This is a genomic window from Aureispira sp. CCB-QB1, from assembly GCF_000724545.1.
Taxonomy (GTDB): domain Bacteria; phylum Bacteroidota; class Bacteroidia; order Chitinophagales; family Saprospiraceae; genus Aureispira.
The window spans coordinates 1-57,415 of record NZ_JHBV01000010.1 but is presented as its reverse complement, the minus strand read 5'-3'; the positions used below and the strand labels follow the sequence as shown (position 1 = coordinate 57,415).

38 protein-coding genes are annotated in these 57,415 nt (G+C 36.2%); 12 read left to right on the top strand and 26 right to left on the bottom strand.

Features of this window, described 5'->3' with window-relative positions; translation table 11 throughout:
• Nucleotides 1-236: 236 nt before the first annotated feature.
• From CG11_RS04375 to CG11_RS04350, 6 genes are all read right to left on the bottom strand, one after another.
• Nucleotides 237-641, bottom strand: coding sequence for a VOC family protein (locus tag CG11_RS04375; protein ID WP_052593535.1), 405 nt, complete (start codon nucleotides 639-641; stop codon nucleotides 237-239).
• A 69-nt stretch (nucleotides 642-710) separates the two neighbouring features.
• On the bottom strand, nucleotides 711-2,414 hold the full coding sequence (locus CG11_RS04370; protein WP_052593533.1) for a pseudouridine synthase: 1,704 nt from the start codon (nucleotides 2,412-2,414) through the stop codon (nucleotides 711-713).
• A 92-nt stretch (nucleotides 2,415-2,506) separates the two neighbouring features.
• Nucleotides 2,507-3,742, bottom strand: coding sequence for a S41 family peptidase (locus CG11_RS04365; protein ID WP_052593531.1), 1,236 nt, complete (start codon nucleotides 3,740-3,742; stop codon nucleotides 2,507-2,509).
• A gap of 27 nt (nucleotides 3,743-3,769) precedes the next feature.
• Nucleotides 3,770-4,516 (bottom strand): DUF5995 family protein, encoded by a 747-nt coding sequence (locus CG11_RS04360; RefSeq protein ID WP_052593530.1) that lies wholly within the window; start codon nucleotides 4,514-4,516, stop codon nucleotides 3,770-3,772.
• Between the two features lie 189 nt (nucleotides 4,517-4,705).
• Nucleotides 4,706-8,161, bottom strand: coding sequence for a hypothetical protein (locus CG11_RS04355; protein WP_052593527.1), 3,456 nt, complete (start codon nucleotides 8,159-8,161; stop codon nucleotides 4,706-4,708).
• Nucleotides 8,162-8,409: 248 nt separating this feature from the next.
• Nucleotides 8,410-10,668, bottom strand: coding sequence for an AAA family ATPase (locus tag CG11_RS04350; RefSeq protein ID WP_052593526.1), 2,259 nt, complete (start codon nucleotides 10,666-10,668; stop codon nucleotides 8,410-8,412).
• A gap of 211 nt (nucleotides 10,669-10,879) precedes the next feature.
• Here CG11_RS04350 and CG11_RS04345 point away from each other — a divergent pair, with 211 nt between their 5' ends.
• Nucleotides 10,880-13,015, top strand: a complete 2,136-nt coding sequence (locus tag CG11_RS04345) for a penicillin acylase family protein (RefSeq protein ID WP_052593525.1) — start codon at nucleotides 10,880-10,882, stop codon at nucleotides 13,013-13,015.
• 226 nt (nucleotides 13,016-13,241) lie between these two features.
• Here the strand turns inward: CG11_RS04345 and CG11_RS04340 are convergent, their stop codons facing one another.
• The 5 genes from CG11_RS04340 to CG11_RS04320 form a co-directional block, all read right to left on the bottom strand.
• The gene (locus CG11_RS04340) at nucleotides 13,242-13,679 is read right to left on the bottom strand and encodes a TlpA disulfide reductase family protein (protein WP_052593522.1); all 438 of its coding nucleotides are present in this window, start codon (nucleotides 13,677-13,679) and stop codon (nucleotides 13,242-13,244) included.
• A 160-nt stretch (nucleotides 13,680-13,839) separates the two neighbouring features.
• Complete coding sequence (locus CG11_RS04335; RefSeq protein ID WP_052593520.1) at nucleotides 13,840-15,003, bottom strand: acyl-CoA dehydrogenase family protein; 1,164 nt, start codon at nucleotides 15,001-15,003, stop codon at nucleotides 13,840-13,842.
• 191 nt (nucleotides 15,004-15,194) lie between these two features.
• On the bottom strand, nucleotides 15,195-16,154 hold the full coding sequence (locus CG11_RS04330) for a hypothetical protein (RefSeq protein WP_156039653.1): 960 nt from the start codon (nucleotides 16,152-16,154) through the stop codon (nucleotides 15,195-15,197).
• A gap of 52 nt (nucleotides 16,155-16,206) precedes the next feature.
• Entirely contained in the window at nucleotides 16,207-16,419 is a 213-nt protein-coding gene (locus CG11_RS04325; RefSeq protein ID WP_052593515.1) for a hypothetical protein, read from the bottom strand.
• Between the two features lie 143 nt (nucleotides 16,420-16,562).
• Nucleotides 16,563-17,333 (bottom strand): SDR family oxidoreductase, encoded by a 771-nt coding sequence (locus CG11_RS04320; RefSeq protein WP_052593513.1) that lies wholly within the window; start codon nucleotides 17,331-17,333, stop codon nucleotides 16,563-16,565.
• A gap of 212 nt (nucleotides 17,334-17,545) precedes the next feature.
• Here CG11_RS04320 and CG11_RS04315 point away from each other — a divergent pair, with 212 nt between their 5' ends.
• Both CG11_RS04315 and CG11_RS04310 read left to right on the top strand, forming a co-directional pair.
• The gene (locus CG11_RS04315) at nucleotides 17,546-18,085 is read left to right on the top strand and encodes a hypothetical protein (protein ID WP_052593510.1); all 540 of its coding nucleotides are present in this window, start codon (nucleotides 17,546-17,548) and stop codon (nucleotides 18,083-18,085) included.
• A 4-nt stretch (nucleotides 18,086-18,089) separates the two neighbouring features.
• Nucleotides 18,090-18,563, top strand: a complete 474-nt coding sequence (locus tag CG11_RS04310; protein WP_052593508.1) for a CYTH domain-containing protein — start codon at nucleotides 18,090-18,092, stop codon at nucleotides 18,561-18,563.
• 191 nt (nucleotides 18,564-18,754) lie between these two features.
• Here CG11_RS04310 and CG11_RS04305 read toward each other — a convergent pair whose 3' ends face one another.
• Nucleotides 18,755-19,783, bottom strand: coding sequence for a DUF3089 domain-containing protein (locus CG11_RS04305; protein ID WP_052593506.1), 1,029 nt, complete (start codon nucleotides 19,781-19,783; stop codon nucleotides 18,755-18,757).
• A 699-nt stretch (nucleotides 19,784-20,482) separates the two neighbouring features.
• Here CG11_RS04305 and CG11_RS04295 point away from each other — a divergent pair.
• Nucleotides 20,483-21,319 (top strand): hypothetical protein, encoded by an 837-nt coding sequence (locus tag CG11_RS04295; RefSeq protein WP_052593501.1) that lies wholly within the window; start codon nucleotides 20,483-20,485, stop codon nucleotides 21,317-21,319.
• A gap of 27 nt (nucleotides 21,320-21,346) precedes the next feature.
• Here CG11_RS04295 and CG11_RS04290 read toward each other — a convergent pair whose 3' ends face one another.
• From CG11_RS04290 to CG11_RS04235, 12 genes are all read right to left on the bottom strand, one after another.
• Nucleotides 21,347-21,574: a ferredoxin gene (locus tag CG11_RS04290; protein ID WP_052593499.1), complete on the bottom strand. Its 228-nt coding sequence runs from the start codon at nucleotides 21,572-21,574 to the stop codon at nucleotides 21,347-21,349.
• A 5-nt stretch (nucleotides 21,575-21,579) separates the two neighbouring features.
• A complete protein-coding gene (locus CG11_RS04285; protein ID WP_052593498.1) occupies nucleotides 21,580-22,818 on the bottom strand; it encodes a peptidase U32 family protein in 1,239 nt (412 codons plus the stop codon).
• 251 nt (nucleotides 22,819-23,069) lie between these two features.
• Nucleotides 23,070-23,675, bottom strand: a complete 606-nt coding sequence (locus tag CG11_RS04280) for a peroxiredoxin-like family protein (RefSeq protein WP_052593496.1) — start codon at nucleotides 23,673-23,675, stop codon at nucleotides 23,070-23,072.
• A 148-nt stretch (nucleotides 23,676-23,823) separates the two neighbouring features.
• Nucleotides 23,824-24,267, bottom strand: a complete 444-nt coding sequence (locus CG11_RS04275; protein ID WP_052593494.1) for a hypothetical protein — start codon at nucleotides 24,265-24,267, stop codon at nucleotides 23,824-23,826.
• Between the two features lie 380 nt (nucleotides 24,268-24,647).
• Nucleotides 24,648-25,097, bottom strand: coding sequence for a hypothetical protein (locus tag CG11_RS04270; RefSeq protein WP_052593492.1), 450 nt, complete (start codon nucleotides 25,095-25,097; stop codon nucleotides 24,648-24,650).
• A 30-nt stretch (nucleotides 25,098-25,127) separates the two neighbouring features.
• Entirely contained in the window at nucleotides 25,128-25,934 is an 807-nt protein-coding gene (locus CG11_RS04265; protein ID WP_052593490.1) for a hypothetical protein, read from the bottom strand.
• A gap of 1 nt (nucleotide 25,935) precedes the next feature.
• Complete coding sequence (locus tag CG11_RS04260; RefSeq protein WP_052593488.1) at nucleotides 25,936-33,600, bottom strand: polymorphic toxin-type HINT domain-containing protein; 7,665 nt, start codon at nucleotides 33,598-33,600, stop codon at nucleotides 25,936-25,938.
• A 23-nt stretch (nucleotides 33,601-33,623) separates the two neighbouring features.
• The gene (locus CG11_RS04255) at nucleotides 33,624-38,000 is read right to left on the bottom strand and encodes a DUF6443 domain-containing protein (protein WP_052593486.1); all 4,377 of its coding nucleotides are present in this window, start codon (nucleotides 37,998-38,000) and stop codon (nucleotides 33,624-33,626) included.
• An 18-nt stretch (nucleotides 38,001-38,018) separates the two neighbouring features.
• The gene (locus tag CG11_RS04250) at nucleotides 38,019-38,729 is read right to left on the bottom strand and encodes a hypothetical protein (RefSeq protein WP_156039652.1); all 711 of its coding nucleotides are present in this window, start codon (nucleotides 38,727-38,729) and stop codon (nucleotides 38,019-38,021) included.
• Nucleotides 38,730-38,802: 73 nt separating this feature from the next.
• Nucleotides 38,803-45,183 carry a hypothetical protein gene (locus CG11_RS04245; protein WP_052593482.1) on the bottom strand — a complete coding sequence of 2,127 codons (6,381 nt, stop codon included), beginning with the start codon at nucleotides 45,181-45,183 and terminating at the stop codon, nucleotides 38,803-38,805.
• Between the two features lie 34 nt (nucleotides 45,184-45,217).
• Complete coding sequence (locus tag CG11_RS04240) at nucleotides 45,218-45,844, bottom strand: hypothetical protein (protein ID WP_052593480.1); 627 nt, start codon at nucleotides 45,842-45,844, stop codon at nucleotides 45,218-45,220.
• Nucleotides 45,837-46,379: an OmpH family outer membrane protein gene (locus CG11_RS04235; RefSeq protein WP_081909454.1), complete on the bottom strand. Its 543-nt coding sequence runs from the start codon at nucleotides 46,377-46,379 to the stop codon at nucleotides 45,837-45,839. The genes CG11_RS04240 and CG11_RS04235 overlap by 8 nt, the downstream gene beginning before the upstream one ends.
• A gap of 640 nt (nucleotides 46,380-47,019) precedes the next feature.
• Between CG11_RS04235 and CG11_RS04230 the strand changes: the two genes are divergently transcribed.
• Nucleotides 47,020-48,105, top strand: a complete 1,086-nt coding sequence (locus CG11_RS04230; RefSeq protein WP_052593476.1) for a branched-chain amino acid aminotransferase — start codon at nucleotides 47,020-47,022, stop codon at nucleotides 48,103-48,105.
• Nucleotides 48,106-48,222: 117 nt separating this feature from the next.
• Here CG11_RS04230 and CG11_RS04225 read toward each other — a convergent pair whose 3' ends face one another.
• On the bottom strand, nucleotides 48,223-48,582 hold the full coding sequence (locus tag CG11_RS04225) for a DUF4377 domain-containing protein (RefSeq protein ID WP_052593473.1): 360 nt from the start codon (nucleotides 48,580-48,582) through the stop codon (nucleotides 48,223-48,225).
• Between the two features lie 463 nt (nucleotides 48,583-49,045).
• Between CG11_RS04225 and CG11_RS04220 the strand changes: the two genes are divergently transcribed.
• The 7 genes from CG11_RS04220 (at nucleotide 49,046) to CG11_RS04190 (ending at nucleotide 56,417) form a co-directional block, all read left to right on the top strand.
• Nucleotides 49,046-50,413: a short-chain fatty acid transporter gene (locus tag CG11_RS04220; RefSeq protein ID WP_052593536.1), complete on the top strand. Its 1,368-nt coding sequence runs from the start codon at nucleotides 49,046-49,048 to the stop codon at nucleotides 50,411-50,413.
• 88 nt (nucleotides 50,414-50,501) lie between these two features.
• Nucleotides 50,502-51,014: an asparaginase domain-containing protein gene (locus CG11_RS04215; protein ID WP_231512758.1), complete on the top strand. Its 513-nt coding sequence runs from the start codon at nucleotides 50,502-50,504 to the stop codon at nucleotides 51,012-51,014.
• Between the two features lie 190 nt (nucleotides 51,015-51,204).
• Nucleotides 51,205-51,828, top strand: a complete 624-nt coding sequence (locus tag CG11_RS04210) for a hypothetical protein (protein ID WP_052593469.1) — start codon at nucleotides 51,205-51,207, stop codon at nucleotides 51,826-51,828.
• Between the two features lie 29 nt (nucleotides 51,829-51,857).
• On the top strand, nucleotides 51,858-52,382 hold the full coding sequence (locus CG11_RS04205) for a hypothetical protein (protein ID WP_052593467.1): 525 nt from the start codon (nucleotides 51,858-51,860) through the stop codon (nucleotides 52,380-52,382).
• 167 nt (nucleotides 52,383-52,549) lie between these two features.
• Entirely contained in the window at nucleotides 52,550-53,494 is a 945-nt protein-coding gene (locus CG11_RS04200; RefSeq protein ID WP_052593466.1) for a zinc ribbon domain-containing protein, read from the top strand.
• Between the two features lie 453 nt (nucleotides 53,495-53,947).
• Complete coding sequence (locus CG11_RS04195; RefSeq protein ID WP_052593464.1) at nucleotides 53,948-55,819, top strand: peptidase M61; 1,872 nt, start codon at nucleotides 53,948-53,950, stop codon at nucleotides 55,817-55,819.
• Between the two features lie 394 nt (nucleotides 55,820-56,213).
• Complete coding sequence (locus CG11_RS04190) at nucleotides 56,214-56,417, top strand: hypothetical protein (RefSeq protein ID WP_052593462.1); 204 nt, start codon at nucleotides 56,214-56,216, stop codon at nucleotides 56,415-56,417.
• A 62-nt stretch (nucleotides 56,418-56,479) separates the two neighbouring features.
• Here CG11_RS04190 and CG11_RS04185 read toward each other — a convergent pair.
• Nucleotides 56,480-57,415: T9SS type A sorting domain-containing protein (locus CG11_RS04185; protein WP_156039651.1), on the bottom strand; the 936-nt coding region annotated here is incomplete at its 5' end.

Sequence of the window (57,415 nt, the reverse complement as noted above, 5' to 3'; positions counted from 1 at the left end):
TTCTACCTTTTTCACACTACTTTCTTGTATTTATACTTTTTTTTCACTTTTTTGTTTACAGTTTTAATGTACGATAATGTCTATTAAATAATGATAAAATACAGAAAAAAAACAATGCATATTTCATCATGACTAAAAGCATTTGGCAAGAAAGAATCTGGACATCCAGCAGTGTTATTGGAGATTTAAGTTCAAAAGGTAGTTTCATGATTTAGTTTTAGTTTTATAATAAAAAGCTACTCCCCTCCTCCCATTGGGGTACAAAGTTCAATGATAAAGCCATTCAAGTCTCTAATATAAGCTACATCCTGCCCCCAAGGTTTGGTTTGCAATGCTGAGAGCAATACGGCCCCATGTTCAACAGCTCTATCTACTGCCTTTTGAACATCGGATGTTGTAAACGCTAACTCTATTCCAAATGGTTTCTGTTCTAAACGGCTTGTGACAAAACCATCTTTAAGATTGGAAGTAGCTAGTTCTAAATTCGCAAATGCTATAGTGGTCGCTCCTGAAACTATTTCTCCATAATCTTGCTCAGGGGTTATAAATTTTTGCTCAAACCCTAAGGCATTTTGATAAAAAGCCATTGTTTGAGGTACATCTTTTACATAAAGTATGGTGTATGCATATTGAATATCCATAGCGTCTAATATTTTTTATGAGTTTAATTGCATTAATAAAAATTCTTAACCCTACGTTCAATCCTATCCCTAAAACTCAGGGTCTACTTGCATTGTCATCAATTCCTTTGTCACAGGATGAACAAATTCGATAGATTCAGCATGCAACAACAAACGTTCGCCCTTTTTTCCATACAAATCATCTCCAATAATTGGAACATTGAGTCCCAAGGGATGTGCTGCATGGACACGCAATTGATGTGTTCGTCCTGTAATGGGATAAAAATAAACCCTAGTTTGATTATTGGAACGTTCAATAACCTCCCATTTTGTTCTGGCATTTTTTCCATGTTCAAAGCAGACAATCTGCCTTGGGCGATCGTCCAAATCTACCCGATGCGGCAAATCAATAAAACCACCCTCTCCATCTACATAACCATCCAACAAAGCGACATAACGTTTCTTGATTGTTCGTTTAATAAATTGATATTGTAAGCTTTTGTGAATTTCTTTCTTTTTGGCAATGAGCATCAATCCAGACGTTGACATATCTAAACGATGTACCGTCAAAGGTCCTGTAGCTGTTGGATAACGCTGTTTCATTCGAAGCAACACAGAATCCTTAATAGTAATTCCTGGTACAGAGAAAAAATCGGCGGGTTTATTAATGACCAACAAGTCTTCATCCTCGTATAAAATGTCAATGGTTTTTCCTTCCGCAGGATTGATCAACATAGGGTTTTCATCCATTGGAATACCAGCCAACATATGTCCCAAAATTGGTTCACACTTACCTCTACAAGCAGGATAGAAATAGCCATGTTTTCTAATGGCAGATTTAGGAGACTCCCCCCACCAAAACTCCGCCAAAGCAATGGGTTTCATATCGTGCAAGAAGGCATATTGTAACAATTTTGGAGCTGCACATTCTCCTGCTCCAGCTGGAGGCACGTCATTTATTGTCGGTAGAAAAATATCATACAAACTCTTCTCCTCTTTATCTTTATTCAGAAACACATATTGATTGAACAACTGACGTTGTAAGGCAGCAGATTTTTCTTTTCGAGCCTCTTTCAAAGCCATCAATTCGTTCTCATAAATAGCCACCTCTGCTTGAGTCATTGCAATTCGAGCTTTCCAAAACTTTACCAATTGCTTGTAATAATATTGCTGACCAAGGCTTTCATCTTTTAACTCCTTTTCTAGAACTTTAAACGCTTGAGGACTCAACCTATTTCGCCCCGCTTCTCTAGTTGCCTTTCTTCGTTTCTTATCTTCTTTCATTTGCTTTCGTTTGAAAGCAAGACGAGCTTCTGACAGTTCTATTTCTGCTTTTAAATAGCTTTGATAAGCCAAGTATTCCTCTTTTGTTTCGAGGGCTTTGATCGCTTGATTAATTGCATTAATAATCTTTACTCCTGCAACAAAAAAGCCATCTTCTCTTAGCATATCAAACACAGGAGGAACAAACTTTGCGTGGTGGTTTTCGTTTGCCAACTTACCTGAAAAAGCGGCTAAATAGCCCAAGCGATTGTCCTTTGTTTTAACCACTAATACACCAAACATTTTACCAATAGCCATCTCATCGGTTCCCTCCGTAGCATAAAAATTATGCTTCCAGTCCGATTGCGTTTCTAGATAAACTTGCAGTTTTTTTGCTGCAAAAATGCTAATAGGATGTGGTTCGTAATAAAATGGGAATGTAAATTTTTCAGGCAATACAAACTCATCCATTGATTCCTCAAAAGGAATAAAACAATTTGGCAGTTGCCCTAACTCTTCTTTCTGCTTCATAATGTTGATTCTCGATATAGAAATGCAAAAGTACAAAGCTTTCTTTAATATTTAGAATACGAGCTTTTATTCTTATTTCAACCGTTCAAAACTTACTTAGCTAACATTTCAAAGGCTTTTTCAATGACTTCATCTCTTTTATTGGTTTGTTGTTTGACATAATGCTTAGGAACAAATTGTTCTCTAGGCGTACCAGCCACATGAAATAGTTTTGCAACAGGTAGGCGGTAGCCATAAGAACGATGCTGAAAAGGAAAGAACTCTATTTCACCAGCCAAACGTTCCATTTCTGTCCCAACAACAGTAGCTCGTTTCATTCCATCAAAACCAATTGCCAACCCTTCTCCCATACTCCCCGTCCATCGTCCAACCAAAACGACTACTTTTCCCTGATACACCTTGCCCCTAGGAACAACCAACTCCATCCAAAGTCTTTTAATCAAAGGGTTCTGAACAGGATTATCATAAGCTTTTTCAACATAAGCGTGCATTTGATAAGGCGTAGGTTCTTGAATAAAACGCCCCATAATTCCTCTCGCTTCGTAAGTATCTCCACCATCTACTGTGTTTCTCAAGTCTAAAACCAATCCTTGAGTTTCAGACAATACATTCAAAGCACTATCAAAAGCATTGACCAAAGCATCTTGCCCTAAGGAGTTGTTAATTCTAATCCAGCCTATATTTTTCTTTTGACCAAAATCGAGTAAGTGCGCTTCTTTTTTAACAACAATTTCATCCAAATCAAATGGTACAACTTTCTGATTACGCAGCTTTAAAGTCAATACTCTTTTTTCATTATAACGCCCTGCTAATAATTTATTGGCAATCCATTCTCTAACAATAGGATCATTTTTATCTTGACAATGCGTTGGAAAATGCTCTATTGCCTGATCAAAATTAACGCCATTAATTTGTTGAATTTCTGCGCCAATTAGCTCTACTTCTAATGGCTCCATCTGACTCTGCCAAACATTTGAAATGATCGGTTTTCCGTTGATAAGTTGTGCATATATTGGAGCGTACAAACGAAAAGAAGTTGGTGTATTGGTATTTAAAATTAAGTGACTGTCATAAAATTCGTCTAACAAATATTCGAACAACAAGACGGCATCTGCTTCTGTTTTTAGACCAGCCACTTTTTGACTATAGTGCTCTCGAAGGCAATTAATGTCTATCTTTTTCTCTTCCCAATAGGCATAGTTATTAGATAAATCATCCAATAACATATTGAGATCTTCTTCTACTTTAGGTAAGTCTAATGTTCTATTTTGTGACTGAGCAAAAACCGTCTGTATCAACAATAAGTAGATTAGTATGTTAAGCTTCATGTTTTTATACTTCTATACTTATAAAATTTATTCCAAAATCTCTATAACTTTAGCAATGTCTCTTTTTTCTCCCAATCTTATTAAGGCAAAAACCAATCGAGGAATAAAACCTGGCGGATCTACGCAGTTGGCAATTTCCTTAATCGTTTCGTCTCTATCTTTTATCAATTTCCAACGTTCTTCTTCTGATGCTGCTGCTAATTTCAAGGCAAATCGCCAAGCACCATCTCGGGCTGCTTTCATGCTAAAGTTGACCAGAAAGTCATCTATTTTTTGGGACAAGGTAAGAATATATTTTAAGGTCGGCCATATTTCAGAAAGTTCTTGCTCTACTTCGCCAACTAAACTAGCCAACAATGCATTGATACGATCAAAATCCTTTTTCAAGCTATGAATCGAGTCGCCAGGTGCTACTGCTGCCGCTGCAATACCTAAGTCTAGGTTAATATGGGCGTTCATGCCCCATAGCAAATGTTGCAATACAATAGGCCAATACTGTTTGGTATGATCAAAAGCAACCGTCCAGCTTTTAGTTGTTGTTTGCCCTTCAAAATAGTTATCATAAGCATTCAAATAACGATTGGCAAACAACACGTCCAAACGCTCCATTCGTTCTCCATCTTCAAATTCTCCAGCTGCAATACCTTTTTTTACTCGTTTGGTTACTTTTCGATACAACGCAGCAAAGTACCCCTTAGGATTATTTGTTTTTTTAGCATCTTCAATAATCAAATCCAATGCTTCAATCACTTCATCAATTGTTTTAGCTTTCATTTTAAGGTAAATTAGAAGATTAATAGTCCCTAGAACTCCTAAGTATTAAAAGTATATAACATCGTATTTTTTCAAATATACATTGAAGTTATCAAAAAATGCCACGTCAAGTCACGCATTTCAAAAAATACTCTTATCGTTGTATAGTAGTTAGCTACGCTGCTAACTATTGGTTGTAAATATTCTTTTCTAGAAATTAGCTCTAATCTCAGCCCTTCCTACATGCACCACATTATCACTTTCTCCCGTTTTTCGTCCTTCATAACTCACCGTTAATTGAATACTTTTGGAAAGTGCTTGAGCAATCGAGATATTCCACAAATAATTACTACCAGCTTGCAAACCTTGTGTCATAGCATATCCAACCGAAGAAGTAGGGTCGCCATCAAAAGCCATCTGAACAATTGAAAAACTTCCTTTTATATTTGTTTTTGCCGTTTGATTGTAACTAATTTCAGTGGTTACATCATGGCTTTGAACCAATTCTTGATCGTTAATTCGATTCTTTTTGTAATTGTATTTATACTTGAGAATTACCCGAAAAGATTTTTGATATAAAAATGTAAATTGTGGTTCTATGCCATAAAACTCTATGTCATAATCTCGTATTGGAAAAAACTCTGAACGATTGCCTTGTAAACCATAGGTTCCCGTTAGTAAAGCCTGCAATCGAATGTTCCTCAAAGCAGCAGACGGCTTTTTTCCCGCCCTTCTTTTTCCTGGCTTTATGTTCAGACGTTGGTTCAAACTATACTCTGTAAAATTTCTACTTTCAAAACCTGTACTTAGCAACGTTTTTCCTCTACTGTCCCGCTGTCCAAACTCAATACTATACACTCCTGTTCGATTAAAATAAATGTTATTATTAATACTAGAACTAACCGACACCAACGCTGTATCAACAACATTGAGTTGAAAGGGATTAAACGCCACAACACCCTTTGCTCCATCGTATGTTTTTCGATCAATTTTAAAAATACTTCTTGTCGAGAAACGCTGCAAAACATCTAGTCCTATTGGCAGTTTATAATCCTTGCCTTTTTTCTTTCGAGCGGCTTGAATCAGTCGTTTTGGGCGAATCGTTAGGCTTTGACTAAAGAGTACATTATTCGTGCGAATAAACGCCCCAGTTAGTAAGGTTACTCGAATGTAATCTGCCTGATCTTGAAACTGAGCTTGTTCAAATTCATTCACTTGCTGCACCTCATCTCCATTTCGATCCACCCAAATATAAGTCCCTTGTCCTTGATCTACTTTGACATAATTGTATTCTACTTTTTGTTGCTGCCCAGACCCTAATTGATAAATTGTATTAGAGCGAATAAATCCTTTTTTGATGTTTAGAATATACTCTAAACGCCCCAAATACGTCTCTTTAGGTTCTTGGGTTGTCAATGTACTGTCTTGAATTCTCAAATTCCGATACGTCAAATTCCACTTTAATTGAGAAGCCGCTGTCTGTGTCCATTCTCCCGCTAGATTGACATCATCGGCTATCGCATTGGTCAAAAAACCATCTCGCCGAGGTGTATAATCGTAGCGGCGAATATAGTGTGTTTTTAAGGTAAGGTTTTCGCTGGCAGGTAGTTCTGAATAGACTTTAAACAAATGATAAAAAAAGCTGCCTTGATTTAAGGTATCTGTATAAGCATCTATTCGGCTATTTTGTTCTAGTTCTCCATAGACGCCTATTTTCCAATTAAATAGCTTTTTAAAACGTTGTGACACATCCAGTCTTGGGCGTATAAAAACACTGCGTTCGAGAGGCGTTTCACTTTGTACCAAACTACTATTACTAACGACTTGAAAGCCATTATATCGAGTATTAACACTCAAATTATGTTGATAGCCATTGTACAAAGTATCTTTATTCAAGCCACTAAATTGGTAGGCGACACTTCCCCACTTTTGACCTTCTAAACTCAATTTAGCTTTATACAAATGTTCTTGTGTTGGTTCAGTCAAATTAATATTCCAATCCCTAGAAAATTCTCGTGGACGATACGGTTCTATAAATTCAAATTCTTTTGTTAAAAACTCGTAATGTGCATTAAGTTTCAAAAAAGTATTCGGTTTGGAGGTAGTGCTGTCACTGGTTAAGCTATCCAAAGCACTTTTTTTATTCCCAAAAATCGGAACTTTGTGTTGGTAGGTCAAACGCGCTGCAATTCCTTGGTTGTCTTCGTTTCCTATTTCCGAAAAAGTATTCTCGTCTACATTACTCAATGCAACATCCGCAGAAATTGCTCCATTATTTCCAAGTTTGTAATCCATCCCAAGATTGTACAATTGCCGTTGTTTGGGTGTTGTTAACAATTGGACGGGTTCGTGTGTTCCTCTAGGACGATTGGTAATAGGATCAGGAGCAACCCACTGATAAACAACACCGTTCGCAGCTCCTTGCGTACGGATATAATTTCCCCCTCCTTGTATAATAGCAAAACGAGCGGTATAAATAGCAGAATCTGGATCATTGGAAAATACAAGTACATCCTCATAACGAAATCCGTTGACAATGGTATCTACCAATTTATAAAATATAGTACCAGTGTTTTCTCCCGTTCGATCAGGTATACTAATGCCCGAAACATAGGCTTGATCTATATTGTCTCCAATACGCTGCAACACCGCTTTGGCAGAGTCGGACAAAGATTCTGCGATGGTCTGACCTTTGGCATCTTGTTCAGAGTAAAAATTAAATCGAACGGTGCTTTTTTTAGTTTCGTAACTAACATTTGCAGTACCTAAGGTTCTCAAAAAGGTCAAATCTGTGTAACTAAACTCTACTTGGATTCGCTTATCTTTGGTAATTAATTGTTGAGGAGTGAATGTTAGTTCACCTAGGTTATAATCAATCACATAATCGTTGTCTGCCCCTCGTTGTAATAATTTACCATCAATATATACGCGCTCGGTTCCTGCAACAATAATAATAAACTGCTCTCCATTAGCCCCCTTCAAACGATAAGGTCCCTGATTGCCTTCTTCCCCATTAAACACATCTCTAGAAAACTTACCTTTGGATACGGCAAAACTTCCATCTGTTTTTAAACGACCTTTTCCTACTTTGAGATTTGTAAAAAGTTGTCCTCCTTGCAAACGGCGATAGTAATTCATAAAATAACTGCCCTTGGGTCGTTCTATGTTATAATCTCCTGCAATTAGTCGCTGTCGTTTGTATTTGAATTCTATAAAAATTCGATCAAACTCATCCAATTGTTGTGTATTTCCTTCTGGTTGCAACGGCACATTATTATCTGTAATTGCGCCTAAGATTTCTATGTCTCCTAGCTTGCCCGCTACTTGCAAATTAAACGTAGAATTCAAAATCAAATCTTGACTATTTCCCAAAGAAATTCCTCTAGCAAATACACCACTATAATCTAAGTCGCTAAAATTAAATGCATCCCCTCCCGTTTCAAAAGGATTATAAGTATAACCATTTCCAATCAAACCATCATGCTGAATATTTTTCCCAATCAACGCAACATCTTTGTGTTGTTTTTTTGCTGTAATAGGATAAGGAAAGACACGAAAGCGAGCTTGAAAGAGGCTATCTTCTGGTCGATTAAAAAAAATCAATTGATTGCCCTCTATTTGATAACTGGTATCGGAAACAATCTGATTTTGAGTATTTCTTAACAAAAGCGAATTGGGAAATACAACTTGACTATCTAAAACAATGGTATCTTTAGCAACAATAGTTATATTCCTCCAATTAGAAATAGGAGGCGTTTTTTGAGTGCTATCTTGCTGCGCCCAAAGTGAACAGGTTTGTAAACATAAAAAAATACCTGTCCAATAAATAACGGTTCTTTGCTTTTTTGTCTTAATACGCTTTTGTTTAGTTAGTACTAATGTTTAGCTCTATCTTTTCGATAGATTTCTTGCCATCAACTTTCAATCTTCAACTGTCCATCTACTAAGTCTAAACGTAAGGCACACCCTTTTATGTTGGGGTGTTCTAGCAACCATTTTGCCAAAGGAGCTATAATTTCATTCTCCAAAGCACGTTGCAACGGTCTTGCTCCATAGCGTTTGTCAAACCCCACTTCTGCCAGATGCGACTCCAACTGTTCTGTAAAAGACAAAGTAACTTGACGTTTATCAACTCCTTCTCGTTTGTTTAAGGCTTCTAATTCTAAACGTGTAATCGCTCGAATATGCTCCTGTTCTAAAGCGTTAAAAGTAACAATATGGTCAATTCTATTCACAAATTCAGGTCTAAAAAACTTGCCAATAGCCGATTCGTAATTGGTGGTATCTTCTCGACCAAAACCTACAGAAGCTCGGTTGGATGCCCCTAAATTAGAGGTCATAATAATAATCGTATTTCTAAAATTGGTTACACGACCATAGGCATCCACCAACAAACCTTCATCCAAAACAGTTAATAGCGCATCAAACACCGAAGGATCTGCTTTCTCTATCTCGTCCAATAAAAGTACCGAAAATGGGCGTTCTCGAATCTCTTGAACCAGCTTACCAATTTCTCCACCACCTCCAATAAATCGAGCCAATTGCGCAGGGTGCTGAAACTCACTCATGTCAATGCGTACCAAGGGCGATTTTTTCTGTCCTTTTCCAAAGAAATATTCTGCCAAGGCTTTTGTCGATGCTGTTTTTCCAACTCCTGTTGGACCTGCAAAGATCATCGTAGCAATAGGTTTCGCAGGGCTGTTCAATCCTGCTTTAAAAATCTTTACAACATTTGCCAACGACTCAATCGCTGTATCTTGTCCAATGATTCGATTTTTGAAATAGGCTGTCAATTCTTTGTCATCCAACAACAAATCATCTCTCAAAAAAAGTTCTGGCATTCCTGTTTGCTTGATAAAATTATCAATCACTTCTTTTTTAGTAATCTGATTTCTATTCTCTTGCAAGGCTTGATTGATGCATTGACTCAAAAACTTCACTCCTTTGCCAGGAAAACTTTCATAAGGGTAATAACGCAACAGCAATCGATAACTAACCGATAAGGCTTTTTTATCAATTTCTACCTTCATATTCTGTCGGCAGTAATCGGCAAATTTATCCAAGATAGATTGAATCTTGTGTTCTGGCAATTCTTCTAATTCAATAAGTTGAAAGTTTTCTACAAACCCAGGTAGCATTCGGCGCATGCTTTCTAATTGAGCGGGAGTTACTTCTCCTACCATTTGCAATTTGCCGTTTTGTAAGAATGAGGTCAAAAATGCAGCGACACTATCTTCTGGTCCTTCTCCTCCTGTTTGCAACAGCTGCACCATATCCACCACCCACAAAATACCATTGGCACACTCTAACTCGTACAATAATTCTTCTACATTTTGTTGCCACTCTCCCAAATATTTTGCTCGTGCGGTAATTCGTTGCGCCATCAATTGCCAAAAAGTCAAATCTAACTTAGAAGATTTGGCAGTAATCTTGCGCATCGCTTGTCTCAAAACAGAGCTTTTGCCCGTTCCGTGTTTTCCAACCAATAAAATATTGGAGCGAGTACTAACTATTTTGTCTACCGCTTCCCCTACTTCTCTTTCTAGTTCCCAGGCTACTTCAGGAAATGACGCCATGTTTTTTCGCAATGATTTAGACTGCGGATAGCGTTCTGCCATAGCTTCTAACTCCTTAAATTTATCCGTAAAACTCCAACCATTGCTAAAATTATATTCTCTATATAGATTAATACGCAGTGAAATTTCATCCAAATTTGGGCGCAAGCCTGTAATCATACGGTATATCTCGTCAGGTGTTTTTTTATTGAGAATGTTCATCGCAAAATTCTGTACCAACGATACTAATAATTTGCTATCATAATAATAAAAACTCTCTCCGAGCAATGGTAGAAAGCAGCAAAAATGGCCTTGATCAGTCGGTCCAAAAACAGCGTCTACAGGCACTTTAAGTACTTTGCTAGAAGGATAAGAACGATTGTTATCTCGATATACAGGACGCACCTTTACCTCAAAAGTCTTTAGACGAAAAGATTCAAAAGGTGTGTAAGGATAGTCGTCGTATTTTTTATACAACCGTTTTAAGTGGGTTGTCAAACTTGATTTGACATGTTTAATGTCTTTATCTATAATCTGGTGGTGTGTTCCAACTAACAGTCCTAGTACTCTATTTTCTGATAGTTGATAATATAATAAAGGATAAACAAATTTTTCCATGATATTTTCTTCGTGAATTTAAGTCCACTAAAGTAGGCAAGTAATTATTAAAAAGCAAATTGAAGATTGATTAAGAATCGGAAAAATCAGGAAGTTTTATTCTAACAATAATAATCTTAACTGCTTGGTTAAAATCTTTTTTTTGACTACTTTAAAGAGATTTTTGTCTTACTCAATTAACCATCTAATTACTAAAATTCACACTTTATCAATGAACAAAACAACCATTGCACTTCTACTCTCTATCTGCCTATCGAGCCTTCAGGCTCAGTTAAACAACACCATTCGCCCCCAAGATGTTACCATTGCTAGAGATGTGTGGGGTGTGCCTCATATTTTTGCCCAAACGGACGCTGAAGTTATTTATGGTTTGGCTTGGGCACACTGCGAAGACAACTTTGAATTGATTCAACATGCTTATGCAGCCACTCGTAGGCGTGCAGGTGAAATTCTAGGCAAGGACGGGGCAATTTTTGATGTCATGCAGTTTATGTGCGAAGCAGAAACTATTATCCAAGAACAATATGAAACTGCTTTTTCGGACGATTTCAAAAAGATTATTCGTGCCTACACACAAGGCATGAACGACTACGCCAAGGCTCATCCCAAAGAATTGTTATTAAAAAAACTATTCCCTATCAACGAACAGGATGTGGTTACGGGCTACTTACTGGGCAATATTATTATGACAGGTGCTGCTTTTGATATTGGGAAAATCTTTGAAAACAAAATTCACAATTATGAAAAACACGCTACACAACCGACTGGCTCCAATGGTTTTTCTATCAGTCGCAAACGAATGCAAGAAAATAAAACGGTGTTTGTTAGCAATTCTCATCAACCCTTAGAAGGCGTTTTGGCATGGTATGAAGTGCATGTTAACAGCGAGGAAGGATACAACATGCTAGGAGGAACATTTACCTTGGGTATGACTCCTTTTGTTGGAACCAATAAAAATCTTGGTTGGACACATACGGTTAATCATCCAGACATGACAGATGTTTACAAATTAAAAATGCATCCCAAAAAGAAACTGACCTATTGGTACGATGGGAAATGGGAAAAATTAGAGGTCAAGAAAATGAAAATAAAAGTCAATGTTATTGGCATTAAGTTTCCTGTCACCTTAACTTTTTATAAGTCCAAACATGGTATGGCGATGAAAAACAAGCATGGTTATTATGCCTTGCGCTTTTCTGCAAACAAACATATTGCAGCTGCCGAACAATGGTATAAAATGGGTAAAGCTAACAATTTTGAAGAGTTCAAAACAGCGCTACAAATGCAACAAATACCTTGCTTTAATGTGGTCTATGCCGATAAAGAGGATAATATTTATAATTTCTGCAATGGACTGATTCCCAACAATAGAGCAATAGGTTACAATTGGCATGGTGTTATGCGTGGAGATACGTCTGAAAATGTTTGGCAACCGACATTTTATAAAATGGAAGAGCTGCCTCAGCTGCTTAATCCTGCCTCTGGGTATATTTTCAACTCTAATAATACGCCCTTTACGGCTACGAAAGCAGGAGAGAATATCAACGCTAGTGATTATCCCAATGAGTTAATGGGATACTTAGAAAAAGAAACCAATCGCTCTATCCGTTTTATGGAAATCATGGACTCTATTGGAGATCGAAAAATGACCTATGAAGAGTTTAAAAAAATAAAGTTTGATATTCAGTATGCTCAAAATACGTTTTATACTTACAATATTGAGAATATAGATATTCTACCTAATTTAGATCCTAATAAATACCCTGATTTGGCGGATGTCTTAGATTTGGTAAAGAATTGGGACCGCTCTACCGACAAAGAAGACGAAAACGCCGCTGTATTTTCTGTTGCTTTTACTTATATTATTGATGAATTAGCCAATCGTTCTGCATTATTAGACGCCAATACACTTCCTGAAGAAGTATTTGTTAATGCCCTACGAAAAGCTAAAAAATATGTTCTCAAATATTATGGAACAATCAAAGTTCCTTTTGGCAAAATGCATATTCATAGACGCGAAAAAGGTAGTGATCTTTCTTTTCCTAGTTCTGGAATGCCTGAGAATATCGCTGCCATGGCATATACTCGTGATAAAAAAGAAAAGGGGAAATTGCGCACTTATTCTGGTGAATCGTACATTCTCATCGCTCAATACGATGACAATGGTGTTGCTGCACTAGAAACCATTAATTGTTTTGGTAGCTCTAATCGTCCAGAAAGCCCACATTATACAGATCAAATGGAAATGTATGTCAATCGACAATTAAAAAAAATGACCTTAAATAAGGAAGAAATTCTAAAAACTGCCAAAGAAATTTATCATCCTGGCGAACGGGTTCAAAAATAGCCTGTGTTTTATTATTGGCTGGTAAGTAAGTGGACAGAAAAAAGTATAGTTAAAAATGTAATTGTTTTTAGTGCTGTTCAAAGAAAAGAATTGAAGTTTTAGCGGGCTAAAACGAGATTTTTTGATGAAGAACAGTGCAAAAAGAATTCTATTTTGCCTATAAATTTTTATGAACGATTACTTACTTTCAAATAAAAAAACTTAGGTCTACAGACCTAAGTTTCCCTTATTTATTTTTTAGCAATTTGTCAATCGCTTCTTCCATATCTTCTAGCATTAAAGGATGCCAGTTCACATCTTGATAAGTTACTTTCCCATCGGTGTCAACTAAGTACATTCTAGGAACGTGTAAATCTGCAAACTTATTAAACAACTCTCTTGTCGGATCCTCAACCAAATCATAGCTCAAACCTTCTTTGTTTGACCATTCTTCTAATTCTTCAGCATGATGCTCTCTACCAATACCGACTATATTAATTTTATCCTTTAGGTGTTTGAACTTGTTGCTTATAGCTGGTGTTGCTTCCAAACAAGAGGAACACCATGTTGTAAATAAAACTAGTAGCGTAGGTTTCTCACTACCTTCCCCAAATTTAATATTGGTTCCTTTAGTTGTTTTTACATCAAAACCTTCAATATGATGTATTTTTTTAATGTTTTCCATGTTTGTATTCGCATTGTTAAAAAGTGGGGACAATCAATTCTTATAAAAATAAGATATTATTTAACGAATTCAAATTAAGCTACTGTTAAACTTTGTTATTATAGAATGATTCTATGAAATAGTGCATAAAATTCCTTTTTTATTTGGCTGAGCCAAAAGTTTAAGAACTCTCATACTCTTGCCCATCAATTACCATTTTGGAAATAATTTCGCGCATTACTTCAGAGGTGCCTGCGCCAATCGTTCCAATTCGGGCATCTCGAAATACTCGGGCGATTTTGTAATCTTCCATATAGCCATAACCACCAAAAAACTGCAAACACTCTGTGGCTACTTTATTGCACAATTCTGTTCCTAATAGTTTTGCCATAGAGCATTCTTTCACGGCATATTCCCCATCGTCGTGCAAGCGGCAACAATGATAAGTAAAGTAACGGTTCGCTTCCATCTCCGAAGCCATTTGGGCTATTCTATGGCGCAATACTTGAAATTTATTGATCGATCGCCCAAATGCTTTGCGTTCTGACATATATTGCAACGCATAATTTAAGGCTGCATCACAACTTCCTATCGTGCTAATTGCCCCAACCAAGCGCTCCAACTGTAATCCGCCCATCAAATAATAAAACCCCATTCCAGCATCTCCAATCAGGTTTTTGGCAGGTACCTTTACATCATCAAAACTTAATTCTGCGGTATCCGAAGCGTGCCAGCCCAATTTTTTAAGCTTTCGAGCAGAGACACCTTCAGCCTGTCGGTCTATAACCAACAAACTAATCCCGCCTACGCCTACGTCAGGATCTGTCTTAACTACCGCTACCATAAAATCACCATATACACCATTCGTAATAAATGTTTTACTACCATTAACAATATAATGGTCTCCATCTCGAATGGCTTTTGTTTGGATATTCATAACATCAGACCCCGCACTAGGTTCAGAAATAGCAATGGAACAAATCCACTCTCCCGAAATTGCTTTAGGAAGGTATTTTTCTTTTAAATAATCCGATCCATGTGCCAAAATGTAAGGCGTAGACATATAAGATTGTACCATAGGTAGGATGGCAAATCCCCCTGAAAAGCATTTGGAAATTTCTTCTACTAAAATTACAGAATAGAAAAAATCTAAATCTGACCCTCCATATTTTTCTGGAAAATTGAGTCCAAAGTAGCCCATCTCTCCAAATTTTTTCCAAAAATCTTTTGGAATACGGCGATCCTCTTCCCATTGATCTATGTTAGGGACAACTTCTTTGTTCAAAAAATCACGCAAAGATTGTCTAAACAGATGGTGTTCTTCAGTAAAATAGTATGATTTCATAATTGATTATTGGTTGTTTAAGTTTCTTACAATTGTTCTTTATCATTACTCCGTTGAAACCACGCAGTAGCAGCGCAGCTAAATCGTATTAGTTTAATTATCAGTAAGATGCACTCTTTGTTGATCTTTATACTAAAAGGCTGGTAATCAAACTAAAAAAGCAACGGAGTACTACTTTATTATAGCTACTCCTAATGATTAGGAAAAAGCCCATCCATTACAATAGTTGCACAATCTTTATTTGCGCAATCAAATGTTACATTCATTTGATTGTGCAACTGAGTTTTCAGCTCTTCGAAACCTTTCATAAAATTACGGGGCAACGAAAGTCGTTTTAAAACAACTTCTATTGCTTCTAATTCTTTTAATACTTTCACTTGAGAATGGATGTAAGTGGTAGAGTTCATTTCTAAAAAGAGATATTGCTCCAATTCATTCATTAAGTTGTCAAGTTTTAAATCCGATGCTGGCATTGATCGTATTTTTTCTACCCGCTTCCAAAATGCCAAAAGTTGCCCATCTCCTAGAATGCTATGCCAACAAAAATCACAATCGTGCTCAGACAATGCCCCCACATCAAAGGAATTATACTCACCTACAGCATCGTATAACAACTGAAAGATTTCGTCATCGACTTTTGCTGGAGTTGTCTTTGCTTTTTCTAAAAAAGCAAGCACATCAATGTATAATTCTACAGAGCATTCACTACACAACTGCGTATAAGTAAATATTTTAAGCAAACACTTTAACATTACTTCATCGTATACACCTTCATACAAACGTTCTGCTATCGAAGGCAACAGTTCTGCGACTGCTTTTGGTTGCGTGTTGTAATAATCCAGTAACGCCTCTGCGGTCGAAATTGCATCAAAATCATGAATTACTTGCTGAATGGTTTCGTGCTTTTCCTTTCCTATATCTTTGATCAATTCTTCCGAAAATGGAATGGTAGCTGCTATATTAGGTGTGCCATCCTTAGGTCTTTCTATAAACTCTATTGCCCCTCCATAGACCCAACCAGACACACAGTTATCTATATCAATCTTATACCAATAAGCATTGAACTCCTGATTTCTAAGTGTAATTTTTTCTTTCTGATCCGACTGCTTCCCTTGATAAGCCCAATAAGAATTTTCTCGGAGCGATGCCACCACTTTTGAATGATTCGTACTAGGACGATCTCTTACTCTTAGGTGATCAACCTTAACTAAGATATATTCTTTTTTTTTTCGAGATAGTATCCTTGATGGTTGAAATAGTTGTTGAATCAGATAAAGTTTCTGCTGGTGTTTGATTGGAGTTTTTTTCAGACGTGCAACTAATTAGAAAAATAAAAAGAAGTAAGCCTGCAATAATGTATAAAAAAGATGCTTCAGATAATAACTGGTGATCTCTACCTGCATTAGAGTTTCTCATAATCGGGCGGTTTGTGTGGTTCTGTGATTTGATTGCTAAGTTCTCTGGGTCACCTTTAGATAGATAGTTGAAAAGTAGTTCAGTTGTCCTCTAAAATAAAAATAGTTCTGTAGTCTTTGGTACTAATCTCCCAATAATTTTTGTTAAAACTCAAAAACATCTCCCCATAGTCGTTGCCCTCCGTCAATATAAATTGTTTCTCCTGTAATAAAAGCAGCCATAGGACTCATTAAAAAAACCGTCAAATCTGCAACTTCTTGAGTAGTTCCAAGTCTCTTAAGAGGAATTCGATTACTGACATCTTTTAGTAATTCTGGTGGGTATTGCTCTAATCCTGTTGACTTAATAATTCCTGGTGCAATTGCATTAATATTGATTTGATAGCGACTCCACTCTACGGCTAGAGTTTTTGTCATATTGTCTACCCCTGCCCTTGCTGCACCAGTATGTACCATTCCAGGAAAACCTCGATACACATTAGCTATAATGTTAACAATATTCCCTTTGTTTTGAGGAATAAAAAATGTATTTGCCATTGTTTGTGTCATATACCAAGTACCATTTAGATTATTATTGATCACGGCATTCCAACCATTTGGGCTGATATCCTGTGCTCGAGAAGGGAATTGCCCTCCTGCATTATTGATCAAAATATCTAAGCGACCAGATTTTTGTTGTATCTGCGCTGCTATTTCTTTTACACGATCTATGTTCCGAATATCTCCTGCTATAGCGTAGCAGGAACCACTTTTACCAAGTTCTTTAGCTGCTACTTCTAATTTTTCCTGATTTCTAGAAGTAATATAAACAGTAGCACCATACGATAAACAAGACGCCGCTATCTTATAACCAATGCCACTTCTTCCTCCTGTGACCAAAATGACTTTATCTTTTAATAAATTCTGAGCAAACATGAATTTCTTTTTTTAGGAATGTGCAATAGACCTTAACAGTCCGCTAATTTTTAATTATTTTTGTTTAAAATTAAGATACTAAAAGTATCAATAGCTTTATCCAAAAGCGCTTCTATTTTCTCCATATTTTTTATTCTTGTCGTCTAAAAAATAGGGCAATACTTCTTTCAAAACAATGTTATTTTCTGGATACTTTTTCAGCTTACTTAACTATGAAACCAATTAGAAAATTATACGAACAATTGGGAGTTGACAAATACTACAAAGATTATGGTCATCAATATCAAAACCCTCATAATCAACAAATCGAAACACTCATTATTAATAATGAAGATAAGTTGGACTATAGTACCGTATTAGACTTTTGTGCAGGAGGTGGAGAAGTAAGTTGGATTTTAAAAGAAATGGGGTATTCTAATATGACAGGAAGTGACCCTTATACACATCAATTGTATGAAAAAAATTTAAAACAAAAATGCTATCGTTGGTCTTTTGATGATGTTATTAAAGGGAAACTAGAAGGTAATTACAGTTCTATCATCTGTAGTTTTGCGATGCATCTCTGTGAAGAACAAAAACTGTATCCTTTGACCATCCAATTATTTCAACACAGCAAAAGTCTCATTATTTTAAGCCCACACAAACGCCCTGTTTTAGAAGTACTTAGTGGTGTCGAACTAGATTTTACAGATCATGCCTTAACTCCAAAAGGAAAAAAGGTATTTTTAAAGCATTATATTTATAAATTTTAACAATATGGGGGTAGAAATAGAACGTAAATATTTGGTACAACTAGAAGCTTGGGAAAAAGCCAAATCTCAAGCTACCTGCATGGAGCTTTCTCAAGGGTATTTATCTTTAGATCCAGCACGTACTGTTCGTATCCGCATCAAAAAAAAGCAAGCTTTATTAACCATTAAAGGCAAAAGTCAAGGAATCTCTAGAGTAGAATTTGAATATACCATTCCATTGGCTGAAGGAATGGAATTGCTGAAAATATGCCAAGGTTCTATTATTAGAAAAAAACGGTATGTCTTAACAGTAAATGATCTCACTTGGGAAGTTGATGAGTTTGAAGGAGACAATGTAGGCTTGATTTTAGCAGAAGTAGAACTCGATACAGAAAACCAATCTATCGAACTTCCTCTATGGATACAAGAAGAAGTTTCCCACGACCAGCGTTATTTTAACTCTAATTTAGTCCTACATCCTTTCAAAAACTGGTCATAAACTAGCTTCGACGATTTATTACTTCCTCTACTTTATCCTCTGTAACACCCATTTTTTTTAGCTATTTGTGAAACAGGCATTCCTAAATCCCCCAATAGCTATTGCCTAGTCAAATCTTATTAATGGTATTTTTCTCATAGTATAAATATACTGTTGATGGATAAAATATGTTCCCCCTAATTTATCCTTAACTATCCATTTTGCTCTAAAAAGGTTCTTGCTCTAAGAATAGCATTTCTTCGAACATTTAGGTAAAATAAATTAAAATCCCCTACATGATAATTATCTCGTTGAAAGAGTCCTCCTAAAAACATTTTAGGCTTTCCGACCCACAACACAGGACCATGTACTTGTGCATCAAACAATTTTTTTCTCAGTATATTAAAACCTAACAATATTGCTCCCTCATTAGCACTGTAAGGAGCATAAGTAGTATCTGCTTTCCAAGTCAAAGGATTTACACAAACATCTTCATCTTGAATCCAATCTGGCATATAACCACGATTATAAGTTCTCCAAGTTACAAAACATCCCGTCTGTTCTGGTTCTGTTCCTAAAGGAATGGACTCATAGGTTCCTTCTTCTACCCCCCATCCTACAATATAAGCTGCAATTAGCTGCTTGTACAAATCCGTTCCATCAAACCATTCTTTAAGCAACAGTTTTAGGTGTCTTGCTCCTTGGCTATGCCCCGCCAAAATAAACGGTCGCCCTTTGTTTTCGTTTTTTAAATAATACTCAAACGCATTTTTTACATCTTCGTAAGCCAAATCCAAGGCCTTATTTCCTTCTTGAGTGTATGGTTCAAAAAAACTACGAATGTGCGCTTGGCGATACCTTGGAGCATATACTTTTCCTGCTTGATTAAAAATACTTGCTTGTAATTTGATTGTTGTTTTGTCTACCTGTTTGTTCATTTTATCGTCCTCTACAGCAGCATTCCACAAATATTCATTTTGGGGAGTCTCTGTAAAAATGGTTGGATGTACAAAGAAGACGTCTACTTTATCTGGTAAATTGGTTAATTCCGTTTTTAATGGTCTAGGAATTTTATCTGCTTTGTCCTTTTTACTAGGATGTGCTGCCCAATTCTCTAGTTTGGAATAATCGGGTCGAGCGGGCTGAGGAACTTGACCAAAGGCTTCAATTTTAGTTTGTGTGTAAGAAGTCGTTGCAAACAAAAGAAAAAGTATTGTAGTCGTTAAAGTAACAATTTGCATAGTTTTATGAATCGGTAAAATAATTTTGCTGTTATAAAATAGAATACTTCGTATTGGTAATCAGCTGTAGCGTACTCACAAAGCACCTTGTAGTAATAAAAGAATAAATGTGTAATAAACAATCATAAGATCTATTCTGTTCAAATTCCTCTAATTGAAATGCAAACTAAAGATACTAAAGTTCGTTTGAACATTGCAATAAAAAGCTTTTCTAACTCCATTTGTAATCCGTTCTATGAAGGAACTATATTTTTTAAATTGCTGTTTTAAATTTTGAGCAGACACTTTATACTCCTTATTGCCAAACAACGAATTTAATAAAGGAAACTTTTTAATTTTTCTACCTAAAGCATAAAAATCAATCAAGGACTACTTTTTAGTCTTCCCTTTTTTTAGTATTTTGACTAAACTTTTATATTTATTTAAAATCCATTATTCTAGAAATAATCCTCCATTGATTTTTTAGTTTTTTTTAGAGCAAAATTACATCTTACTAATAATCGCATTCATGCAATACTACTTAGTAGCAGTGCAGCTAACTAAAAGCGTAGCGCTCACGAAGTACCACGTAGTAGCAGCGAAGCTAACTAAAAGCGTAGCGCTCACGAAGTAAACTAATACGATTTTCCAACGGAGTAATGCTAGAAACCAACAAGCTTTTTTTTGAGTATAGTCTATTTATAAATAACACATAGCCCAATGATAGAATATAATTTAAATTTCATGCATCCACAATATGGAACTACATTGAATGTAGACATTGATGGTTCTTTTACCGTTGAAGAAATGATCAACAATCTTCTTTTGAGTGGTTTTATCAACGAGAATAAAAATGGATATGATTTTGAATTAATGGGACAAGCACTAGAACGTCAGATGACTTTTGACGAGATTCAGGAACTCTACGATGGTGCTGTGATAAAAATTATAGCGCACAAAGATGATGCACCAGAAATAATTCCTGCTCAAAAAGAAATTTCTCTTCGAATTAAACACCCTACAGAGCCTTTAATTTTAGATATTCAACTCCCTAAGGATAGCCCTTTAAGTAGCATAATACAACAAGCTTCTGAAAAGAATTTTGTGCAAGGTGTCGATGGTATTTTGCACCTGCAAAAAGGGGATAAATTATTAGACTTAAATGAAAATGCACTTCAAAATGGACTGACAGAGGGAGATTTTTTGCAACTAACACAGGTTGATGCCAAGCAAGAAAATCCTTTAGAAACAGCTGTTGACACTCTAAACCAAAAATTAGAGCAACTAGAAACACAACTTCAAAATCAATTGGTTAGCATCAAAGATGCTTTGCCTGCTGCTAATATGATTCCTATTGATCCAACTCGTGCCGTCAATCCAACAATGGAACATTACGAAAGTATCGACACGATTGTTAATCGTTTGCGAGAAGCGTCCAAAGAACCTCCACTAAAACCAATTCGTCCCATATCGCTACCCATTCTTCTAATGGAAGGGCTCTTATTGGTCATTGCTCTATTGGTTGTATTACTTTTAACTGGCGTGATTCGCTTTTAAACATAAAAAACGCCCGAAGGCGTTTTTTTATACCGATACTACTTTTATAATATTGACGGGACAAGCTTTTTCTGCTCGCTTATTATCTTCATATTCATGGTCTCCAACCTTTACGATATGAAAACCTCGCTTATTTTCACTTCCTATTAATACCGTTTTACCATCTTTTTTAGACATCGCCCAACGGTCAGAAGCCATTTCACAGCAATAATTGCAACCAATGCATTTTGCTCGTTGTAAAGAGATCGTTACCATATTAATTATGCTTCAACTTCTACATCTACAAGCTTATAAAGCTTGTCAGATTTTCTAATTAATTGCTCCAAAGGAAAAGTACAATCCATTCCTTTTGTTGCTTCATTTACTTTTTGACTGTTAACCATCAACTCTGTGATTTCCGTTTCTACAACTCCAGTAGTAGGACCTATAATAACGACTTTATCGCCAACTTTTAAGCTATAAGAATCAATATCAAAGTGAGCTACTTTTGCTTTTGGGTAATAATGAATTCCTTTTCCTAAGAACACCTTCTTTTGTTGTGCAGAAGAACCATGCTTCTTTGTCCACTCTCCCATTTCCTGTCCCAAGTAGTATCCACTCCAAAAACCTCGGTTGTACACCTTTGCCAAGCGAGCCATCCAGTCATCAATTTTTTCTTGATTGTATGTTCCTGCATAGTAAGCATCAATAGCTTCGCGATAACATTCTATAACCGTTTTCACATATTCAGGAGCACGACCACGACCTTCGATTTTTAATACACTAACTCCTGTCGCAATTACTTGATCCAAGAAATCAATGGTACACAAATCTTTTGGTGACATAATATACTCATTGTCGATTTCCAACTCATGCCCTCCTTCTATATCAACAACACGGTATTTTCGACGGCAGTTTTGAATACAAGCACCACGGTTTGCCGACGAATTTTGTGTGTGCAAACTCAAGTAACATTTGCCAGACACAGCCATACACAAGGCACCATGTGCAAAAATTTCAATACGAACCAATTCACCACTAGGTCCTCTTATATCATCTTTTTTAACTCCTTCTACGATTTTCTGTACTTGACGCACAGACAATTCTCTTGAAAGAACCATGACATCTGCAAAAAGACTATAAAATTGTACCGTTTCTATATTCGTCACATTCAGTTGAGTTGAAATATGAACGGGCATTCCTTTAGATTTGGCATACTGAATAACTGCTTGATCCGACGCAATGATAGCCGTAATACCTGCTGCTACTGCTCGATCTACAATTTTTTTAGCCAAGCCTAAATCATGATCATAAATGATGGTATTTAGGGTTATATATGTTTTTACATTCTTTGGAGCACAACGTGCTGCCACTTCTTCTAAATCATCTAATGTAAAATTCATAGTAGAGCGAGCTCTCATGCTCAATTGCTCTACTCCAAAATATACTGAATCTGCTCCTGCGTCTATAGCTGCTTGCATCGCAGCAAAATTGCCAGCTGGCGCCATTAATTCTATCATTACTCTTCTTTTTATTTTTACGATTGTTACCACTTTTTGACAGCCTATATAAGTGCTTTATCTGGGCAAATGGCAAACTGAAGTGCAAAGTTCGTTAATTTTCACCAAAATTCTATTATGAAAGCGACAATACTTCTTCGAGACTTTGTTTTTTTTTAGTAAAAATTCCATACTGTTGCTTAATAGACAAAAAAAAGCTACCATGTAATCAAGTTACAAAGTAGCATAGATAAAGTTATAATAATAAGCAATTACAACTTATCCAAACTATAATGGTCGCCTACATAATCCCCATAATAGGCAACTTCTAGCGTTCGTTTAGCACCTACTAAAAAATCAGCATTGATAATAGTATCATATTTTTCTCCCTTTTTGGGATATGATTTTCCTGCATAAAGCTGTTGACCTTGCATATAAACCTTTTTGACATCATCTTTGCCCAATGAAGCTTTTACTTTTTGCATCGAACGTTCAATAGCATACTCCTTATAAATCACTTCGTCAGGATCAGAAATTACAGGAAACGGTATTTTGGCATCTTTAACATATTGAGCCATTGTTTCTTGGTTGCTCGGATAAATAGCAACAACTTCGATGCCTTTCTTTTTCAAATCTTCGTAACGCTCAATCAATTCGTGCGTTCGCTTGTTACAAATTGGGCACCAAACAGGTCTAAAAAAACAAATCAAGACTTTTTTATTCTCCTTCAACAGGTTTTGAAGTTTTATTTTATTGCCAACCGCATCTACCGTATTGATATTGGGTACTTTGACATTTTTAGATAGTTTTTGAGCAGATAATTCAGTAGTGCCCAAAAACAATAGCAAACTAGATAATAATAGGATTACATTTTTCATAAAAATGAGTTAGTATAAGTAAAGATAAAAAATAACAATAATTGAGGATTACTCTTTCTTAAGAACATCTAAACTAGACCAATTGGTCTAAAATTGCAAGTTTTTAACAATAATTTAGGGTTTTACCTCTTTACAGGCTATTAGGAACCTACTTAAACATGGCTTGCAATTGCGCCCAGAGTAATTTTTTCTTGGGTAAATTACTGGCAATAACTTGCAACGTGTCAGAGAACAAAAACTGTACCTCCTGAAAAATGAATGTCTGATAAATGTCAATATTCAAATGCAACCCAAATTCTTTTGGATGGATACCAAAAACAAGTACTTTTTCTAAATGAAAAAGTGTTGCTAATTCTTTATAAGAAACCGTTGTAAGCGTGTTAATCACACAAACCTCTTCTTCTATATTTCTTCCAACAGCTTGGAAAATTTTTCCTAATAAATTCAAATCCTCTGTAGTCGCATTTTTCAGCAGAACAACAATCGACAAGCTCGAATTAATCCCCTCTTTCCAAGTGCTATTTTCTTCAATATCATAAACTTGAAAGTTATAAAATGCAGGACTAGGCTCTATATTCTTATTTTTTTTCATGCAATAAACGTACTTAGAACAGACAAAGGTGATTGATTCCTAAAATGAAAGTTGTTTTATGGTGTATTGTCACAATCGTACAACCTGTCACAATAAATACTAATTTTTCAGCATTCAAAAATCTATTCAATATATTTTTTGAACAGACTAGGACAAAATACTTGCAATGAAATAGTTTTTCTTCCTTTTATTTAAATTTCTCGGGTTTTCTTAAAAAAAATAGCGTTAGGAAAAATCCTAACGCTATCATTTAATTTGTTTTAACAAGTTTGAGTAAGGCTTGTTCCTTTTTTTGATTTGGAAGACAGTTTATCCTATAATAGGACAATCGTCTGTTAACTGAATGTAATGCTTAATACGAACACAAACAGCACACTAGATTAAGGCAAATCATCAAAACAGCTTTGTCTTAATTCAAGGTATTTTTTGTTGTTAATAATTCTAGGGTAAGCTAACTCTAACTCTTTAATAAAATTTTTCCATACTATAGAAAACTCCTTTAAGAACTCCTTATAATTGACTTGCACAGAATCAATATCTTTAATCTCTAGCATCCCTTTATTTATTCTCATTTTTATATCATAATAATTGGATGGATCTGAAAATTTTGATTCGTTAGTCGATTTTAGTTCATGCAAAGCATGGAGACATTGATAGAAAAATCGAAATAAACTAATCTCTTTAAGGACTAAATAATCCTTGGTATTCTCATTTAATATTAAAATATCTCCAATAAAAACCATTTCTCCTAAATCCCTCTTTGAGTACTTAAGAATTGCATCTTCATTTGCTAAACTGCTGTAATCTATTTTATAAAAAATTGTAGTCATTTTTTTATTTAAAAATATCGTCACTTATGTTTATAACACATCAAAAAAATGCCCTATCCTTTTCATTCCTTGCTTTACAGAAGAAGATGAATCAAGAAGAGCAGCTATGTTATCGAGATGTTCTACTAGTATATTGTAAGAATAAGTAGCTGCTATAGAATGTTTATACGTTTTTACTATTTCATCTTCATTATTATTAAAATATCCTTCATAGTATTCAATAATTTTAGAACAAGAAGTATAAGTAATATAAAACTCTCTAGTTTCATTATTAGGAAATGTCAACTCATAACAAACATACAACTCCCAGTCTTTATCCTTTTGGGGACGATATTTTTGTAAATCTTCTATTTTATTTTGAGAATTGTATCGATTTCCATTTCCTTCATAAGCATAAATTGGCTTGCAGACTATTTCTTCACCATTTATTAGCAATTCTGGATTTGCGTTTGGGTCAATAGGCCAGTATAAGTCATGCCAATCTGTAAAATAAAGGGCCATTATAGGTTCCAAATTAAATAGAAAAGTATTCACTTCTTCTAAAGTATTGAACTCAAGGGGCAATACACTTTCAATTTCATTTAAAATAAGATTCCAAAATTTTGCACTATCCCACTTTTTAACAAAAAAAGTAGGCAAAGAACTTACAAGGAAAAAATATGGATACTTTTTAGAATATTTTTCTTTATAGTAAAAAAAATCGAACAAATCGACTGAAAAGGTTTCATGTATTTTGAATTTATCTATCTTAATTTCAAAAGATTTATTAGAAAAACCTGAAAATGAGTCACACTCATTTTCAGGGATAATTAAAACATCTTCTCTTCTTATATACATATTAATCTGTTATTATCTCAATGTGATGATTGGCATTCTCATTTTTAATAGCCCCCCTCTTATCTAATTCATCCCATCTATTACTTCCTTTGGTATCTATTTCTAAATTTATCTTACGGGTACCTTCGTGTGTAGAAGGAACCCTATAACGTCTTGTACCATCTTTACTAACATATCCTAATAATTGACCATTTTTCTTATATACTTTTGTAGCTTCATCCAAAGAATGCCCCAAAAACTCTGCCCCTATTTGATCTGCATCAGACTCATTAATTTTGTGAGGAGCATAATTTGAGCTTCCACTCTTTTTGTTTTGCCATTTTCCTTCTACATCTAAAGTCCAATTATTACTTTTGCTTGCTGTTGTTGTTTTTAAATTATCTAGACCTTCTGTAATAATTGGACAAGAAACTGCATTATGAACCAAAATTCCAATATCAGATACAAAATAATTATGTGCATCATGAACTTCCAAGTTATATACTTCATGAATGCCTTCTAATACAGTCTTTCTTATTAAAGTAGTACTTCCATTATTGGTGAATACTTTTTCACCAATTTTTAATTTACCGGCATCAACCCACTTATTTTGACTTTCTGACCAAATGGGATGATTAGATGTAACAGATAAAAGAGTATTGGTATTCTTGAAGTTTAGTTGAATAACCATGTCACTAATATGGGTAAACTTACCCGTTACAGCCCTATACTTAAAGTACTCAGGAGTTAACTGAATTGTATGTTCACTTATATTAATAACATTTGCATAACCAGAAAGCTTTAACTCAGGTATAGTAATATAAACTTTGTTATTTGACTTATCGACATTTTTTTCTATCCACCAATCTGGACGTAATAACTCTATTTTAGTTATTGTATTATTTGGTTTTAGAAGTTCAATATAAAGCTTTTTCCAAGAAGTGGAAGTTATTAACTCTCTATTTAGAACTTGATTGTGAGATGCATTATAACCAATAGGATTTTCTGAATGATCTAGAGAAACTGTTACCAGTTGGCCAAGTTCAATGTTTTCTATATTTATAGTAGAATCTATTCCTATAATTGGAGTTCCAGCTAGAAAACAACCGTTGAGTCCTAACCATCGGTTGATTTGTTGCCTTTTTACCCCCATCTTCTCTAGTCCATTAACAACACTTGGAAGTCCATATTTTGTCACTAAGCCTCCAACTCTATCTCCAATAAGGGAGCTTAAACCTCCATAAATTCCTGTTTTTACAAAATCTTCAACATTCCAATCTTCTGCATTATAAGTATAAGATAACATTTCATACCCCGCTGATGCAATAATTTTTGCTTTCTTATTACTTATAAAAGACTCTCCTCCTGCAAACAAAGCACTTCCCCAATCTATATCTACATCTCCCCAGTTAACTCCTCCAATATAATGCTCTATTGCTGCTTGAATTGCCACGTCTACAACGACATCTAAAGCCGCTTCACCCAGTTTTTTGAGCGCCCAAACAATAATTATAGGCAAATCACCATCTGTATCTGTTTTCCAAATTGGGCTATTATCAAATGCAACATATGGACTGATCCATGCTTGTTTATAAGATAATGGATCTACACTCCACCAACGAGCTACTCTAGCATCATAGGCTCTAAACATAGTTGTAAAGTTACCATTACCAACCTCATCATCTTTTTCCATCCCATTGAAAGAAAAACGGTAATTACCAACATTCGCTTGTCGTTCAGGCATCGTCCAACCAAAAGGATAATACTGTTGATAACTCAACAAATTAGCTTCATACCCTGTTCCCGTCTTTAATTTATAGTCAGATACTGTAGTAGTAACATTTCCTAAATGATCGGATAATTCAAAGAGCTTGTCACTTACTGTACGAATCTGTAAGCCTTCCAAAATAGAAACACCAGATCGAACAATATCTTGTGTTCCTATAAAAGTAATGCTTTTTTTATCGATCCCTAAACGCTGACTACCAAAAAGCGTTCTCTCTTTTAAGCTTTTTTCAAAGGCAGTTCCATTGTATGTTTTATCATAGGTTGCAAGGATATTTCCAGAAGCATCTCGAACATGATACGTAGTAATTTCATCATTAGGATTGGCTATATTAGGATCCCATACCTTGGCAACCCGATTTCCAGTAGCATCATATAGGAAGTTGAGTTGACTAGTATTCCCCCCATTGACCACTGTGACATAGTCTACCTTTCCATCCACACGCCAATAAACATTCATTATTTCAGTCGTTCCACTAGCAGCAATAGGAGTTGTGCTTCTTGTCAAATTACCAATCTCATCGTATAAGTACGATTGTAGAGCTTCTAAATCCCCTACTCCTTGATTGCCTTGTCCATCTTCAACACTATTCAAACGATTTTTTAAATCATTTGCGCCATAATTATACGTTAAGGCATCAATTAAATTATTATCACCATAACGACTTAGCTCTTGAAGATTTCCATTTCCATCGTAAGAATAACTTGTACTGTATTTGTTAGGAACAACAAACATCGCTGGAAAATTCTCATCTCCCAAAGGCGTATTAGAAACTAAAAAGTCACTGGTCTTAATTCTATTGACCTCGTCATATGTAAAATCACGTTGAGTAATACTTTCTCTATTCGGAGAAGGGAATCCAGGTAATGATTGAGCTAAAGCTTCTACATTTGTTCCATTCGACCAAGAAGAAACATTGCCATTATACAACTGTTGAGAACTATACGTGATCAAGTTATCCAAACCATCCCTCGTAAAATCACCTTCATAATAGCCTAAGGTAAAACCAAAAACATCTTTCATAAAGATATTCTCATAACCATCTTTCCCAACATCATTGGTATTCGGATCAGAAGGATCTAGACCATATTGATCCATCAATGGATTATTAACCGATTTTATCCAACCATGAATGGTGTAAATATAATCTAAGCCTTGAATTTTGTCCTCACCTAATTCTGTTCGTTTCAGCAAACCATGCGCATAGTAATTGTAATTCGCATCTTTATCCCAAATAATTCCATCTCTAGAAGTATAGGTTTCTTTTAACCGTTTTTGTTCATCGTAAGTATATTTGTGAAAGAAACGATCTTCTGAATATTCGTTGTAACGAACTTGTTTTACTGTCTTAGTCAATAGGTCATAATCATAAGCAATGTAATTTTCCCCTAAGCCAGGAATATCTTGACGAATCCATTCTACTTTCCCGTGTACATCATAACTATAAGAAGTCGTTACAACAACTCCATTCTGATGACTTTCTGTATAAGAGACATTATTTCTCAAATAACGTTGTTGTTTATTAAATAAACCGTAATAAGCAATAGGAGTCCCTGCTATTTTGTGTGGAATACTATAAAAAGTCTTGACATGCTCGTCTTTTGTACTAGAAGCAGGTAGCTGATCCAAATTGAGCGCATCGACATCTGCTTGCGTCAATAGAGTAGCACAAGACATTTCTCCAACCTCAATCACTCTTTTTAAATCATCGTACAGAGTATAAGAATAAGTAGGACTGGCTGCCGCTGCCTGTTTTGCATCTTGTGCAAAACGCACCAAACCATCTTCTGTATACAAAGACGTTCCAATTCCCTTATCAGGCGTATTGGTTTTGACCATTTGCCCCAAAGCGTTGTAGTCGTACTGCGTCACCTGATGGTGGTCAGGAATCAACTTACTTGGTTGAGGTCCCGTCCCTTGTCTAAAAGCAAGTAAGTCATTCAAGTCTGTTCCTGTATTGTTGTTGATAAAATCAACACCCGCAGGTGGTACGGTACGGACTAATTGATCTTTTACATTGTAATAATATAAGGTATAATGGTGCAAACTCTGCTCAAATTGAGCGTCTAGTTGATCGGTTGTTTGGCGTTCGCAATGATCTGCCAAACCATCCAAAGCATCTAAATTATCTAAAAAGTTCTGACTTTGTTTCGCCAAATCATCTTTGATGATATCCGCTTCCTTGTAATTGTTGGTAGTGGTGGCGGTCACCTCTTGTCGCTTCCAACGCATGTGCAACAAACTTAGATTCCGAGTAGGTGCAGGTGTTGGCAAGGTATTCAAGGCATAAGGACCAACTTGACAGCCATGCTTATCTGTCACATACACATTATAAGCACCTTGATCTAACGCATTCAAATCATAAGGATAGGTTGTATTTCCATCCAATATTAGATTAAATGAAGTTTGTGTTGGATTAGGATTTTGTGTTAAATCTGCCTCAAAAGCTAGCTGATAAGGAGCGGTTCCTCCTGTAATATTGGTCACTTGTGGCAAACACCCCCCAAACAATCCTAAAGAAATTGTTGTATTGGTTGGTAAGGTCACAGAGTTGCTTAGTTGACAACCTCTGTTGTCTGTAACGGTATACGTATAGTTCCCCGCAACCAAACCATTTAGCGTATGCCCTGTATAAGAGCTTGCTCCAGGACCAGTCCACTCATAAGAAGCAATTCCACTTACATTATTATTAACATGCAACTTAATTTTTCCATCTGTCAACTCACAAGAAGGAGCCGTTGTTTGAGCCGTTGCATTATACGTTTCCTCATAGATCGTAAGCTGTTCCGTTCCCACGCATCCATTGGCATCTGTAATTTCTAGCGTATAACTGCCTATGCCTGTTAATGTCGTTCCAACAGCCGTAGGAACTCCATTCACTTTAAGAGTGTAGTTTGCAGTTCCTCCCGTAATGTTATTGGCGGCTAAGCTAATACTCTGTTGACAAGAATTTGCTTGGATTAAGTGAGGATTTCCACTAGCACCAGGAATATGAACTAGTTCTTGTTGGCTACAACCTTGTTGATGCTGCATATTCACCATATACGTTCCAGCAGGCAAATCTGTTCTATGATTGCTAATCACTCCATCATGCCAAACCGTTTGATTTGGAGCGGTATAACTTGTTGCAGGAAAATCAATCTGAACATCTCCCGAGCTCGTACAACTCGCTGGCAAAATCGTAATGGTCGGTTCTGGCAAAGAAAAGTCAAGATTATGTATCGGTTGCCAATACCATTGATTACAGCAGCTACCAAAACGAAGTTCAATCCTAGTATTCGGATCCAAAGCATTGTTCATAGGTACCCATACTGTGTGAGAACCATTCTGTTGTACCGTTGTAGTATGAATTAACGTTTTAAAAGCATCTGTCCCACTTGCTGATCCGTCTATAGACGCATCGTGCTCATATATTTCGACATCAACAGAGGAGCATCCCCAATAAGCATTGTAATCAAAATAAAAACCAAATCGGTTATTGGCACAATCAATATACTGCTCCACTTCTTGAGGTGAAGGGTATTGCCATCCTGCATTAAGATACTTACTTGCAGTATAAGTACAACCGTTCGCATCCGTTACCGTGACACTATGTGTTCCTGTTCCAAAGCCTGTTGCCAATGCTGCGTTTCCTGCATTTGATAACGACCAAGTATAGGTTAAGGGTCCTGGTGGACTAGCACCATCAAAACTAGCCAATAAGGTCGCATTATCTGAACAGGCAGGTCCATTATTCCAAATAGACCCTGGTCCATTGGGCTCTCCTACTATCAATGTACCATAAGCTCCTGCTGTGTTAAAAGTGAAGCTTCCTGTGCCTGTACAATTAGCAGCATCTGTAATTGTAATCGTATAGGTGGCGCCAAGAGACAAGCCTGTAATAGTTTGTGTCTGTGCTCCTGTACTCCATGTATAAGTATAGGGTCCTACTCCCGAGTTGGTCGAAGCAGATAGACTACCATTATTAGTAACACAGTTACTTGGATTTACCTCTGTAAAGTCTACATCCAATCCTGCCGTTCCTATATAGGTATTAATAGTCATTTGACAACCTGTATTAACAGAAGTAATTGTAACTGGATAATATCCTGATGTTTCAATTGCAATAGGTTGAGAAGCTTGTCCATGCCCAAAAGCAGGTGTAGTTTCTCCATCAATAGTTACAGTATAAGGGGCAAAAGGGCTGGCTGGATTAGAAGATGTTATACCAGGCAGCCACAGTTGATAAGTGCCTGGGCTTCCACAACGAATAGGTTTAATCACCTCTGGCCCAGGAAAGTTCATTGTCGCAATTTCAAAATCTTTTGTTGAGGTACAACCGTTCTCTGTAACTGTTACCGTATAAAAAGAACTAATAAGAGGAGAAGGAACGGTGTAGGTTCCCCCTGTAGCATTCGGAATAGGATTACCTCCTGTTGGCCCCCAAGATATATTAGCTGCAAGAGAAGTCACAACCGACAATTCTGCCACGGAACCATTATCACAAATTACCTTGTTAGAGGTTTTAAGTGTTCGTTCTTTTTCCGCTACAATAATATTACTAATCTCAACAATTCCTTCACTATTGCAATTTCCTCCAGCATGTAATTCTACTGTGTATGTCCCTGCATTAAGATTGGTAAATGTAACGTCACTAGCACCATTAGGGTACAAACTAGTCTGATAAGTAGGTCCATTATATAGCTTTACCTCATGTACTGCCATTGTAGGATTAGGAGACAACATTGACCAATCTACTAATATAGAGCCAACCGAAACACCACAAGTATTATCCGTTACAGTATGACTAGGTGTCCCACTAGTCAAAAACATATTCGTACTTGGATATTCTAGATTGACGGTATAAGTACAACCATCTGCTGTTGTTACAGTGAGTGTACCAGCAACAGAATTATGAGAGGTGGGGATATATATTTCATCTCCTTCAACCGTAGGGTAACTAATTCCAGTAGTTACTGGATTGCCTGAAGCATCTACTAAATTCCAAGTATAATTGGTTGCAACAGCGCCACCTAACATAACGGCATTGAATTTCCAATAACAGCCTCCATCTAAATAAAGACTAGTAACGGCTTGCACACCAGCTCCTTCTACTGTAACAGTAAGTACTTTTTCACAACTGCCTTTACGAATAGTTATTTGATAATTCCCAGGTGCTACATTCGCTAAAGTGTAGTTACCTGTTGTTTGTTGGTAATTAATTACTTGAAAATTATCAATATTTTCAACACTTATATCGTACGTTTCTCCTGCTTGAAAATCAGGTAAATCAATTGTAATGCTTCCTCCCAAAGTGTGGCAAGTTCCGACATCAGCACTAACCGTAGCAGTAAGGTATTCATCATAAATAGCAATACTTTTTATGTGGCTACAAGCTCCATCATCAGATTGAACCTCTACTAGATAGTTACCTGTTGGTAGATTAGTAAAAGTATGCGAACTAGAAGTCATATTAGCAGCTAGCAATACTTGTCCACCTGGATTTTTTAGATAGGCCGTATAATTAATGCTAGAATGATAATTGTGAAGTGTAATCTTTGCTGTAGCGTCTCCACTTACTCCATTGCAAGCATTTCCTTCTACCCAATTAAATGTGGGCGTGATATCATAGACATCAATAATGTAAGAATAACTCTGGTAACCACCTCTTCCTCGAACATAAAGTGTTACCGTATGTCGCCCCTTAGGCGCATCTTCTATTGTTCCTGCACCTGGCTCGGTTAAGAAAGGTTCTCCATCTTCAAAATGCCAACCAAAATAATAATCTTCTCCTTCATAGGAATAATTAATCGTTGCTCCACCTCCATTACATATATGCGTAATATCTAAAGTTGGCTCAGGTGCCCCAAACAATAAAGTACTGAAGCAAAAAAAATAAGCAAAAAACAAAAATGTTTTCATGTTATATTGTTTTAGAGTTTTATTTATGGGTTACTTGGAATACTTACTTGAATCACCTCCGTTTCGTTCACAGAAGGATTAGGACAAGGTGTCATCGATGGACTAACACTTGGAACCGTATTAGGACATCCTGGCGCAGGAGAGACAAATAGCTCCAATTGCCAATTGGTTGCAATATCCCTATTAACCAGTTCACATTCTGTCCCAACATCAACGTGGCAATAGTGGATACTCACTCCAGCGGCATCAAAACACTGGATTGGGGTATGTGTTTCTGTGATTCCACAATGAGATTGACATTCAGCAATAATCTCGTCTACATAAGCATCAATTTCAGCAATGGTAATGTAATTCGGGTTTTGAGCCGAACATTGCCCTACTGCATAGCAAGCATTTTCAAAGGTTTGAATAACTTTTTGTCGAAACTCTGCCCTTCTCGATTCACAATCATTCTCACAGGCAGTTATCATTGGAACTAAATCAGGAAGTTCAGAACAGTTTTTATTAACTTCTAAAGTAGATCCATTCGCTACAACATCATCGTCTTGGGGCAAATCACCTGAATTGTTTAGGGTCTTGGCACATTGTAGGAATAAGTTCCTGCGTTGCCAAGGCCATTCATCGTGGCCAAAAGACGATTGGTTGCACGCACTAGTTGTTGTTTCATAATAACTGTAGCTCTCTTCACACATTAGGCAACTCAACGGTTTGTTCAAATTGCCCGATACTGTCAAAGTATTTCCTGCTTTATCTGTTTGACCATTCCATGGATGTGGTTGACTAAATGTTCTTCCCCAATACTCATAATATTTAAAGGCAAAGACTAGATTTTGTGTAAATGGAAATGCAGGGAAACTATGTTGATCGTAAGTCAAATTATGCGCAACTCTTTCATTCGTTCCATAATACTCTGCCATCTCATCCGCATAACCAGGAATTCCTAAATAACCACCAGAAGAAATAGATGGCGTACCACTCAAAGGCATATCGTAAGTATTAAAACTAATATTTGCGACCGTTCCATGTTGGCGATTGGCAGGGAGAGTACTCACATAATTGGAGTAATCTGATGTCCCTCCAAAAGCAGGGTCTATAATCCTAGCATATTTGTAACCTGTGCATTCTAAAAACTGCTTCGGCAAGTGTTTGGCACTTAAAGGAATACTGCTAAAAACAGGTTGCACCCCTCCATTATTTTGATCGTTTGTCATTTGATCTTCTAAACTATCGCCAAAGAAAAATTTGATAATCCATGGTATGCGCTTATTCATCTCATCTTGATAAGAACCTGCTCCAGCATTGCTATTGTTGATGGAACCATCTGGATCTGTTGAATGGCTGGATATGCCATTGTTAATCGCATTCTGGACATCTGGATCTAACATCTTTTTCATCACTCCAAATACATTTTCCCAACAAGATTTTAATTCTTCCACATCATATTGATAATCCACTAAACTTGAATTGACATATTGCAACCAAGTATTGCTAGAGGCATCATAATATTGATACTCATCGCTACCAGATATATTATCAGGATCAGCACTGCCGACATAGCGAACTTGTCCACCATAATATTTATCATTAAACATATGCCAAACCATGCGATTAAATTGGTTTGCATTCAGCACTTTGTAATCATTTGTAGAAGAGGCATTGATATAAGCGAACACAAAATTTTCGTCTATTTGTGTCCACTGACTACCGTTCCAGTATTTATACCCATCAAAGAAATCGGCAAAAATACTATTGGGTTGACTCGCATCGTTGTAAATTTCAAGTCCAATTTCTTCCAAGAAATATTCTAAAAATGGCGGATAATCATATCCAATTCCATTATAAGTATAATCCGAACGTGTAATTCTAAATTTTTCTTTTTTGGCTTCCACCTCTGAAGCGATGGTTGTTTCATTACCATAACAATCCTCCAGCTTCAAGGTAATTTTATCGACTTCAAAAGCGCCAGCCGTTGAGGTTTGACCATCGTCATAACTAAGGCTTTTGACAGAATAAAAGGTAAGATCGCTAAAAGCAAAACCTGTCAATACCCCCGAAAACAAACTAATGGCATCTAGATTTGTTGCCAATGTTGTTGTATTTTGGTGAGTCATGTAGTTGTTTACCTCATCTACTGCTTGTTGCACATAAACCCAGTCAGATTCTGAGCTAACTTGATCTAAAAGCAGTCCTATCAAGTTCATATAAGTAATAATCTCATTTTCAACCTGTACTTGATAAGTATTAATCGCATCTTGGATGCTTGTCCCCAGAGGTTTTACCTCTTTGATAATCATATACGTTCCTCTTTCTAAGGCAACTCCTGTAGTAACTGTTTGTGTGGTACAAGTAGGTACAATCAATGGTGTTGTTTCATTGCTATAGACGACTTCTTGCGTAACATTTTGATTCAACATATCAAACAAAGGATCGTTGGGGTCAATCAAAAATTTAACGACTTTAATCTTAACTTCGTAGCTGCAATTTTGACCACTCAAACAAGGTGGAAATTGACCACCAACACCACAACCTGGCGATTGGTATTCAAATTGTAAATTTCCTACCGATTGAACCAGTTCAATTTCTTTATTTGAAATAAAACGACCGCCTTGATAAGAACCAAGATCCAAAGATTCGGTAATGACTAAATCATTGCTTGTTGAGTTGTCTAACTCCGTCAGTGGATAAGTTCCTTCTGGGTCATAAGCTGCTGCTAATGCAGTTGCTAAGACTTTCCCTGTTTTTGAAAGGTAGGTAACAGAAGTGGTTCCATTCGGATCAATAACAATCTGCTTAGTTACGTGATTGGCATTAGGAGCTTCTATTCCAAAAATAGAAACCAACTCAGCATCGTCCACACTAACTTGAATGTTTGTTTTTGTTGTGCGTCCTCTCCCACTTGAAATAGGTCCAACCATATGTTTTTGACCAATTCCAGATTGCTCGATTACTCTGTTTAAACCATCGTTACTATACAATGTTCTTGTAAAAGGATAACCTTCTGCATCGGGAATTGTGATGTCTGGGTTATTGGGAGAATAATAAGAATAAGCACCATTGGTACTAATTTTTGAAGGGTCATAGACTTTATTATCCCTAGCATAATCTTCTTGTACGTATAAATCACCGCCTTGATTTTGAACAAAATTTTCTTTATAGCCATTCATCTTTCCATCTACTGGGACAGGAATAACAGAAATAGAAGAACGCCCCAAATGATCGTATAAAGATTGCCCAATTAACGTTTTATCTTCGGCTGGTAAATAGCTCTGTGTTTGTCTTGGACGCAATAATTTATCGGCATAAGTCATGCTTTCATACACTTGCCCATCTTCGGTAAAAGTTCTGCTGTATATGTAATTATTGTCTTCATCTACATCTGTGTAGAAAAAGCAATCGTTATAGACAAGACTAGCACTTGACAAGGAAATTGTATTGGTTCCTGCAAGATAAGCAGCCGTATACAAAGGCGTGTTCCAACTTCCCCAGTTTTGGTTATTGGCAACGCCTCCGTCATAATAATTTCCAATTGGTTTGATTCTCCAAAGGTAATACCCCGTCCCCTCAGAAGGCTTAAAATGCAAACTATAAATGCCATTGGTTTGAGCTAGCTTTTCTTCTGGAATTACAAAAGACAATGCCTGATTCCAATCTACTTCTGTTTGCAACTCTTGGTTATTGGCTGGTCGATCTAGAATTGTATTTTCTAGTTTTAACAATTGAAACTCATAATTAGGATAGTAAACATGGTTACTATTCCATTCAAATTTATAATAACCACTACTAGGTACTAAGGTGGGAATGCTATTTAGGTTGACTGTTGAGTAAACCATTGATGTATTGACCCCTGTTCCAACAGAACTTTTTAAGTCCATGTTATAACACACTTCAAATTTTAAGATAGCGTGTGGAATGGTCATTCCTTGGCTGTTGGTTACCGTCACCAATAAATTCGTTATGTCAAACAATTGATTGGTACTTAGATTGTAAGGATTTTTTGAACCATTAAAATTGATTCGATTCGGTGCTCCTATTCGTGAAACAAAAATCGCTTCTGGCTCTGTTGGGCTCAAGGTAATGGATTGGTTAATAGCACTCCCCAATACAGAATGGTTACTATTATCCACAATATCCCCCGACAAGGTAAATTCTAGCAAAAAATTATCTCCCCGTCCGTAGGGATAAACACCATTGCTTTCTATGGAAATTTTAAACTGTACTTCTGTCTCTCCAACCAGATAGTTTACTTTATCATGGATCGTAGAAGGGATATTAATTGGCAAATTTTGTTGAGAACTAATTACATCTCCCCAAGCAAAAGAGCTGCAACTTTGGTGTACTTGTCCCTGAGCATTACTAAAAAACAGCAATACTAATACAATGGGCAATGAAATATATTTCATAATAGATTTTAGTTTTAATTAGACTTCTTGGATGGTATAACCTTGGTATTTTTTTAATAGTTTTTGACTGGCATCATAGATTTTTGATTTTGCAGAATTAAAAATCTGTACAGGTTCGTGTTGATCTATAATTAAATATTTGAATTCAATTTTTTTGAGATAAGATTTCTCTTCCATAAATAGAACTACTTTTTGTAGTTGTTGAGAACTTCGTTCAAAAATAATATCAACACGTGCCACCTTACTCACTTCTTGCATTTTCGAAGACGGAATTACTTTAAGAATCCTTGAATTCTTATAATGTTGGGGCGTTATTTCTGTAATTTTTGCCGTTTCCCAAAGCATCTCCATCGCTTTAGACATATCGGCACTACTCATTTGTTCTTTTACAGCTTGAATATCTTTCATCTTAAAGATTTTCTTTGCCTCTTTATAAACAACATAAGCTTCTTTGTCGTCCATATAAACCTCCATTGGTTCTGACAACATCACTTGCTTATTACCACTTTTTTTTATTTCAACCTCTGTCGTTTGAGGGATATCCATTCGGTCTCTTGTCGTAGAAGTTTGAACATACTTCAAATGGACATTATTGTTCGTATTGGTTATGCTGGTTGTTTGCGTTACTTTTCGAGTCAATTCTAGCAAATTTTCTTGTGCTTGAGTAGTATGATTGCCTAGCAAAAGAAAACAAACGCCCCACCAAAACATTGAGCTTATTATTTTCATGATATATAATTTATTCTCGATTAAACAAAGGAATAAATAGTACAAGCATTTAGCACTTGTACTATTTATATTTCTACTTAAGAGGTTGATGTGTCAAAGGACTATTTCCTTGATTTTCTTGAATTGTTTTCATTCCTCTTTCTGTTTCGATTAAAGTTCTAATCAAATCTCCTTCGCCATTGTATTGATAAAAAGCACCAAAATGTTCTGAACCAAAAGTAGCAATTAACTTAAAGGACTTGTTATCATAAACATGGGTCGTCATTTCCGAATTAATGGGTTGAATTCTAACATCATCAATTGTCAATGTCGTCAATGTATTGCCATTCGCATCAGAACCTGTTACATTCATTTTTAGCTCGTAAATATTATTCGAAGCCGATAAGTTGGCTGGTTCAAATACATATTCTAACAACAACCATTCTCCTACTTGAGCTATAACTTTTTCCCCTGCATTGGGAGAAAACGTAGTGCCACCACTAGTCAATTTAACATCGATGTGTTTCGCTCCTGAAAATTTAATTCTATTGGCACTCCCCACTAGTTCGTTTCTAGCCCAAAGTCTGACCATTAACCCATTCCCTAAATCAGGATTTGTCACTCTATTATTTACCTTTAAATTATCAATAATAGTAATGGGAGTATTCGTTAACGTTAGGGCATATTTTCCTGCATGACCACCATTAACTAAGCTTGGATGAGGCGTTGTCGCATTAGCAAACTTTTCATCCTCAAAACTTTCAAAACCAATCGTATTATAAGTAGCATTTTGAGCAATGGCGGTACTTAGGTACTTCTTATAGCCATACTTCGCGGCACTTGGTACCTCTGCAATCAAGTCCAACTCCTCTAAAGAATAACCATTGGGCGAATATTTGTTGACTCTTGTAACAGCAGTCCAATCAGGGTTCGATCCCGTCCAGTCAAACATTGTAAAATGGTCGTTGATACCACTCTTATATGTTTTTTGATTCGCTTGCCCCCAATTGTTTGTTCCATTGTCATTGGCTGAAGAAGCCCCTGTGGTTGGATCATAAACATAAGTTTCAAACACTCGATACAACTTATTTAATTGCTCGGCAACTAAATGCGGGTTGCTAGCACTTGGAGCATATTCTAGAATCAAAGGATCTTGACTTCCTGCCGTTTCATCGAACCACTTGGCTGCATTTGCATCCGTTTTGCTCAAAGTTACTGCGGAAGCAGATAGAACACCTGTAGGATTAGTTGCCCAAGTATTAATATTCGAGGCAATAGGATTTCCATCAGCACCATAAGATGTTACCGACCCAACAGTCGCCATTAACTGGTTTGTATTATTCGGATCAACTGATTTTTTCCCCATCTCATTATAAAACCAAGCAGCAGGGATATTCCATTTGTAAATTGAGCCATCGTGCTCTTGAACGCCCGTTGGTCCTACAACTACATTTCGATCGTAGCCATCCGTAGTTTTGGTCAAAATTGGCGTTCCCGTCAAATCAGAATAAGCCAAATGTTCCACTTTAGAAATGGATTTGTTCATTTCAGTCGTTATCGACTTTAGCACAGAGGGGAAACTTAAGATTCGAGTTGTCATATGCCTTGCCATCCCTCGTTCTCCAAAGGAGAAATTTAATCCAAGACTAGGAGAAACACTGATTCCACCAAAATAAGCAATTAAAAAACTCAAATTCATGCCCGAACTAAAGGATTCTTCATAAACAGCTTGGGCGGCCATCGTCACATCGTCTTCTACTCCTAAGTGCTGTTCTTGCAACTCATAGCTTGAACCATTGTGCGTTAAAATTTTTGCTTTTTCACCTGGTTCAATGTACTCATAAGTCGTCTTAGAAGTCAAACTAATATCTGTATCCGTAGCTGCTGTAGGGTTTGCAAAATAATCCCGATTATAAACACCAGCATAAGTTTGTTCTGATTTAACCTTTCCATTCATATCGGTCTGAATGAACATAAAAGCTTGGGTCATCCAACGGAAATGTCTATTGTAATTAAACAAGCCCAAACTTAGTGGCAAAAAGGATTCTCTACGATAATTCAAACGAACATCTTCAATAGAAGGGAAACCACTTCCCAATTCTGTTTTTTGAACGCTCTTAAAGCCTTCCAAAATTCCAAATTTAGGGTCATCAAAACGCATATTGGTCGGATAGTCTTCTGTCGTAAAATACTCTTTTACCGAAAACCCTTCGTTTTGTTGAGTGCCTTTGTAAATACTAGACACAACCACCCTACTATAATTGACAGATGGCGGAGGCAACAAAAACTCACCATAAGGCATTTCACCCTCTTTGCGATCTTCACCTGCAAATATCTTGAGAAAAGGATTGGTATCTTTGCGCTTTTCATAATAAATCAAGGCATTTTCCTCTCTCCCTTCACCAGGTTCATTCGTTGCCACACCGCTACAAGTACCATCTTCCTTCACATAGTCATACTCCATTCCAAACAACTGAGCATCGCCCGATTCCATCCCATCATCGTACATCAACACTCGTTTAACACGAACCCCTCCTCCTCTTTTAGGTGTAACCATAGGAACTCTTATAAATGAATGGGCATAGTTAATCGATTTACAAGTGCTATTGGCTGCATAGTCGGGATACTCTTTTGTTGTAAAGTCCGTTTGCATGGACGTAAACCCAGCATCATCTACATGATTACCATAAGTATAAATAGGATTCCCAGTACCCTCTACCTCTGCTTTAAAATTATCATACCTTGAATGAGAATTGGCTTCAGAAGGTAAAAAGTCATAGGCTGCACCAGCATAATCAAAATCATAGTTGCCATAATTATTCGCTGTAATGTGGTCGTAACACAACTGGCGAGGTATATCCTTTCGATCTACAAAATTAGGTTTGTCCAAAGCATTTCCTATCGACAAGTATACTTTATCGTTGTTATTATCAATCCCAACTTCTCTAACAACTCCATAACCTGAAATATATTCTTCTGCCGAGCCTTCTTCCAACTCATATTTAAACTTGAAATAAATTCGATCGTCCTTTTTCCCTGCTTTGGTTTTTAATTTAAAGCCATAATCGACAGACAAAGGATCCGAATCTTGCATGTACAAATCTTTGATCAATCGCACCAATTCTTCCTTCTTAGGGGTATTGCCCTCCATCCCTAAATCTTCTAAATTTAAGTAGAATTTGTTCTTGGTTCCATCGTTGCTATCATCTACAGAAATACCATCTAACAAACTCACCATTGCCAAAGCCTGTTTGTCTTGTACTTTTTGGTACGTTTTTTCTTCGTATTGAATATGAATCTCACCACCAGAAGGCAATTTTATTTGCTTCAACATCCAAGCAGCGGGATCATAGCCCTGTGTATTGTCATAAACTCCTTGATAGAGCCAATGTTTATAGTCAAATCGACGTTGTTCGCCATCATACGCTAAATTTCCCCATCTGTCGATTGCATGTTGGTTATAATAAGGTGTTTCCGCCAAACTTGTCGCGCCTGCTGTTGGCCAGTCTCCTCCTTGCGCAGGATCAAAAATCGCTGGATAACGATTTAAAACCTCCTGAGCAATAGATGGATTGCTTCCTTTCACCTTAGCATATTCGTATTCAAATTCATAAGGGCTTACCTTATGTTTTCTGACACCCTCATATTCAAACCAAACTTTTTTAAGGGTTAATTTCCCTTTGTTGCTACCATTCCCTGGGTTACAAGCTTGTGTTTGGCTATTGTTAGGAATATTCTCCCATGCTGAGTAATCGTACTCCAAACAAGTAGTCACCAATGGTTTTGTCAAATCACTCTTAGCAAAAAGAACAATTTTTTCTAATTTTTCTACATCTTGAAAAAGGTCTTTGGCATCTTTGCTATTCAAGGCATAACCATTTCTGGTATAGTTAGCACCAGGATAACAACCATAGCTAGGCACACTAGAACGGTTCACATCTGAAGGACCAAACCCCAGTGGTTCAGTATTCGGTGTTTCCATAACTTGTCCTAAACCATCATTACGAGTATCGCCAGAACCATTAAAATCGGCACTTTCAATCCCAAACTGCTTAAAATCTTCTAAACCATCTGATTTGTTGGTAATAAAGATAGCCACATGAGACTTTGTCTCTATTCCGTTTAAATAATACATTTCTCGATAACCATGCGACACCGAACCAATGTCATCACTCTTCTTGGCATGCTCTCCAGGATTGTATTTCAATCCTGTATAAGGTGCTCTAAATCGGTACCAATTGTTCATATGGTCTCCACTATGATCTTTATTTTTAACCCAACGTCGATAATCAAAACGAGTATATCCTCCAAAGTCATCTTCTGTTGCCCCATCCCCTGTCAAATCAACATAATCAGGCGTTGTAATTTGAGTCATCAAGTAGGAGTTGGCATACCATTCTTCTAATTGTTGCCCTTGCTTGATTTTAAGATTTCTTTCTGAGTCTCCTGTCGAACCTTCGCTCACCATTGGATACACAATATTGTTATTTTCTAGCTTGGTAGGTCTTTGTGCAGAACAACCATATTCATTCCCAATAGACGAAGCATTTAAGTCGATTCCATAAGTGAAATTGGCTTCATCTCGAACATAAACAGGTAATCCATAGGTGTATTTAACCCCGTTTGGGTTCCAAACTTTTATTTGGGCAATATGCTCTGACAATTCTGAATTGGCGACAGAACCATTTCCCAAGACTGGTGCGGTGTTGGTAAATGGATCAGAATCTAAGTATTGTAAAACTCGTTGATGTTTATCAAAGGCCTTTGTTGGGCTAATGTCATCATAACTAGGATGCGTTCCTACTAAGTCCGAATTCAAAACGTATTCCATATTTCCTGAACCGCCTTTGTAATAATCGCTACCAGCATGCTTTGAATCCTCAATAAACTGACTCACATGTGGTCGCTCAAACGAAATTAAATCACCATCAACCACAGGATTACCATAATTATCAGAAGTTGCTATCGTACCCATAAAACCACCACGATACTCCCTCACGGCATCATCCAATCGATCTGGATGTACATAAAGCAAAGCTCCCCCAACATCATTCTTAGCCTTAAAAAAGGGCAATTCGGTTGGAGCACTGGGGTCTTCAAATTGCTTAGCATCCACATTGGTTCCCATTCCCCAAGAATTGGGGCGAACCAACCACATTCTTGACTCTGTTTTTGTTCTATTTTCAAACTGGAAATTAGCACCAATCTTAAAACCAACTCCTGTTGCTCCTTCAGACAACACAAAACCAGCACCACCTGTAATATTAGGAACGACAGAAACATTTCTAGATCGACCGTCAGCAGCCCAATCTGAATAATAATGCCCCACTTTTTTGTGATGCATTCTATAAGAACCTGAAATACCCTCACCAATCGCATTAAATTGATCAGCATTATTATGAACAATCCCTATGATATTATCACGAGCAGAGAAGTTAGAATTTTTTTCTATTCCATAATCACTCATAACGTGTTCTGGTGTCGCTTGTCGAGCATGGTAATCATGCGTACCATGATTAGGGTTATACATATACCCATAGGCATGGTAATCGACTACTGGTTTATTGACCTGCAAGGTGGCTGTTTCGCTTCTATTATAAGCAGCCGTAACGGGTCCTAGAAGTGCCTGTGCCGTACCTCCAAACGTATAACTCATTGCTCGATGAGGCTTTACAGAAGCCGCAACAGAACTATTTACTTGTCCAAAAATTCCAAATTGACCAGATGTTCCCACATTCAATCTTAATTCATTCGATTCCGCTATATTCAACAAGGTTCTTTTTCCCCAAGCACCAGCTCCTTTAACATCTTTTAAGTTGTCTTTAGCTTGTTTTGTAAAGGCTTCTAGCTTGGGTCCAATCGTTACATTCGCCGAAAAAGTAGCGTCCCTTCCTCCAAAGGTAACTCCTACCGACAAGTCGATAGGAATATTGGTTGAAAGACCAATGTATTTAGAATCTCCATAACCAGAGTAATTATTCCAAGTATGAGTTATGTTTGAAGACACCCCTATACTGTTAGCATTGTCCTCTCCAAAACCAACACTTACCGAACCTCCCTGAGTACGAGAGAACGAAAAACTTGGTTTAATCACATTATACTCTTTGACTTTTCCTTTGTAATCGTCTGGCAAGCCGCTTTTGCTTCGTATCAAAGCCCCAGGGTTTAGTGTCCAATTAGCGCCAACCCACGATGCTTCGGAATCCATGGAAGGGTTGGCATTATAAGACAAAGAAAGCGCATAACCTCCCCCGTCCGCTCCAGGAATATTGAGTACGGGTAGGTTGTATTGAAAATCACCCGTCAGTGAATTGACCATATCGGTTGTTGCTACGGGAGTAAATTTCTCAAATTCAGGTTGTTGAGGTCCTCCTGTTAGTGCTAATGCCGCCGTAGGATAAGTAACTTCAAAAACCATGAACAAGACAAGGGTGAAAGCAACTTTCTGTTTGAAAGCTCTTGTTTGCTGGATCATAATTTAGTTGATTAGGTATTTGGTTTAATTCTATTTAATATTCTAATTTGGGTATGCTCAGAAAATCACTTTTATCAAAAAGAAAATGATGTTTCCCTGTATTATAAATCTCATCGTTAAAGACCAAATCAATTTTGTCTTCACGGTTCCAAAGTTCCTCGAATTCATCCTTGGCAAAAACAATATTGATCAAACGGTGTTTGGTCAAACCATAGACATTTTCTGCCTCTACTAAAACAGGTTTAATTTTTTGGTCGCCAAGCTTTAAGTAAATAAATTTTTGCAGATCAAAGTTGACCGTAAGCGTTTGTTCCTGAAATTCAGCCAGAGAGCTAACTGTCTCTGTCATTACATCAAATTGAGCATCTGATTCTTCGGAAGGCGCTATCTTGAGGATAAAATTAAGACTAGAGTCGTATTCCTTTTTTAGACTGTCTATTGATAGATTAGGAGAATCCATCATGGTCTTATACAGATATAGATCTGAAGGCAAATATTTCATACTAAATGCCATCGAACCGATACTTTTCAATTTTATCAAACCATTACTTGGTGTATTGAGATACTGATAGTACTCCTTTAGGTTATTGATGGACTGATGGCATCCCAAAAGACAACACGTCACAAATAGCAATGCCATGGCACCTAGTTGTTTATTCACCACGATATTTTTTATTTATGAAGGTTAAAGCACTTTCAGTTACATCATAATTTTCACCTCCATAGACCAAGCTACTCGTCCCTCCTGCTCCAATAATCAGATCGTAACCATTCTCTAGAGCATACTCTTTTAAATAAGCATCCATCTGTTTAATGACCGCTTGCGTCAATTTTTGGTCTTCCTCTAATTTCATCTTTTCTACCGATTGATGATAATTATTGAAGGCGGCTTCTTGTTGACGGAGTTTGTACCCTAGTGCCTCTTTTTCTTTTTCGTCTAGTGCTTCTTGCTTGGTCTCGTAACTAGCAAATGTTGCTCGGTAAGATTTGGATAGAGAATCCAAATTAGTCCCCCATTGTTGATTTTTGGCTTCTAATGTCTTGTATGATTCTATTGTTCCTAGATACTTTTCAAAAAGATATTCTGAGTGAACATAGGCAACTTTAGGTTGAGTTGCACTTCCAATAGTTAACCATAACATCCATGATGTTATAGTTATTGCAAATAGTATTTGCAATACTGTAGATAATTTCATGAGTTATAAATTTGGTTTTATTAAATTGAGTTTATTTAAATCTTATCACAAAGATACCCCAATTATACTTTTAATTCAAAGGTAAAATTTGAAAGGTAGAGGAGACTTGACGAAATGTAATTTTCAACCAATGAAATGTATATTTCAGTTAACGAACGTTTTTTCAAAAAAGGACTTTTTATAAAAAACGATCTAACTTGGAGGCTTAATGGAGAATTACTAAGTTACAAAGTTGACAAAAATTATTCCCAAAGAACTTTATCATTTCTCCGCCTATAACGCCCATTTTTAAACACCTAAACCAATAAACAATCCCGCATAAGCTTGTTAAAGCTCCATTGCAAAATCATTTTTTTTATAAAAAAAACGCAACTCTCAGAACCGAATATAATTCCACTTTGTTTATTTATAACAAAATATAATTCTTTTGCATCAATTCAAAGCATCTACAAAATTTTATTCTAAATAACAGAACAACTTTACCTTATTCATAAACAAAAATTTTGTTATTTTGAATAATGCAAAATTTTTAGTATTTTTGAAAGAAAATCAAAATGAGATAAAACTATATACATAATATTAGTTAACACTTTTCATTTTGTGTGAATATATATTTTATAATACATAATATTAGTATCTTATGAAATACCCAGTAAAAGTGCAGTTGGTCGAAAAGTCTAGAAGAGAAGGCTTAGATATTGAAAACCTCCCCTTTGGCAAAACATTCTCTGATCACATGTTTGTGGCCGATTATATAGATGGCGAGTGGCAAAATTGTCAACTTGTTCCTTATGGTGATATCTCCTTTGCCCCTTCCATGATGGCTTTGCACTATGGGCAGTCGGTATTTGAAGGAATGAAAGCTAATATTAGCACTCAAACAGGCGAACCTGTTTTATTTCGCGCCAAAAAACACGCACAGCGTTTCAACAAATCAAGCGAACGTTTGAGAATGCCTGCTGTTCCTGAAGAATTATTCTTAGAGGCAGTTAATTCTTTGACAGTTATTGACAAAAATTGGATTCCTCAATCTGCTGGTAGTGCCTTGTACATTCGTCCATTTATTTTTGCTTCAGATGAATCTCTAGGAGTACGTGCTTCAACAAACTATAAATTTATTGTTTTCACAGGTCCTGTAGGGCCTTACTATCCAAAACCTGTACGTATCTTAGTTGCTCAAAAATATGTTCGTGCATTTCCTGGTGGAGTTGGTTTTGCTAAAGCAGCTGGTAACTATGCCGCTACACTTAAACCTGCTGAAATTGCTAAAGAAGAAGGTTTTGATCAAATTTTATGGTTAGATGGATTAGAGTTTAAATACTTGCAAGAATGTGGTACGATGAACATCTTTGCCGTAATTGGTGACACAGTATTAACTCCTCCAACAACAGATTCAATTCTAGATGGAGTAACTCGTGACAGCATCATTACTTTGTTAAAAGAAATGGGCATCAAAGTAGAAGTTCGTCCTATTAGCATTGATGAATTGATTGAAGCACATAAAACTGGCGAACTAAAAGAAATGTTTGGTAGTGGAACAGCTGCTGTTGTTTCTCATGTTGCTGATATTTCTTATCAAGATGTTGTTTATGACTTGCCAGCTATAGAAGATCGCAAGATTGGTCCAATGATCAAAGAAAAACTAACAGATATCAAAGAAAATACAGTTGAAGAAAACCACGATTGGGTAACTCCTGCTGTTTCTACTATTTTAGAAAAAGTATAAATATCTGTTATCCAAAGAGTATACGAAATAAGTCAAGAAATTGTCTAAAATAAAGCCAATTTCTAAGTACTTTCAAAGCAATGTCTTAGCAACCTAGAGCTGCTAAGACATTTTTTATTATCGTTCTTCTTTCGACAATACCTCTACCAAGGTGTACGTTATACTAGAACCATCCATGGGTGGATTAGCAATAGCCGTTTGTTTTACATTAAGATTATAAACATACCCCTCTTCGTAGGTAAATCCATCTATTTCACTGTAAAAATATTCCCAATTGTTACTACCAATCAAGCTTCCTTGTTGAACTAACAAACAGGTTTGAACCGCCTCTCCCACACAATCTTCTGTGTAATAATTTACTCTAAAGTTAGTTCCTTCAGGAATTTCATTGTTAAAATTCTCAGACGTTTTTTGGCAAGATATCAAAAGTATACTCCATAACATCAACACATACATAGGCATTTGCTTCATGCTCATAATCTAATTTTTTTATTTTTTATAAATTCCATTAATTAATACTCCGTTGATTTTTTAGTTTTTCTACGAACCCGTAGGCTCACGAAGTAAAAACGTAAAAAAGCATCTTGCATTAGTTTGATTATCAGTCTTTTAGCACAAAAGCCAACAAAAGTACATCTTACTGATAATCAAACTAATACGATTTTTCAACGGAGTAATGTTAATCAGAGACTATTAAAACCAGTGTTTTGGTATCTCACTCCTATTGCTGGAAAAACGAAACGAACTTAGTTTAGGCAAGCGAGGGATTATATTTTAACATTTACAGTAGCAACTGAGTCCTAAATCTAAATTGAGGCTAACAAGATTTTTTATAAAACTGTTTCCTCTTTTTTATAAAAAATGACTTAAAATAGTGACTTTTGCAGCACAAAAAAGCTTCTTTGAAAGCATGCCAAAATACTTTAAAAGTAATAGAGTTATGAGTTTTGCAGACAAATTTGTTCGTACCGCACAACGTGTTTTACCTTCTCCATTTACAATAGCAATTCTATTAACCGCCTTCACGGTTATTTTAGCCTTGTTATTAACAGAATCAAAAACCAACCAATGGCATCTACTTGAAATTCTTTTTTATTGGGAAGCAGGCTTTTTTGATTTCTTAAAATTTGCGATGCAAATGATGCTAATTTTGGTATTGGGACACGTATTAGCATTAACACGCCCTGCCAACAAACTGATTAATAGCTTAGTTAGGCATTGTACGACAACCGCACGAGCAGCTTTTATTGTAACTTTTATCAGTATTTTAGTCGCTTTTTTGAATTGGGGATTAGCACTCATTTTAGGAGCTATCTTTGCCCGAAAAGTAGGCGAACACGCCTCTCAACATAATATTTCCATTAACTATCCACTTATTGGGGCAGCAGGTTATGCGGGTTTAATGGTCTGGCATGGCGGTTTATCTGGTTCAGCCCCTCTAAAAGTTGCCGAAGAAGGTCACAAATTCGTTGCACAAATTGGATTAATTCCTTTTAGCGATACCATCTTTTCGACAATGAACTTGGTATGTATGATTCTATTGCTTACCATTCTTCCTTTAGCTATGTATTGGATGGGGAAACGGGTTAAAAGTACACCTCTACACCTAACTGAAACATCTTCATCTTCGACATCAACTAATGAAACTTCACTTACTGGCGCAGAACGGCTAGACTATTCTCCCATTCTTTCTACTGCTTTAGGGCTGATTATCGTTTTTATTGGTTTTTATAAAGTTCTAATTGCCCCATTAACACAAGGACAAGGATTTGACTGGAGTTTTAGTTTTATCAACCCCAACTATATTATTTTTATGTTATTTGGGTTTGCCATTTTATTGCATGGTAGTTTTTTCAAATTCAATCAAGCAGTAAGTGAAGGTATTGGAGGTTCTGCGGGTATTATGATTCAATTTCCTTTTTATGCAGGTATCATGGGCATTATGATTGGTTCTGGTTTGGTAGATGTTTTTTCAAACGCATTTACCGAAGTTTCTACCACAACTACCTTCCCCATTTTTACATTTTTTTCGGCAGGACTAGTAAACATATTTGTTCCAAGCGGTGGTGGGCAATGGTTGGTACAGGGCCCCATCCTAATCGAAGCTTCTCAACAATTGCATGTTCCAATTGAAAAAAGTATTATGGCGCTTTGTTATGGCGATCAGATTACCAATATGTTACAGCCTTTTTGGGCGCTTCCACTGTTGGGCATTACAGGTTTAAAAGCAAAAGAAATTCTTCCTTACACGGTATTTTTATTACTAATAGGAGTCGTTATATTCTGTTCAATTTTAATTTTGTTCTAATTTTAACATTCACACAATACAAGAGTCCTCTACAAACATTTTGGCTCAACATGGTTGTCAAATATTTAGCGGACGATTAACAACAATTATGATGAAAAAGAAAATTCTAGCCTTAGTAACAGGCGGCACTTTTGACAAAGAATACAACATGATCAAAGGAGAACTTTATTTCAAAGACACTCATTTACCAGAAATTTTTGAAAGAGGTCGTTCTACTCTAGACATTACCGTTCGAACGTTGATGATGATTGATAGCTTAGAAATGACGGAAGATGATCGATCCATTATTGCCCAAAATTGCAAACGTTGTAACTTTGAACACATTATTATCACGCATGGAACCGACACTATGGTAGAAACAGCCAAGTACTTAGCTGAAGCTGGCATTGAAGGAAAAACCATCGTTTTATTGGGCGCTATGATTCCTTATAAATTTGGAATGTCTTCGGATGGTTTTTTCAATTTAGGGGCTGCCCTAGCTTTTGCTCAATGTATGCCTCCTGGCATTTATATCGCCATGCACGGAGAGTGTTTTAATTGGGACGATGTTCGCAAAAATAGAGAAACGGGTTATTTTGTTCATACTAAAGCCGTAGAATAAGCGACTTTTATTGGTATGATTTGATAGAAGTACTTTAGTCTTCATATTTTTCATTATCTTTGCGATAATTATTTTGGAGTTCATCTAAATTTTGTCTTCCAACAATTGAATAAGTGCTTCTACAAGTTGCTTTTAGAATTTAGAAAGATACTCTACCTGACACTTAGAATATATAATACAATACTATACAATGATTAATTTTTTACGATTTTTTACCATAGAACGCCAATTTATTCTCTTCATTGTTTCTTTGATTGCAATTGTAGGATTGCATAGTTGGGCTGGTTTTGCAGGATCTTGGTTGCCTATTCTTATTGTAATTATTTTGGTTGCCAAACACTTGCTTATTGGTACGGTCAATGCCGCAGCAATGAAAATGCAACAACAAGACTTTGATGGAGCAGAAAAATTGTTAAGCTATACTTTCAAACCAAGTTGGTTGCGATTTACTTATCACGGAATGTACTACTGGATTAAAAGTACCTTGGCATTCCAAAGAAAAGATTTTAAAGAAGCAGAACGTCTTTCTAATATAGCTTTAGGCTTAGATTTGCAAGATGATTTTAAGGCAATGATTTATTTGCAACTAATCAACATCTATGGTAGCAGAAACAACCGAATGAAAGTAAAAGAGTTGTACCAAAAAGCTAAGAAGCTGAATATTACGCAAGAATTGGTAAAACAAAACATACAAGAGGTTGGCTTGATGCTACAAGGCAAGCATGCAGAACAGAAAAAAATGATGGGAAAGAAAGCACAACGCTCTATGATGAATCAAAGTTATATGCGTCGTGGACGTAATAAAAGAAGGTAATTTTTTGATTCTATTCGAACTTAGCAACAATGATTTCTCCTAAACTTAGATTGGTACTGATTGTACTGTTTTTGATTTGCGGTATTATAGCTCCCTTTGCGCAACTAGGGAGCTATGTAATTTTTGCTTTTTGGGCAACTGCCTTTATTCTCTTGATGGGGCATTTTAGGCATGGTCCTATGTTAGGAATTTTGGTTGCCTTACGCAAAGGCAACATACCTCAGGCAGAACAATTAATTAATTCCATCAAGCGTCCTAATTGGCTAAGTCCTAGGTATCAAGCCTATTATCACTTTGCCAATGCATTAATTGCTTCTCATCATCAAGATGTAGATGCTGCCGCAACGCATTCAAACACAGCCCTAGAGTTAGGCTATTTGCACACCAAAGAGAAAGGCATTTTACTTTATAATTTGGCTAGAGTAGCTTTTGAGAGAAAAGAATGGAATAGATCAAGAGAGCAACTGGTACAACTCAAAAACCTTCCTATCAAAGACTTGCATCTAAAAAAACGTGTAGAGGAGCTGGAACAAGCACTCCATCAAATGCCATAATACTACTACTATTTATTCTGCCACCACAAACACCAGTCAGGCTTTGACTTTTACATTTCGTGGCTATCTGGAATAAGTATTTTCTAAAAAATTCCATTTTTTCAAGAAAACAAGTATTTTTAGTACTTACATTTTGCTTGACCTCAACATTGGATTATCATAACACTATGAAAAACTGCCTAAGTTGCAATACTACCCTGCTTCCTAATGCTTTATTTTGTCATAATTGTGGCAAACAAGCAGACGGAGATGGTGTTGTTTGTTTTGCCTGCAACAACCTTAATCCCAAAGGTGCTAGGTTTTGTTCTAGATGTGGTACGCCAATCAACATTCAATATACTCCTAAGCCTAATATCTCACCTGTTTATGGCTTAGATTTTAACGACATTCCAACATTACCAACACAACTCTCAGAAGCATTTAGGGTGTCAATTAGTTTGGCATTAGAAGCTGAAAACAACACTGAAAAAGAAGCACTTTTTCTCCAGACTTTTGAAAAAAGCACTTTCAAGCAAAATTATTTGGAAGAAGCAACCATTCTAATGACACAAGAGTTTGAAGACATATTTGAGGAACGAGGAATTAGTGCCTTCAAGGTCATTGAACACGAAGTAGAAAAACAATTTGCTGCATTGTTGGAACGTTTCTTTATTGAATATTGCAACCCCTTGCTGCCCCACCAACTTTCTAAACAAATTCTGCATTATCAGGAAGCTAGCTTTCTAACAACTAACTTGCACAGAATGGTCAATGCCTATTTGTACCTAGATGAAGAAGCACTGATCGCTTATAGTAATGCCATTGATATTCCTCTAAAAAAACTTAAAAATGCTCGCTCAACATTTTTTAGTCCTGAAGCGGGGGAAATTCCGTATGCTTTTATTGATCACACATTACTTCGTTCAGGCAAAGAGGGGTGTATTTTAACGGCTAAGGCAATTTACTGGAAAGCTTATTTTCAAAAATCAGCTCGAATTGAATATTTGGATATTCAAAAGTTAAATTATTATAAAGATCGAGTGGAGATTAATGATATTTACTTAAATATCAACCCTAGTATCAATTATAAAATATATCGTTTACTAACACGATTGCGCACCCTCTCCTATTAAATCTTTTAGCCCGTTTTACTTAGCCCATCCTCCTATTTTTTCTACTTTTTTTCAGTCTTTTTAAAATTGGTCTACTAATTGTATGCTTCCTTCTGTGAGGTCTCTTAACTTAGCTATTGATTGGTTATTGACGTTTGTTTCAAATATTAAAATCTTAAAAATTCTTTCAAGAAAAAGAAAAAGAAAGTTTTTTTATAAAAAATTAAAAGAGGTGTCAAAGGAACTTTTTTGTAAAAGAATACGTTTCGTCCGTTTTTTTAGTCCTATTGTCTGATATTCTGTACACTCTGTCATGTTTGCGAATCTTACTAAGCTAAAATCCATACTTTTTTATTATCTTTGTTAAGTAGAACTCACTTCAAATAAATACATATTTTAAGGGTGCAAAATAGCCCGTCAATGATTTTTAAAACATCTTTCATTAGCTGATTGCGAAAATTTAAAATTCAATCTATGAAGTTTTTAGCATTACTCCTATCGTTTTTATTTATTTCAAATGCTGCGCTAATTGCGCAACAAGCCGAACAAACAGAAGCGTATCAATATAACATTGATTTAAATAATGTTCAAGAGGATCAATTATCAGTTGAGCTTATTGTTCCCAATGAAATAACAGATAAGGATTTAACATTTAAGTTTCCTAAGATTATCCCTGGCACTTACGAGATTTCTGATTATGGTCAGTTTGTAAGCAGCCTAAAAGCTTTTGATAAAAAAGGTCGTGAATTTGGAGTAGAGAGAGTTGATCAAAATACATGGAAAATTGCTGGTAAAAAGATCTACAGAATCACTTACTTGATTCAAGATAGCTGGGATGCAGATATTCGCAAAGCTGTTTTTGAACCAAGCGGAACCAATATTGAAGCTTTAAAAAATTATGTTTTGAGTGCTAATGGTTGTTTTGGTTTTTTTGAAGGCAAGGAAAAATTACCCTATGTCGTTACGTACAATCGCCCTTCTAATTTTTATGCGACAACATCATTAAAACGTATCGGTGGTGATTTTGACTCTGACGTTTTTAAAGCTCAAGATTATCACGAATTGGTAGATGCACCTATCATGTATTGTGTGCCAGATACCGTGAATTTCAAATTGGGGTATGGAGACATTCAAATTTCTGTTTATTCTCCCAATGGACTTGTAACGGCTAAAGATGTTGCCGAAAAGGTACGTCCAATGCTAGAAGCACAAAATCAATATTTAGGAAATATTCTTCCAGTAGATCGCTATTCATTTATCATCTACTTATCTCCTACTGGTTATCCTTCAGGTGCTGCGGGTGCTCTAGAACATGCACGTTCTTCTCTCTTCTGTTTGATTGAAGAAAAGCCTGAAAAAATTTCAAAAATGATTGTAGATATTGCTTCTCATGAGTTTTTTCATATGGTGACTCCCTTGTATATCCACTCTGAAGAAATTCATAACTTTGACTTTGTAGATCCTAAAATGTCAAAACATTTGTGGTTGTATGAAGGTGTCATCGAATATATGGCTCAACATATGCAAGCTAAGTATGATTTAGTTTCTGACGAAGCATTCTTAAAAACCTTACGTGACAAGTTGAAAAACTCCAATCGCTTCAAACAAGGGATGTCTTTAACAGAAATGAGTAAAAACTGTTTGGTAGAACCTTATGCAAAGCAATACCAGAATATTTATTATAAAGGAGCTATCCTAGCAATGTGTCTAGATTTGGAATTGTTAAAACTATCCAAAGGTAAATACGATATTCAAATGCTACTAAGAGATTTGTCTGGCTTTTATGGTCAAGACACTCCTTTTAAAGACGAAGAGTTGTTCCAAAAAATAATTGAAATTACAGGCTTCAAACAACTAAAGAGTTTCTTTGAAAAATATATCGAAGGAACAGAAACACCTGATTATAACGTCTTTGTAAAGCCATTTGGTGTCGAATACCTAGAAGAAGCAACTGTGGACGAAATTTCTCCTCTTGGTGGAATTGAAAATGGCGTTATTGGAAGAGATTCCCTAGATCGTTTTTATATTCGCAAACACGAAAAATTGGATAAATTTGGAAAAGAATTCATTGGACTACAAAAAGATGATGTTATCCTAAAATGGGATGGAAAACCATTTACTATAAAAACAGCATCGGCTGTTTTGTTCGGCTTCTTGGGTGGTGTCAAAGCAGGTGATAATCTAAATATTGTTATCCTTCGTAAAGACGAAAATGGAAAAGAAGTAGAAATTGAAAAAAATATTGAAGTTGTTAAAATTCCCACTATGAAAAAACACGTTTTCAGAATGGTAGAAAATCCAACTGACGAGCAACTAAGAATGCGCAAACGCTGGTTGTCTAAATAAAATATTGCTCTCGCTCTCAATCTAAAAATCCCTTGTTGTTTGAACACAACAAGGGATTTTTTTTGCAATGTTTTATAGGCTCTTACAAACTAGAGCTTTTTGTTTCAATTCCTCTACTTTTACGTACAATTTTGATCTCTTAATTCGTTTACCTCATTACCGTATAATTCTGTAAATCCTAAATTAGTAGCCTTTTCTAAATTTATACACGCAGAGAAAAACACTTCAATGCCCCATCTTTCCCCATAGTATATTTTACCTTGAGAAAGTGGTACATTACTACTTTGTATCCGTTTAAAGTTTAAAGCTTGCTTTACTCGGGAATTTATTACTTTACTCAATTTTGAGTAGCTGGCACTTCCTAATAAGAGAAGTCCCAGTATCAATTCATTTAATGGAGAATATCCCTGTTTTTATGGCTTTGGGAAGTGAAGCCTACACCGTAGAAAATGGCAAGGAGTTTTTCAAAAAAGTACTTGGACCTAAAAAAATGCATTTTGCAGAGAACACAGAGCATTTTGATTTATATTGGAAATCCAAACACGTTAAACCAATTAGTGAAAATTTAAACAAGTTCTTCAGAAGCTATTTGGCATAAGAAAAATTAAGTGAGGCTGTCTGAAAAGGGCAGCCTCTATAAACATTTTAACGTTTCTGATTTTATTGAATAATTATTTTTTGAGTATATAAACCATTGATATAAATTACATACAAGCCACTTCTTATATTATGCAAATGAACCTGCTCTTTATCATTTGATGTAGTCGTTTGATAAACAATTTGCCCTACCGAGTTAATAATTTCAATCGTCTTAGACTCATATTTAGCATTTATAAATTCTAAGGTAAAAGTGCCTGTATTAGGATTTGGAAACACCTTAACTGAATCAAATATAGGACTATTTAACATTGTCATCCCTACAACTAAAATATTGTAACAATTTGATGTATCTACACAGTTATTGTTGGTAATAATAACGGCGTAGTTTCCTGTAGAATCAGGTGTAAAGGTTGAATTGGTTGCACCATTAATCCATTGATTATTATCACAATTGACCCATTGATATGTCGCAGCCATTGTCGTTGCCATTAATGTATTTCCAACTAAGTTTAGACTTGTATCAATACTTGTTACTTGAATGGTTAGCTGAGTATTCGCTGTACAACCATTACCATCTGTTCCTGTTACATTGTACGTTGTTGTTGCGCTTGGTACAAAAGCAATTCCATCTACTGCTCCATTATCCCATGCATAACTTGCCGCTCCTATTCCTGTTAAGGTGATTGATTCACCTGAACATACTACTGTGTCTGTGCTGCTTGCCATTACTGTTGGTAAGGTATCTACTGTTATCGTTAAGTTCCCTGTTGCACTACAACCATTACCATCTGTTCCTGTTACATTGTACGTTGTTGTTGCACTTGGTACAAAAGCGATTCCATCTACTGCTCCATTATCCCATGCATAACTTGCCGCTCCTATTCCTGTTAAGGTGATTGACTCGCCTGAACACACTACTGTGTCTGTGCTGCTTGCCATTACCGTTGGCAAGGTATCTACTGTTATCGTTAAGTTCCCTGTTGCACTACAACCATT

Excerpts from the sequence above, each read along its gene's own strand:
- CG11_RS04375 (WP_052593535.1), bottom strand. The coding sequence starts at position 641 with ATGGATATTCAATATGCATACACCATACTTTATGTAAAAGATGTACCT.
- CG11_RS04370 (WP_052593533.1), bottom strand. The coding sequence starts at position 2,414 with ATGAAGCAGAAAGAAGAGTTAGGGCAACTGCCAAATTGTTTTATTCCT.
- CG11_RS04365 (WP_052593531.1), bottom strand. The coding sequence starts at position 3,742 with ATGAAGCTTAACATACTAATCTACTTATTGTTGATACAGACGGTTTTT.
- CG11_RS04360 (WP_052593530.1), bottom strand. The coding sequence starts at position 4,516 with ATGAAAGCTAAAACAATTGATGAAGTGATTGAAGCATTGGATTTGATT.
- CG11_RS04350 (WP_052593526.1), bottom strand. The coding sequence starts at position 10,668 with ATGGAAAAATTTGTTTATCCTTTATTATATTATCAACTATCAGAAAAT.
- CG11_RS04345 (WP_052593525.1), top strand. The coding sequence starts at position 10,880 with ATGAACAAAACAACCATTGCACTTCTACTCTCTATCTGCCTATCGAGC.
- CG11_RS04340 (WP_052593522.1), bottom strand. The coding sequence starts at position 13,679 with ATGGAAAACATTAAAAAAATACATCATATTGAAGGTTTTGATGTAAAA.
- CG11_RS04335 (WP_052593520.1), bottom strand. The coding sequence starts at position 15,003 with ATGAAATCATACTATTTTACTGAAGAACACCATCTGTTTAGACAATCT.
- CG11_RS04325 (WP_052593515.1), bottom strand. The coding sequence starts at position 16,419 with ATGAGAAACTCTAATGCAGGTAGAGATCACCAGTTATTATCTGAAGCA.
- CG11_RS04320 (WP_052593513.1), bottom strand. The coding sequence starts at position 17,333 with ATGTTTGCTCAGAATTTATTAAAAGATAAAGTCATTTTGGTCACAGGA.
- CG11_RS04315 (WP_052593510.1), top strand. The coding sequence starts at position 17,546 with ATGAAACCAATTAGAAAATTATACGAACAATTGGGAGTTGACAAATAC.
- CG11_RS04310 (WP_052593508.1), top strand. The coding sequence starts at position 18,090 with ATGGGGGTAGAAATAGAACGTAAATATTTGGTACAACTAGAAGCTTGG.
- CG11_RS04305 (WP_052593506.1), bottom strand. The coding sequence starts at position 19,783 with ATGCAAATTGTTACTTTAACGACTACAATACTTTTTCTTTTGTTTGCA.
- CG11_RS04295 (WP_052593501.1), top strand. The coding sequence starts at position 20,483 with ATGATAGAATATAATTTAAATTTCATGCATCCACAATATGGAACTACA.
- CG11_RS04290 (WP_052593499.1), bottom strand. The coding sequence starts at position 21,574 with ATGGTAACGATCTCTTTACAACGAGCAAAATGCATTGGTTGCAATTAT.
- CG11_RS04285 (WP_052593498.1), bottom strand. The coding sequence starts at position 22,818 with ATGATAGAATTAATGGCGCCAGCTGGCAATTTTGCTGCGATGCAAGCA.
- CG11_RS04280 (WP_052593496.1), bottom strand. The coding sequence starts at position 23,675 with ATGAAAAATGTAATCCTATTATTATCTAGTTTGCTATTGTTTTTGGGC.
- CG11_RS04275 (WP_052593494.1), bottom strand. The coding sequence starts at position 24,267 with ATGAAAAAAAATAAGAATATAGAGCCTAGTCCTGCATTTTATAACTTT.
- CG11_RS04270 (WP_052593492.1), bottom strand. The coding sequence starts at position 25,097 with ATGACTACAATTTTTTATAAAATAGATTACAGCAGTTTAGCAAATGAA.
- CG11_RS04265 (WP_052593490.1), bottom strand. The coding sequence starts at position 25,934 with ATGTATATAAGAAGAGAAGATGTTTTAATTATCCCTGAAAATGAGTGT.
- CG11_RS04260 (WP_052593488.1), bottom strand. The coding sequence starts at position 33,600 with ATGAAAACATTTTTGTTTTTTGCTTATTTTTTTTGCTTCAGTACTTTA.
- CG11_RS04255 (WP_052593486.1), bottom strand. The coding sequence starts at position 38,000 with ATGAAATATATTTCATTGCCCATTGTATTAGTATTGCTGTTTTTTAGT.
- CG11_RS04250 (WP_156039652.1), bottom strand. The coding sequence starts at position 38,729 with ATGAAAATAATAAGCTCAATGTTTTGGTGGGGCGTTTGTTTTCTTTTG.
- CG11_RS04245 (WP_052593482.1), bottom strand. The coding sequence starts at position 45,183 with ATGATCCAGCAAACAAGAGCTTTCAAACAGAAAGTTGCTTTCACCCTT.
- CG11_RS04235 (WP_081909454.1), bottom strand. The coding sequence starts at position 46,379 with ATGAAATTATCTACAGTATTGCAAATACTATTTGCAATAACTATAACA.
- CG11_RS04230 (WP_052593476.1), top strand. The coding sequence starts at position 47,020 with ATGAAATACCCAGTAAAAGTGCAGTTGGTCGAAAAGTCTAGAAGAGAA.
- CG11_RS04225 (WP_052593473.1), bottom strand. The coding sequence starts at position 48,582 with ATGAGCATGAAGCAAATGCCTATGTATGTGTTGATGTTATGGAGTATA.
- CG11_RS04220 (WP_052593536.1), top strand. The coding sequence starts at position 49,046 with ATGAGTTTTGCAGACAAATTTGTTCGTACCGCACAACGTGTTTTACCT.
- CG11_RS04215 (WP_231512758.1), top strand. The coding sequence starts at position 50,502 with ATGATGAAAAAGAAAATTCTAGCCTTAGTAACAGGCGGCACTTTTGAC.
- CG11_RS04210 (WP_052593469.1), top strand. The coding sequence starts at position 51,205 with ATGATTAATTTTTTACGATTTTTTACCATAGAACGCCAATTTATTCTC.
- CG11_RS04205 (WP_052593467.1), top strand. The coding sequence starts at position 51,858 with ATGATTTCTCCTAAACTTAGATTGGTACTGATTGTACTGTTTTTGATT.
- CG11_RS04200 (WP_052593466.1), top strand. The coding sequence starts at position 52,550 with ATGAAAAACTGCCTAAGTTGCAATACTACCCTGCTTCCTAATGCTTTA.
- CG11_RS04195 (WP_052593464.1), top strand. The coding sequence starts at position 53,948 with ATGAAGTTTTTAGCATTACTCCTATCGTTTTTATTTATTTCAAATGCT.
- CG11_RS04190 (WP_052593462.1), top strand. The coding sequence starts at position 56,214 with ATGGAGAATATCCCTGTTTTTATGGCTTTGGGAAGTGAAGCCTACACC.